We start from the raw sequence: 57,076 nt of genomic DNA on the forward strand, positions 1-57,076 counted from the left end.
GTCGCCGAGCGCGTCCTGCGTTCCTATGACTTCGACCAGTTGTTCATCGGCGCTGACGGCATCGATCTGGAGCGTGGCACCACCACCTTCCATGAATTGCTGGGGTTGAGCCGGGTGATGGCGGAGGTCGCCCGTGAAGTGGTGGTCATGGTCGAGTCCGACAAGATCGGCCGCAAGATTCCCAACCTGGAGCTGCCCTGGAGCAGTATCCATACCCTTATTACCGATGATCGTTTGCCCAAAGAGGTACGCGAACAGATTCAGGCCCGTGGTATCACTGTCATTTGCGCGGTTGCCAGCCAGGAGAAATAGAGCATGTGTGGAATTGTCGGTGCAGTTGCTGAACGTAATATCACGGCCATCCTGGTCGAAGGCCTGAAGCGTCTGGAATACCGCGGCTACGACAGCGCCGGTGTCGCCGTTTTCAGCCATAACGGCACGCTGGAGCGTACCCGTCGCACCGGCAAGGTCAGCGAGCTGGAGCAGGCCCTGGCCGGCGAACCGCTGGCCGGTCGCCTGGGCATTGCCCACACCCGTTGGGCGACCCATGGTGCGCCGTGCGAACACAATGCCCACCCGCATTTCTCCGGGTCCGATATTGCCGTGGTGCACAACGGCATCATCGAGAACCACGAAGCCTTGCGTGAACAACTCAAGGGGCTGGGCTACGTCTTTACCTCGGAAACCGACACCGAAGTTATCGCTCACCTGCTGAACCACAAGTTCAAGGACCTGGGTGACCTGACCAAGGCGTTGAAAGCCACGGTCAAGGAGCTGCACGGCGCCTACGGCCTGGCGGTGATCAACGCGCAGCAACCGGATCGCCTGCTGGCGGCCCGCAGTGGCAGCCCGCTGGTGATCGGCCTGGGTCTGGGGGAAAACTTCCTCGCTTCCGACCAACTGGCGTTGCGTCAGGTCACCGACCGTTTCATGTACCTGGAAGAGGGCGATATCGCCGAGATCCACCGCGACAGCGTGCAGATCTGGGACATCGATGGCCGTCAGGTCGAGCGCGAAGCGGTGCAGTATCGCGACGGCGCGGAAGCGGCCGAGAAGGGCGCATTCCGCCACTTCATGCTCAAGGAAATCCACGAGCAACCGACCGTGGTCCAGCGGACCCTGGAAAACCGTCTCGGCCCGAACCAGGTCCTGGTGCAGGCGTTCGGCCCCCAGGCCGCTGAGTTGTTCGCCAAAGTGCGCAATGTCCAGATCGTCGCCTGCGGCACCAGCTATCACGCCGGTATGGTTGCGCGTTACTGGCTCGAAGGGTTGGCGGGTATCCCGTGCCAGGTCGAGGTCGCCAGTGAGTTCCGCTATCGCAAGGTGGTGGTGCAGCCGGACACCTTGTTTGTTGCTATCTCCCAGTCCGGCGAAACCGCCGACACCCTGGCGGCGCTGCGCAATGCCAAGGAGTTGGGTTTCCTCGGCAGCCTGGCGATCTGCAACGTCAGCATCAGCTCGCTGGTGCGCGAGTCGGACCTGACCCTGCTGACCCAGGCCGGTCGCGAAATCGGCGTGGCTTCGACCAAGGCCTTCACCACCCAACTGGTGAGCCTGTTGCTGTTGACCCTGGCCCTGGGCCAGGTTCAGGGCAGCCTGGCCGAAGGTGTGGAAGCTGAGCTGGTGGAAGAACTGCGGCGCCTGCCGACCCGCCTGGGCGAGACCCTGGCCATGGACACCAAGGTCGAGAAAATCGCCGAGTTGTTCGCCGACAAGCACCACACCCTGTTCCTCGGCCGTGGCGCGCAGTACCCGGTGGCGATGGAAGGCTCGCTCAAGCTCAAGGAAATCTCCTACATCCACGCCGAGGCCTATCCGGCCGGCGAGCTGAAGCACGGTCCGTTGGCGCTGGTGGACAACGATATGCCGATCGTTACCGTGGCGCCGAACAACGAATTGTTGGAGAAGCTCAAATCCAACCTGCAGGAAGTCCGCGCTCGCGGTGGTCAACTGATCGTCTTCGCCGACGAACAGGCCGGGATGGTTAATGCCGAAGGCACACATGTCATCACCATGCCGCACATCCACGACACCCTGGCACCGATTCTCTACACCATCCCGCTGCAACTGCTGTCGTACTACGTGGCGGTGCTCAAGGGCACGGACGTCGATCAGCCGCGTAATCTGGCGAAGTCGGTGACGGTGGAGTAAGGCTGTGGATTCAGTCGTTTTGTGAAAAAGCCGCCTTTCAAGGCGGCTTTTTTGCACCTGCGATTTATCACCGCGCCGTTCTCGGTCTCGCTGTTGGCCCATGCTCATGGACGTTCATGGGGCACCGTAAAAAACTTGCGAAAACTGCGCTGAAGGCACCCAAAAGATTCGGATCAGTCCTACGTCAAGCTGGGGTGAGGGGCTCTGGGGAGGTATTAGAGAAGAGTCGAAAATAGGGGCTAAACCCGTCGGCTCATGTTCATGAAACCGACTGAATCTGCAGAGCTTCAATCGGTGCAAGGGAACCCGTTGTGCGAGGAAAGTATTGGCCGGACCATCTGAAAGTTCTGCACGTTGAGATTGAAGGTGTGTGTTGGCTGTTGGGCCACTTGCGGCCCCGCACCCAGAGCCTTGTCGTTCCAGCTGCAGAAGGGCATCCTTCAGTCACCCTGACGCTGCATGTTGAATACAGTTCCCATTGTGTCAGTGCCGGCCCAAAGCAAGGCCAGGTGATTGATTTCCACACACTCGGATACGAGCGTCTGATCATTGATCATCGCAAGGTCCGTCGTGTGTTCCACTCTGGGCGGCATGCATTGTCTTTCTTGCTCCCGGACATCATTGCGTCCATCGCTGACCGTCGGTGCTTCTTTACTGGACGAGAGAATTTTCTGACTCTGGAGCTCGGTAGCGCAATGCCGGGCCAAACCACGGGCATGCGCTATGAAATCTATTTCAATGTGCGCAAAGGGGAGGGCAAGAACACGCTCAGACTGTTTATCGAAAGCGCTTATGTACGGGACGAAGACGCAGACAACAGACCGGTTAATTTCAAGAAGGCTGACAAGATCAGGGCTTGGAAATTGTTCTTGAACACGGCGCGAGGGACATCGATCAAAGTGGCGAGAAACAGTGCTTTGAACATGAAGAGGAAAGGGCGGGTGTAGAAAAAGCAAACCCCCAATGAAGGGGGTTTCGCGGAAGCCCTTAGGGAGTGATCCCATCAACCGGCACGGCCGAGAACCAATGGCGGCATCTGAACACTTCAGACCTGAAAGGTCGAAGCTCCGTATATATCCAGACCTGTTCAGGCTAATGAAAAACGGCTGACCCGTCAACGTCGCATACCTCTGGACATTTGAGCGCGTGCAGGCAACGCTGTCCCATCTCTTGATTGCGAGTGCAAGGGACTTGGGCACTCGTTGCTTCATCCATTAGCGAAGGATAACTCAATGCCGTTTGTGACGATCGATGGACAACCACTTCACTTCCTCGACCAGGGCGTGGGCGAGGTGGTGGTGCTGGGCTCCAGCTACCTGTGGGACAGCGGCATGTGGGCACCGCAGATCGCCGCGCTGTCGCAACACTATCGGGTGATCGTGCCGGAGCTCTGGGGCCATGGGCAGTCAGGACCGTTGCCGGAAAACACCCGCAGCCTCGACGATCTGGCCAATCAGGTACTGGCCTTGCTCGACCACTTGGAAGTTCGGCGTTTCACCCTGGTCGGCCTGTCGGTCGGTGGCATGTGGGGCGCGCGCCTGGCCCTGGCGGCGCCCGAGCGCGTTCGTGGCCTGGTGTTGATGGACACCTATGCCGGTGAAGAGCCCGCGCCGACCCAACAGTATTACTTTTCGATGCTGAAGATGATCGAGGATGCCGGCAGTGTTCCAGTGCCTTTGCTCGATGCAATTGTGCCGATTTTCTTCAGGCCGGGTATCGATCCACAGCTGCCGTACTACCAGGCATTTCGCTCGTCCCTGGCGACCTGGTCGGGCGAGCGTCTGCGCGACAGCGTCGTACCGCTGGGACGGCTGATCTTCGGACGTGACGATCGCCTGGCCGCGGTGGCAGGACTGGATGCCGCGAGCACCCTGGTGATGGGCGGTGAGCAGGACAAGCCACGGCCGCCAAGCGAGGCTGCGGAGATGGCCGAGTTGATCGGTTGCAAGTACATCGGGATACCGGATGCCGGACATATCTCCAGTATCGAGAACCCGACGTTCGTGAACGATGCGTTGTTGGCATTCCTCTCAAAGCTGCCGTAGTCACCGCGACCCTCTATAGGAGTAGCAGGCCAGCCCATGGATAGATTCCAGGAAATGCAGGTGTTTATCGCCGTCGCCCAGGAGCAGGGCTTCGCGGCGGCGGCGCGGCGCCTGAGCCTCTCGGCGCCGAGCGTCACCCGGGCGGTGGCGGCGCTGGAAAAGCGGATTGGCGCCCAGTTGCTGGTTCGCACCACGCGCAATGTACACCTGACCGAACCCGGGCAACGTTATCTGGAAGATTGCCGGCGCATCCTCGCCGCGATGGAGGAAGCCGAAGCCTCGGCCGCCGACAGTCACGCGCGCCCCAGCGGCCAGCTAACCATGACCGCGCCGGTGCTGTTCGGTGAGTTGTACGTTACGCCGGTGATGGTGCGTTACCTGGCGCAGTATCCGGCGGTGGATATCAACGCGCTGCTGCTGGATCGCGTGGTGCCCATGGTCGAGGACGGGATTGACGTTGCGGTGCGCATTGGTGAGTTGCCCGACAGTGGTTATCACGCCGTCAAGGTAGGGCAAGTGCGCCGGGTGGTCTGCGCTGCACCGGCCTATCTGGATAAACAGGGCCGTCCCCGTCATCCGGACGAGTTGCGTCAGGCACAGATCGTTATGGCCGCGTCGGCTTCGCAGGTCAGGAGCTGGCAGTTCCTCGAGGGTGACAAACCCTTGAGCATCCGTCTGGAACCACGGTTGGCGCTGACCGCAAATCGGGCGGCGATCCACGCCGCCTGCCTGGGTTTTGGCCTGACCCGGGTACTGTCTTATCAAGTCGCGGACAAGCTGGCCACTGGCGAGCTGGAGATCGTGCTGGAAGACTTCGAGTTACCGCCGCTGCCAATCCACGTGGTGTATCAAGGCGGCCGTACGGTCTCTGTGCGGGTGCGCAGCTTTGTCGATTTCGTGGTCGCGGCCTTGCGCGACCACCCGAACCTGAAAGGCTGATCGGCATTTCATTTTTTGAAAGAATGGATTGCCGTTTCTGGTGATTCTGCGGTTTTCGCTGAAGGAGCAAGATCACTCGATCAGCGCGAACCATCCCGGGTTGCGCTTCTGCCCTCGTGGAGTCCCACCATGTCCCAGCCCTCCATCAAACTCTACAATTTTTCCCGTTCCGGCCATGCTCATCGTGCCGAACTGATGTTGTCCCTGCTCGGTCTGCCGGTGGAGCTGATTCATGTGGACCTGCCCAGCGGTGCCCATAAAACCCCGGAATACCTGGCGCTGAATGCCTTCGGCCAAGTGCCGGTCATCGATGATCAAGGTCTGGTCCTCGCCGACTCCGCGGCGATTCTGGTGTACCTGGCGCTCAAGTACGGGCAAGGCCGCTGGCTGCCCACCGATCCGCTCGGCGCCGCCCAGGTGCAACGCTGGCTGTCGGTGGCAGCGGGGCCGATCGCCTTCGGTCCGGCCCGGGCCCGGTTGATCACGGTCTTCGGTGCGGCCTTTGACGCGGAGGAGGCGATCAGCCGTTCCCATGCCTTGCTCAAGGTCGTTGAGCAGGAACTGAGTCAGTCGTCCTACCTGGTGGGTGACACAGCGACCATCGCCGATGTCGCCGGTTACAGCTATATCGCCCATGCGCCGGAAGGCAATGTCTCGCTGGCGGACTACCCCAATGTCCGGGCCTGGTTGGCGCGGATCGAAGCCTTGCCGGGATTTGTGCCGATGCCGCGCACCGTCGCCGGATTGCAGACCGCCTGAGGTCAGTGCGACCTCCCGCTCACTTCGGTCGGGAGGGCTTTCCCGTGGAGAAGTCGCAATGAACAGACACAGCCCATCCAGCGCATCCCCCTGGCATGTCGGCGAGTTGCAGATGCAGGCCCGGGTCGGTGTCGCCGAACGGATGGCTGAGCTGGGCCCCAAGGTGATCCGCGACTATATGCCGGACCAGCATCGTGACTTCTATCGTCAGTTGCCGTTCCTGCTGTTCGGCACTGTGGACGATCAGGGCAATCCCTGGGCGAGCCTGTTTGAAGGCGAGCCCGGGTTTGCCTGTTCTCCCGAGCCCAGGCTACTGCAAGTGGCGAGTTTTCCCCAGGTCGCGGATCCCACTCACTCAGCGCTGCGAGCCGGTGCGGCTATCGGCTTGCTGGGAATGGAACTGCATACCCGGCGGCGCAACCGGATCAATGGACGTGTTGCGGCGCTGACTGAACAAACCCTGAGCGTGGCTGTGGAACATGCCTTCGGCAACTGCCCGCAGTACATCCAGTTGCGTCAGTTCGAACGGGTGCCGGTGTCGGGCCCGGCCACGCAAGTGGTCTATCGCTCGTCAGGGTTGGACGCCGAGGCCGCGGCAATGATCCATGCCGCCGATACGTTCTTCGTTGCCAGTTATGTGGATATCGATGGAGCCCGTTCCGTGGACGTCTCCCACCGTGGCGGGCAAAGCGGTTTTGTCCGGGTTGAGGGCGACTGCCTGACGATCCCGGATTTTGCCGGTAACCTGCACTTCAATACCTTGGGCAATCTGCTGATCAATCCCCACGCCGGCTTGTTGTTTATCGATTTCAATACGGGTGACCTGTTGCAACTCAGCGGACGCACCGAGGTGATTCTCGAAGGACCGTTGGTGAAAGCCTTCCAGGGTGCCGAACGTTTGTGGACGTTCCACGTGGAACATTGTGTGTGGCGCCCGGCGGCATCGACCCTGCGTTGGAAGTTCGCGGGCTTTTCCCCCAACAGCCTGATGACCGGCAGCTGGGATCAGGCCGCTGCACGCTTGCAAGCCGAGGCGTTGGGCAACGCCTGGCGGCCTTTGCGGATCAGCCGGATTGTCGAGGAAAGTCGCAATATTCGTTCGCTTTACCTGGAGCCGACGGATGGGGCGGGGCTGCCGGTGTTTCAGGCCGGGCAGCATCTGCCGCTGCGTTTCGACCTGGGCGAGCAGAGGCAGATTCGTACCTATAGCCTGTCGGGCGCGCCGTCGGATGGGTTCTGCCGGATCAGCGTCAAACGCGACGGTCGGGTGTCGTCCCATGTGCATGAGCAGCTCAAGGTCGGTGATGTGATTGAGGCGCGTGCACCGCAGGGGCATTTCACCGTGGCGACCCATGAGCAGCGCCCGTTGGTATTGCTTGCGGCTGGGGTGGGCATTACGCCCTTGCTGTCGATGTTGCGGGAGGTGGTGTACCAGGGCAAGCGCACCCGGCGCATGCGGCCTACGGTTTTGTTCCACAGCGCCCGGTCGTTGGCGGAACTGCCGTTCAGGGCTGAGCTGGATGAACTGATGGCGCGTGCGGGCGATACGGTCCAAGTGGTACGACTGTTGAGCCAGCCGGAGCCCGAGGCGGTGCCGGGCGAGGATTACCATCTGCAAGGTCGACTCGATGTCGAGGTGCTGAAGGCAGTGCTGATGGTCGATGACTATGACTCAGTGGATTTTGTTCTATGCGGTCCGGGTGGTTTTACCCAGGGCCTGTATGACCAACTGCGCGATATGGATATCCGCGATGAGCGTATTTATGCGGAGACTTTCGGTCCCTCGACGTTGCGCCGCCGACAGGATCCGGGTGTGCCGCAGATCGAGCAGCCGCCGGCGGCTACGCAGTCGGTGCCGGTGGTGTTCCATCGTTCGGGCAAGGAGGCGCGCTGGCTAGCGCAAGGTGAGAGCTTGTTGGTGTTGGCGGAAAGCCGGGGTTTACAGCCGGAGTTCAGTTGTCGGGGTGGGTCTTGTGGAACCTGTAGCACCCGTTTGATCAGCGGGCAGGTGCATTATCCACAACCGCCCGCGGAGTTGCCGGGCGAGGGGCAGGTGCTGATTTGTTGCGCGATTCCGGCGCAAGGTGCGGAGCCGTTGGTGTTGGACCTGTAACGGCGTGCCAGCGGCGGTGCATTCACCGTAGCCAGTTGGTCTTACAGAAGGCCTTTTCAGCGCCGCAGGCGGGTATCGATCTGGCTCATCCGGCTACGCAGGGTAAATACCCCATCCCCGGACAGGATCGCTCCACGGGCAAACAAGCGCCCGTTCTCCCAGTTCGAAAGCCCCAGCTCCGGCTTGTTCAGCGCGTACTGGCCATCGACCCAGCGGGTGAAGCCGTCGCCGACAAAGGGCGCATTGATGCTGTTGTAGAAGTAGTCATGGGCAGCACGCTCGGCGCTGATCAGCGACACGGTGAACTGCGGGCTGTAACGATTGAACAGGGCAATTGCCTGATCCAGGTCGTCGACGATTTTCAGGCTGACTTCCGGGGTCTCTTCCCACTCCCACTCACGGCCCAGTTGGTCTTCGGGCAATGATTCGGTTTGTGCTTCTTCCTCATAACCTTCGGCACGCTGGACCTGCACCCGTGCTTGCAGCCACTCGGCGGGCAGCACGCTTTCATCGCCACTGACGATATGCAGCTTGCAGCGTTGGCCGCGTGCCTCGCCGGCGGCCTTCAGTGCATCGAGAAACAGCGGCACCAGTTCGGCCGCGCGTTGACGATGGATCAGGCAGACGTTAAGGGTGTTGCAGACCTTGCGATCCAGTGAGTTGCGCACCACTTCGGCAAAACGTCCGGCATCGGCGTCCTGATGGGCCACCAGCCAGGCGCCGCCGGTGCCGTGCAGGCTGACCACGGTGCCGGCCTGCTGGGCGATCCCGCCGAGTTGTTTCACGGCATGGCCTGAACCCCGGGCCACCGCGAGGGACAGGCGGCGGTCGGCGAACATCGCCCAGCCGGCCGCGCGGTCACTGCTTTCCACCAGCGATACCGCGCCCGCTGGCAAACCGGCTTCGCGCAGCGCCGGGTCGAGCGCATGGCGGACTATCGCCTGGGCCGTGCCGAGGGCATCGCTGCCGATCCGCAGCACCGCGGTATTGCCGGTACGCAGGACACCGGCGGCATCGGCAAACACATTCGGTCGACCCTCAAAGACAAACGCCACCACACCCAGGGGCGCGACGACCTGTTCGACCTTCCAGCCTTCGTGTTCCACGGCCTCGCGAACCCGGCCGCGAATCAGCGGCGCATCACGCCAGGCGCGTAGCCCGGCGATCATGTCACGGCGCATGGCCTCGCTTGCCAGCAGACGGGTGGTGGAGCGCCCGCGTGCCTTGGCTTGCGCGATATCGGCCTGGTTCGCGGCCTCGATCAGGGCCCAGGAAGTCGGTGTTTCCAGATGTTGGGCGAACAGATCGAAGAACTGGCTGATGGCCTCGTCCGAGACCTGGGCCAGCGCGGTGAACGCGCTTTTCGCGGTGTCGATGGCCTGGGTCGCGATCTGTTGCACAGCGTGGGGGATCAACAGCAGTTCACCACTGGACTGGTCCACCAGCAAATGATCGCCCGGCTGGAAACGCTCGGCCAATTCCGGCGGTACCGGGGAAACCCGGTTACCCGCGTAGAGAATCGGCGTGCCGGCGATAAGACGATCGAGCGTGCTGGTCATGATGGGAGAACGAATCCAGGGAAGTAGTAGAGGCAAAATGTATAAGAAAAACGCCGCCGGCTCACCTGTTAACGGCGTTTCTTTTGCACGACGTTGCATCCAGGCGGAGCACGCCCTGTAGCAGCCGGCTCGCTGGCGATGGTGGCCGTTCAGGCGGTACAAGGCTCAAGGGCCTCATCGCCGGCAAGCCGGCTCCCACAAGGTCGGTGTTGTGTCAGGAGCAAGGTAGCCAGCCCCTCAGGCTTGCTGGATAAACGCCAAGCGGACGGCAAAGCCGATCAACAGGCCGCCGAACAACCATTGCTGCAGACGTTGCGCCCGTGGGCTCTTGTCCAGCCATTGGCCGATCCAGGCGCCGGCCAGGGCGTAGCAACTGTCGAACAGCAGTCCGACCGCCACCAGGGTCACGCCGAGCCCAAGGAACTGCGCGGCCACCGGGCCGGCCTGGGCGTCGATGAATTGTGGCAGCAGCACCGAGCAGAACAGCAATGCCTTGGGGTTCAGCAGATTGGTGAGCAGGCCTTGTTGCAAGGCGGCGCGCCAGCTCAAGGTCCGTTGGGCGCCCTCGTGAGCCGTGCTCAACAACGCCAGTGAACCGGGCCTGAGCATACGGATGCCGATCCATAGCAGATAGGCGGCACCCGCCAGGCGCACGACATCGAAGGTCCACGGCGCGGCCTTGAACAGTGCCGCCAACCCCAGGGCCGCCAGCCCGACATGGCAGGCGCGGGCGATACCCAGGCCGAGGGCGGTGGTCAGGGCCTGGCTACGGCCATGCCGGGCGCCGGTTTGCAGCAGCAGAATCATGTCGGGGCCGGGAAGCAGATAAACCATCGCCAGTGCGAACAGGTAGAGGAGCATCGTGCTGTTTCTCCAAGGAGGGTAACTGGAGAAAATTTTATGTCGGAAGGCCAGGGCAGGTGCTTGCGTATTCAACCTCTGAAAGGCTTAGAATTGGAACTTCCTGCCAATATAGTCGAAACGAGTAGCCGGATATGCCAACCATCAAACTCGATGCCTACGACCGTAAAATCCTCGCGGCTTTGCAACGGGATGGACGCCTGAGCAATGTCGAGCTGGCGGCCGAGATCGGCCTTTCGGCGTCACCGTGCCTGCGTCGGGTGCGCATGCTTGAAGACGCGGGGGTGATTCGCGGCTATCAGGTGAATCTGGATCGTGATGAAGTCGGGCTGGGTTTGACGGTGTTCGTCGGGGTCAAGGTCGAGCGGCACCACGAGGCTGACGCCGAGGCCTTCCGCTTGGCGGTCATGGCTTTACCGCAAGTGATCTCGGCGTTTCTGGTCTCAGGCGAGTCGGACTTTCTGCTGCAAGTGGTGGTGCCCGACCTGCGGGCTTATGAACGCTTCCTCAATGGCCAATTGCTGCGCCTGCCCGGTGTGCGTGATATTCGCAGCAACTTCGCGATCCAGGCGGTTAAGGCGCCCGGACCGCTGCCGTTGAATCACCTGCCCGATTGACTCAGATCTGCGTGGCCAGGCCTTCGACGTTCATTGCCGCCTGGCGCAACGCTTCGGAGCGGGTCGGATGCGGGTGGCAGGTGAGGGCGATATCTTCGGCCGAGGCGGAAAACTCCATGGCCACGCAGTACTCGCCGATCATCTCGCTGACACTCGGGCCCACCAGGTGGACGCCGAGCACTTCATCGCTGTGCGCGTCGGCCAGGACCTTGGCGAAGCCCTCGGTCTCGTGATTGATCTTGGATCGACTGTTGGCGCTGAAGGGGAACTTTCCGACCTTGTAGGCGCGGCCTTCGGCCTTGAGCTGCTCTTCAGTCTTGCCGACACTGGCCAGTTCCGGCCGGGTGTAGATCACGCTGGGGATCAGCGCATAGTTGACTTCACCGGCCTTGCCGACGATCTGCTCGATGCAGGCCATGGCTTCGTCTTCGGCCTTGTGCGCGAGCATCGGGCCGCTGGTGACATCGCCGATCACCCAGACCCCCGTCGCCTCGGTGCGATGGTCCTGGTTGGCCAGCATGCCGCGTTTGTCGGTGGCAAGCCCGACGCTCTCCAGCCCGAGCCCTTGCGTGTAGGGACGACGACCGATGGCCACCAGCACGTAGTCGGCGTCGATCAACTGCGCTTCGCCGCCGGTCGCCGGTTCCACGCGCAACTGCACGCCGGTCGCCGAGCGGGTGGCGCTGGTGACCTTGGAACCCAGCAGGAAGCGCATGCCTTGTTTGCTCAACGAACGTTGCAAGGTCTTGCCGGCTTCCACGTCGACACCGGGGCAGATCCGGTCCAGGTATTCGACCACCGTGACCTGGCTACCGAGCCGACGCCATACCGAGCCCAGTTCCAGGCCGATGACCCCGGCGCCGATCACCACCAGATGTTTGGGCACCTCGGGCAACGACAGCGCGCCGGTGGAGTCGAGGATGCGCCGGTTGTCGATGTCGACGCCTGGTAGCGGCGTCGGCTCGGAGCCGGTGGCTATCACGATGTCCTTGGCCTGCAAGGTGGTTTCGCTGCCGTCGGCGGCGCTCACCAGGACCTTGCCGGGGCCGGCGATCCGTCCCCAGCCCTTGATCCACTCAACCTTGTTCTTGCGAAACAGGTATTCGATGCCCTGGGTCAGTCCGGCCACGCTCTGGTCTTTCTGTTTCATCATCTGCGCGAGGTTGAGATGGGGCCTGACCTCGATCCCGAGGTTGGCGAACTCGCTGCCCATCGCCGATGCGTAGAGCTCGGAGGCGTGGAGCAGGGCCTTGGACGGCATGCAGCCGACGTTCAGGCAGGTCCCGCCGAGGGTCGCCCGCCCCTCCACGCAGGCGGCCTTCAAGCCCAGTTGGCCGGCGCGAATGGCGGCGTTATAGCCTCCGGGTCCGCCCCCGATGATGATGACGTCGTAGCTGCTCATGACTGTTCTCCTGGGCGACACCGCGTTGAGGACGAAGGTAGGTGTCATAAAATATTATGATCATAATATTGTCCTTGTGCGCAACTCTGGTCAAGGCATCATGCGTCGATAGGTCGTCAAGGCACAGGGTCACCTGGAGCGCGTCTTACTGTTGCCGACGCGGGCCGGATCTTCCAGAAAGGTGGTGTAGGGATACGCCGGGTCGGCGTGGAAATTGATCCGTCGTCCTCGGATGGTGATCAGCTGCGAGTCGGCCTTTATGCAAAGTGTCTGGCCGCTTTTGAAGGTGAGCCGGTGAATCTGTTGATTGTTTTCCCGGCTGATTTCGTGACTGATCAAGTCCAGCAGATTACTCAGGCCCAGGGGCGAACCCGCTTGATTGATGGTCAGGCAACTGGAAGTTTCAGCACCCGGGACCGTCCCCAATGGACGTTGAAAGTAATGGTATTCACTCAAGGTATGGCTCATGGCGGCTCCGTCGCTCAAGTGTGCGCGCCGAGTGTTGGGCATGTTATTAGTCGGCGGCGCGCACAAGGGGGATCAAGTGTTTTAAGGGTGAGGCATATAGTTATAAGTTATCTGGCCCCGTGCCGTTTGAAGCGCACGGGGATACATAAGGTTTTCAGGCTATCGAGCCGTCTATTCAATGGGTTAGGCGCAGTGCGCAACCATTGGCAGACGCTTTTCAATACTGGAACTTACGAAGTTTTTAATGAACCAGCAGGGCTATTTGATGTCAGTGGGATGTTAGTCATTGCCAGGACACCAATCAAGTCACGCAGATGTTGAATTTTGTTACATGAGCGCCTTGTTTGCGGATGGTAATTTTTCTGGTTGTTTCGAATAGTGGGATATCAGATAAATCAATGTCAGTGCTTTCCATATTGTTGGGTTAGTTAATAGACGGGTGACAGCGGTCAAGCATTGCTCCATTATTCAGTGTCAGGAAACTTATGTTATGGAGTAACGCAATACTTCAGCAGGCCATCCCTGACAGGAGCTGTCGGGCGACGAGGGGGAGGGGGTGACGAAGATTATTTTCAAAAAAAATTGCAAGGACCTGTAACGGCCGGCGGCGACCGCTCTCTAGTGCCATGTCGAGACTGAACATTCCGTTCGGACCGATACCCCTAACGCACTCTGAGGATAACAATCATGTCGATCAAAACCGTCGCTGCTGGTGCCGCACTCGCTCTCGCCGCCGCCACTCTGTTTGCCGGTGTCGTTACCCAGGCGTCGGCCGCCGATGCCCAGGTTCACTGCTATGGCGTCAACGCCTGCAAAGGCCAGAATGACTGCAAGACCAAGGACCACGCCTGCAAAGGCATGGGCTCCTGCAAAGGCATGGGCTTCAAGGCCATGACCAAGTCGGCTTGTGACAAAGCCGGCGGCAAAGTCGGCGAATAAGCGGCGACCGAGTGCACCCGCAGCGGCCGGCCCCCGATGCCGCTGCGGACACCTCAGCGAGGAGTCCAGTATGTCCGTTTCCCGTCCCTGCCTGGGTTATGGCCTGGGTTTGCGCAGTCACTATCACCAGGAAATCCTCGAGCAGTCGCCCGCGGTGGACTGGTTCGAGATCGTTTCCGAGAATTACCTGGTCCAGGGCGGCAAGGCGCTGTATTACCTGGATGCCATCGCCGAGCGTTATCCGCTGGTGATGCATGGCGTGTCGCTGTCCATCGGCGGGCCCCATGAGCTGGATATGCAGTACCTCAAACAACTCAAGCAATTGGCCGGGCGGGTCAATCCCGCGTGGATTTCCGACCATTTGTGCTGGAGCCGCGGCAACGCTCATCAGTTGCATGACCTGCTGCCGCTGCCTTACACCGAAGAAAGCCTGTATTACGTTGCAAGTCGTGTCCGTCAGGTGCAGGACGTGCTGCAACAGCCGCTGGTGCTGGAAAATGTTTCCAGTTACGTGCGCGCCGCGGATGATGAATTTTCCGAGTGGGAGTTTCTCGAAGCCCTGAGCCGCCTGAGCGACTGCGAGCTGCTGCTGGACGTGAACAATGTCTATGTCAGTGGGCGCAATCACGGTTTCGACCCCTGGACCTTTATCCGCGGCCTGCCGGCACAGAAGATCCGCCAGTTGCACCTGGCCGGACATGCCGACTATGGCGACTACGTGATCGACACCCATGATCATCCGGTCTGTGATCCGGTCTGGGAGCTGTATCAGCGGACCCTTGAACACTTGGGCCCGGTGGCGACCTTGCTGGAGCGCGACGATCACTTCCCGCCGCTGGCCGAGCTGGTGGACGAGTTGGACAAGGCCCGCGAGTTGGGCCGCGCGGCCCTGGGCCGGAGGTCGCTATGCGCCTGAACGACTGGCAACTGGCCTTTGAGCGCTACCTGCTGGGGGACGATGCCAGCGCCGACGCGCCATTGGGTGCCAGCCTGATCGGTGGGCCGACCCTGGATGTCGAAACGGGTCTGGCCATCTACCACAACGCCTACCGCGCCCGTTTGCAGGAAGCCCTGCGCAGCGACTTCCCGACGGTCTGGCACTGGCTGGGTGACGAAGAGTTTGATGCGCTGACCGCCGCCTACCTGCGTGAATGCCCCTCGTCGCATTACAGCCTGCGCTGGCTGGGAGCCGGCTTTGAAGCTTTTGTCCTGCGCCATCTGGTACCGGCTCAAGGCGCGCCTCTGGCGGAACTGATTCGCCTGGAATGGGCCTTTACCCTGGCGTTCGATGCCTTGCCGGGTGAGCCTCTGACCCTGGAGAGCATGGCCACCTTGCCGGCCGAAGCCTGGCCGCAGCTGCGCTTGGCACTGCTGCCCAGCGTCCAATGGCTCGACGGCCGCTTCAACAGCCTGGCGATGTGGCGGGCGGTCAAGGCCGAGGCGCAATTCCCTGACAGTCTCGAACTGGAACAGCCCCAGGTTTGCCTGGTCTGGCGTGCCGGCCTGGTCTGCCAGTACCGCAGCCTTGAGCCAGCAGAAGCCCTGGCCCTGGGTGGCATGCTGCAGGCCGGTTGGAGTTTCGCCGAACTGTGCGCCGAGCTGGCGGTCAGTCTGGGAGAGGGTGCGCCCTTGCAAGCGGTCAGTTGGCTCAAACAATGGGTGAACGACGGCCTGGTCTCTCAAGTCCGCACGCTTTGACGCCGCCATTTCCCGCGGCAGCGCTGGCGGGCAAAATCCATAGATCGAGTCTATTATCTCGATAGGCTGACAGTTCCCGTGAATGCGCTACCCTTAATTCAGACGTCTGAAACAAGGGGGATAATTCATGCTCGCGCAACTTCCACCGGCCTTACAGAATCTTCAGCTACCGCTTCGCCTGAGACTCTGGGACGGCCACGAAATCAATCTCGGGCCAACGCCCAGTGTCACGATCATTGTGAAGGACCCACAACTGGTCGCGCAATTCACTCATCCCACGCTGGACTTGCTGGGCAGTGCCTTTGTTGAAGGCAAGCTGGAACTTGAAGGGTCGATCCGTGAAGTCGTGCGGGTCTGCGACGAACTGAGTCAGGCCTTGCTGGAGGATGAAGGGGACAACCCGCCGGCGCGTCTGGCCCACGACAAGGAAACCGACGCCGCTTCGATTTCCTACCATTACGACCTTTCCAACGCCTTCTACCAGCTCTGGCTGGACCGCGAGATGGTCTATTCCTGTGCCTACTTCGAAAGCGCCGACGCGACCCTCGAGGAAGCCCAGCAAGCCAAATTCCGCCATCTGTGCCGCAAGCTGCGCCTGCAGCCCGGCGAGTACCTGCTGGATGTCGGCTGCGGTTGGGGCGGGCTGGCGCGCTATGCGGCGCGGGAGTTCGGGGTCAAGGTGTTCGGTATCACCCTGAGCAAGGAACAGCTGGCGCTGGCGAAGCAGCGTGTCGCCGCCGAGGGCCTGCAGGACAAGGTCGACCTGCAACTGCTCGATTACCGTGACCTGCCCCAGGACGGTCGCTTCGACAAGGTGGTCAGCGTCGGCATGTTCGAACATGTCGGCCATGCCAACCTCAAGCAGTACTGCGAGATCCTGTTTGGCGCCGTGCGCGAAGGCGGCCTGGTGATGAACCATGGCATTACCGCCAAACACACCGACGGGCGTCCGGTGGGACGCGGTGCTGGCGACTTCATCGATCGTTATGTGTTCCCCAATGGCGAGTTGCCGCATGTGTCGATGATTACCGCGCAAATCAGCGAGGCCGGCCTGGAAGTGGTCGACGTCGAGAGCTTGCGCCTGCACTACGCGCGCACCTTGGACCAGTGGAGTCAACGCCTGGAAAACAACCTGGCGGCGGCGGGGCGCGAGGTGCCGGAACAGGCCCTGCGGATCTGGCGGCTGTACCTGGCCGGTTGCGCCTACGCCTTCGAAAAAGGCTGGATCAACCTGCACCAGATCCTGGCGGTGAAGGCCTTCGCCGACGGCAGCCACAACCTGCCCTGGACCCGCGACGATCTTTATCGTTGAGGAGTTTGCCATTTGATGGGCAACGGGTCGGCCAACCCATTGCTCTCCAGGCGGTAGCTACCGTGCTGGGGGGCAATGTTCTGGTCCGACGGCAGGTGCGCCTGTTGCTGGAACACCCCGGTGTCCTTGTCGAAGGCCAGATCATGCAGGGCGACATTGCCATACCAGTCGCTGGACGGCAGTGAGATGTAGCTGATGGCGTATTGCGCGTCGCTGAACTGGCCTTTGACGACATAGACCCCGTAGTGTTCTTCCCCGGGCGAGACGATCTTGTAGAGGCCGTTGTCGTAGTAATACAACGTCGCCTCCTTGAAGGGTTTGTCCTTGTACAGCACCTCGTAGGTCAGGTGGTGAATGTAGCTGGGCTTGCCGAACTCGACGTTGAGCGACGGCGCCGCGCTCGCCTGGGCGGCGCCAATGCTCAAGAGCAGCCCCATGAAGGTGAATTTCATCGTTATGGCCTTCCGGTCGTCTGGGAAACACCCAGCTTAGAAGAACCCTCCTATCCTCCACAGGGCGGTGCGAGGGTTTCAGACCGATCCTGCAAACCTTTGGAACTTATCCTTCAGGCCCGCCTAGAGAATCGGTGAAATCAGCCGCGCGACCCGCATGCCGAGCTGTTGCAAGCGATGGGTTTTCCGGCTTTCGTCCTTGGCCACCTCATGGGCCAGGGCAAAGTCCTGTTCGAGCATCTGTTCGACTTTCCGGGCGAAGGCTTCGTCCACGGTCAGCAACATCACTTCGAAATTCAGCCGGAACGAGCGGTTGTCCAGGTTCGCGCTGCCGATCGCGCTGATTTCGTTGTCCACCAGCACCACCTTCTGATGCAGGAAGCCGGGACGGTAGCGGAACACCCGCACACCGGCACGCACCGCTTCGAAGGCATAGAGGCTGGAGGCGGCGTAGACAATGCGGTGGTCCGGCCGTGAGGGCAGCAGCAGGCGCACATCCACGCCGCGCAGCACCGCCAGGCGCAAGGCGGCGAACACGGCTTCGTCGGGGATGAAGTAGGGACTGGTGATCCAGACCCGTTCCCGCGCCGCATGAATGGCTTCGACGAAGAACAGCGAACAGGTCTCCACCGGATCGGCCGGGCCGCTGGCGAGCAACTGGCAGAGTACGCCGTCGTCCGGGTAGGACTCCGGGAGGATCAGCGGCGGCAATTTGCGTGAGGCCCAGAACCAGTCTTCGGCGAACGATTCCTGCAAGCAGGCGACCACCGGACCGCTGACCTGCACATGGGTATCGCGCCAGGGCGACAGGGGCGGCGTGGCCCCGAGGTATTCATCGCCGACGTTATGCCCGCCGACGAAGCCGACCAGGCCATCGACCACCACCACCTTGCGATGATTGCGGAAATTCACCTGAAAGCGGTTCAGCCAGCCACTGCGGGTGGCGAATGCACGGATCTGCACACCGCCCTCGCGCAAGATATCGACATACCCGTTGGGCAGGGCGTGGCTGCCGATCCGGTCGTACAACACATAGACCGCCACGCCTTCGGCGGCCTTTTCCAGGAGCTTTTGTTGCAGTCGCCGGCCGAGCGGGTCGTCGTGGATAATGAAAAACTGCACCAGCACCGCTTCCCGGGCCTGGTCGATGGCCTGGAAGATTGCCTCGAAGGTTGCTTCGCCGTTGATCAGCAACTGCACTTGGTTATTCGCCAGGCAGGGCATGCGTCCCAGTTTCGGCATGGCCCGCAGTGAGGCGTAGGCCTGGGAGTTGCGGGCGGCCAAGGCTTCTTCGACCCAGGGCCGCCAGTTGAGGTCGGCGATGGCCTTGCGCATTTCCACGTTGGCCTGACGCCGGGCCTTGATGTAGGCATCGAAGGTACTGCGTCCGAAGACCAGATAGGGAATCAGCGTCAGGTACGGGATGAACATCAGCGACAGGGCCCAGGCGATCGCGCCCTGGGCGGTGCGCACGGTCAACACGGCATGGATGGCGGCGATCAGGCCTAGGGAATGAATCAGGGCAATCAGGTAGGCGAAAAAGTGTGGGCCAAAATAATCCATGGGCGATCCTGCTCAGGCGTTTTCGATCTCTAACAGACCATGTTCCGCCGTTATTGTCGCTATTTAATTCTTGACGCAACCCCAGCATGATTCTGACGTCTAAGACGGACCACTCTCTAGGAGCTACTTGATGAACCTTCGTCTGCCGGGCCTGGCCCTTGTCCTTGGCTCAATGATTCCCTTTGCCCAGGCGCAGGTGCTGCAACCGGGTTTGTGGGAACTGACCTCCAGTAATGTGCAGGTCGAGAACCAACAACTGGATGTCGGCATGCTTATGGGCGTGCTGAAACAGAACACCACCCCGGAGCAGCGCGCGGCGCTGGAGAAGCAAGGGATCAACCTGGGGGGCGAGGGCGTACGGGTGTGCCTGACGCCGCAACAGGTGGCCTCCGAATCGATTCCGCTGACCGACCCGCAATCGGGTTGCCAGCAGCAGGTCACCGAGCGCAACGGGCCGGATTGGAAGTTCCGTTTCAGTTGTCCGAAGGCCCAGGGCGCTGGCGTGGCGCATTTTGTCAGTGACCGCGAGTTCAGCACCAAGGTCAGCGGCACCTTCAATGCCACCGGCATTCAGCAGAACGGCAGCATGGAAACCCGGGCGGTGTGGATGGGGCAGGATTGCGGGACGGTGAAACCGCGCACCTGATACACGTGGCAAAAACGCTACAAAACCTTGTAGGAGCCAGCTTGCTGGCGATGGTCACCAACGATAACGCGGGGCGTCAGACTGAGCGCGGTGTGGCGACGTTCATCGCCAGCAAGCTGGCTCCTGCAGGACCGAGCATCGACAAGGGTAGCCTCGCGGTTATTTGCTCAGCGCCGCGTGCAGGGTGTTCATGTTGTATTCGAACAGACCGGTAAAGGTGCTGGCCGGACCTTCGGCGGCGAGGGCGTCGGAATACAGGGTGCCGCCGATCTGCGCGCCGCTTTCGTCGGCAATCTGCTGGAGCAGGCGGGCGTCCTTGATGTTTTCCATGAACACGGCCTTGACCTTGTCCTTGCGGATCTGGGTGATCAGCGTGGCGACTTCGGCGGCGGACGGTTCGCGTTCGGTGGACAGGCCCTGTGGCGCCATGAACTGGATGCCATAGGCCTGGCCCAGGTAACCGAAGGCGTCATGGGAGGTGACGATGCGACGGTTGCCGGCCGGCAGATTGCCGAGCTTGATCTTGGCTTCGGCCAACAGGCGGTAGATCTCTTTCAGGTAGGCCTGGCTATTACGGGTGTAGTCGTCCTTGTTCGCCGGGTCGACCTTGATCAGTGCTTTGGTGATGTTGTTCACATACAACTCGGCGTTGGCCAGGTTGTGCCAGGCGTGCGGGTCGGGAATGGTTTCGCCGTCGTCGACCATGGTGTGGGAAATCACACCCTTGCTGGCGGTGACCACCGGGGCCTTGGTCTCGGTGCTGGTCACCAGGCGGTCGAGCCAGGGTTCGAAGCCCAGGCCGTTCTTGACGATCAGCTTGGCGTTGAGCAGGGCCTTGGCGTCATCCGGTGTCGGCTCATAGGTGTGGGCGTCGGCGTCGGGGCCGACCATGCCGGTCACCTCGATATGATCACCGCCGATCTGCTGAGTGATGTCGCGCAGAATACTGAAACTGGCGACCACCGGGAGTTTGTCCGCGGCCTGGGCGGCGGACAGGTTCAGTGACAAGGCCAGCACGGAGCTGAACAGCACAAGTAAAGCGCGCATCGGGTGACACCTCATTGGGATGTTGGCAAGGGCGGGCGGCGCAGCAAGCCGTGCACCGGACCGAAGACCACGGACAGCAGGTAGAAGCCGCCAGCCACCAGCACAATGGCCGGGCCGCTGGGCAGCGAGTAGTAGAACGACAGCAACAAACCGAGGGTGACCGAGACACAGCCGATCACTGCGGCAATCAGCATCAGCACCGGCAGGTTGCGGCTCCAGAAACGCGAGGCGATTGCCGGCAGCATCATCAGACCGACCACCATCAGCGCGCCGATGGCTTGGAAACCGATCACCAGGTTCAACACCACCAGGGTCAGGAACACCCCGTGGGCGAGGGGGCCGAGGCGGCTGACGGTCTGCAGGAACAGCGGGTCGAGGGTGTCCAGCAGCAGTGGGCGATAGATGATTGCCATCAACACCAGGCTGATGCCGCAGACCCAGAGCATGCCGGTCAGTGTCGGGCCGTCCACCGCCAGGGCCGAGCCGAACAGCAGGTGCAGCAGGTCCAGGCGCTTGCCGGCGATGCCGAGGATCAGCACGCCGCTGGCCAGGGAGATCGGGTAGATCGCCGCCAGGCTGGCGTCTTCGCGCAGGCCGGTACGGCGGGTGATCCAGGCCGAGAGCCCGGCCATGCTCATGCCGGCGCCGAGGCCGCCGAGGGTCAGGGCCGGCAGGCTGAGGCCGGCGATCCAGAAGCCCAGGGCGGCTCCCGGCAGTATGCCGTGGGCCACCGCGTCACCGATCAGGCTCATGCGCCGCAGGATCAGGAACACCCCGAGCGGCGCGGTGCTGCAGGCCAGGACCAGGCCACCGATTAACGCCCGGCGCATGAACACGAAATCCTGGAACGGTTGCAACAGGTGGCTGGCGAATATCAACATCAGGCTACCTGCGTAATGGGTTGTTGGCGGATCAGCTCGGTGCTGGGCGCCAGGACGCAACCGCTACTCTTGATCTGCAAGGCGCTGGGAATGTGTTGGCGCACGGCGGCCAGGTCATGGCAGACCACCACCAGCGTGCGACCCGCCGCGTGCCAGGCGTGGATATGTTTCCACAGCAGGGCCTGGCCATCCTCGTCGAGGGCGGCGTGAGGTTCGTCGAGCAGCAGGATCGGTGCCGCGGCCAGGCTCATCCGCGCCAGCAAGGCGCGCTGCAATTCGCCACCGGACAGGGCCATCAGCGGGCGCTGTTCGAGGCCGGCGAGGCACCAGTCTTCGAGCACGGCTTGCAGCCGTTCACTGCGTTGCTGTGGGGTTTGCTTGATGCCCCAGAACCCGGCGGCCACCAGCTCTTGCAGACTGATGGGGAACTGTCGGTCGAGATGCTGTTGCTGCGGCAGGAACGACAGGCTGCCGCGCCGTGGAACATCCAGGGTCACTTTGCCGGCCAGGGGTTTTTGCAGCCCGGCGATGACTTTCAACAAGCTGCTTTTGCCGGTGCCGTTGGCCCCGATCACGGCGGTCAGGCTGCCGGCGGCGAGTTCGAAATCCACGGCGGGGGTGAGCGGCTGGCCCGGAACGCCCCAGCGCAGGCCTTGGCAGCGGATCATGCCTGCCTCCAGTTCCAGCGGCTTTCGGCCACGGCGTCATGGGCGTGCAGGCTTTCGGCGTGGACCACCCGCAAGTGGAAACCGCTGACCGCCTCCGAGCGCTTGAGCGCCAGGTTGAGGCGGCGTGCCGCGTCTTCGCAGAACATCAGGTTCTGGCCATTGGCGAGGGCGAAGGCCTGTTCGTCCACGCGTTTCACCGCGGTCTGCACGGCGGTGCCGACCGCGGCCTCGGCTTCGTTGATCAGGGCCTCGAAGGGAAAGTGATACGTTTTTTCATCCAGGTGAATCTGCAATTGTGCAATGCTGCGCTGACTGTGAGGTGTGGCGACGACGCCTTGCGGTCCACCGAGCCAGCTGAGGATGTCACTGTGCTCCAGGGGCTTGTCGGCGAAATCGGTGATGAATTGCTGTTGGATCAACTGCCGGGCGAGGGCGGCCGAGCACGGGCAGGTTGATGAGTAGGTCACATCAATTTTTAGTTCCACGTGGAACACTCCGTTTTTCAGTTCGGCCAAGACACTGACGGGATAGGTTTTCCAGCCGGCCAGCGGACTGACCAACGCCGGGCGTTTGAGCAGCAGATCGCTATGGATGCGTAGGTAGGCGTTGCTGGAAAGGCCGTCGTGGCTGTCGAGAAACTGCTGCAGCACTTCTCGGATCAGCGTGGGCGTCAGGTCTTCCTGTTCCAGTCGTTCCAGGGCCAGGTACAGACGTGACATATGAATGCCCCGCGCTTCGCCATCGTCGAGGCTGACACCCGCATCGGCTTTGGCGCTGAGGCGGTGGCCGTCAATCGAGACCGGAAGGGCAATGCCGCACATGCCCACCCACTCGAGGGGCAAGGCTTGCCGGGATGACTGCGCGGCGATATCCGGCAGCGTCAACGCATTCATGAGCAGGTCCATCGTCGGAAATAAAACGACATGTTATATTATAACCATTCAGTCGACGATGCCTTTTTTGCTGGGGCTTTACACAGCGACAACGAGCATGGACGCTCCCTTATCCGCGGTACCTGTTATGCATAGACGTCAGTTGCTCAACTTTTTATTGGCCGGCACGGTGGTTCTGCCGTTCGGCTTGTCGGCGGCACAGATCCAGAATGCGCGGCTGTGGCGCGACGGCAACAAGCTGCGGCTGGTGCTGGACCTCAGTGGTCCGATTCAATACAAGACCTTTTCCCTGACCTCGCCCGAGCGGCTGATCATCGACCTGAGCGGTGCCAAGTTCACCGGAGATTTCCGACAATTGGCGCTGGGCAACACGGTGATCCGTTCGATCCGTTCCGGGCATTTCGGCCAGGGCGATACGCGGATCGTCCTCGACCTGGCCAGCCCGGTTCAGCTCAACAGCTTCCTGTTGCCACCCGAGGGAGCGCAGGGGCATCGGCTGGTGCTCGACCTGACCAGTCATGGCAGCGCCGTCGTGGCGCCGGCGGCCCTGGCGGCGGCACCGGTCGTTGCCCCGCCACCGCCGGTGCGGCATGAGGAGGCGAGCGGCAAGGCCCACCCCAAGCGCGACATCATGGTGGTGGTCGACCCAGGCCATGGCGGCAAGGATCCGGGCGCGCTGGGTTCGAAGGGCGAGCGCGAGAAAGATGTGGTGTTGTCCATTGGCCGATTGTTGGCCAAGCGCCTCAAGCGTGAGAAGGGTTTCGATGTGCGTCTGGTGCGCAACGATGACTTCTTCGTGCCCCTGCGCAAGCGGGTGGAGTTCTCCCGTAAGAACAACGCCGACATGTTTATCTCGGTGCATGCCGATGCCGCGCCGCGTATCACTGCTTCGGGGGCTTCGGTGTTCGCTCTGTCCGAAGGTGGCGCGACGTCGACCACGGCGCGGTTCATGGCCCAGCGCGAAAACGGTGCCGACCTGTTGGGCGCGCAGAGCCTGCTCAATCTCAAGGACAAGGACCCGATGCTGGCCGGGGTGATTCTCGACATGTCGATGAACGCCACCATTGCTTCCAGCCTGCAACTGGGGCACAGCGTGCTGGGCAGCCTGGAAGGCATCACCACCTTGCACCAGAAGCGCGTGGAGCAGGCGGGGTTCGCGGTGCTGAAGTCGCCGGACGTGCCCTCGATCCTGGTGGAAACCGGCTTTATCTCCAATGCCCGCGACAGCCAGCGGCTGGTCACGGCGCGGCACCAGCAGGCGATTGCCGATGGTTTGTTCGAGGGCTTGAAGCGCTACTTCGAGAAAAACCCGCCGGCGGACAGCTATATCGCCTGGCAGCAGCAGATGAAGGAAGGGTTGGTATAGCCCCCTGCTGACGCTCGCTGGACGCGGGGTTTCTGGATGACCGTTACCCCTGTAGGAGCTGGCTTGCCGGCGATGGCGGTCGAATAGTCGATGCAAGACTTGCCGGCCTCATCGCCAGCAAGCCGGCCCCTACAAATTGGGGGCGTCACTCCTAGGGGGCTAGCACCCCACCATCCGATCGCAGACAAACTTCTTGCTCAACCCGCCTGAACTGGAAAAACGGTTCTGGGTGGTCCAGCCCACCCGCCGGCTGTAACCGACCCAGGCCTCACCGTCCGAGGCTATCCCGGTGAAGAACGTCAACTGCCCATAGCGGCTGCTGGTCTGCGCCCAGTGGCGCTTGCCGATCACTTCAAACCCCTGCAGGTAAATCGTCTTGCCCTCGGTGGCGACACCGTAGGCATTGCCCAGCGCATCCTTGCACGCCAGCAGGTTGGCGCTGCGGGTACAGCTCGTCTGGGGAGTGGCCGGCACTTGGGCCTGGGCGTTCGCCGCCACCAGCAACAGAATCGGCAGCAGATAGTTCAGGGCAGCACGCATCGACATTCTCGGCAACAGGGTCAACGCCAGCATTGCGCCCTTCGTCGTGGCGAGCAAGCGAGGATTGGATTATTTGCATTGTTATAATATAACATTAAATAAATCCCGGATCCGATGTGCATCGAAGCCAGAGAGCGTGAAGCGTTGCGCGAACGCCCTAAACGGGCGCTTTGACCCGGCCGACCTGATGAGGAATATCCCCATGCCCCAACGTCTACCCGTGACCGTGTTGTCTGGCTTTCTCGGCGCCGGCAAAAGCACCCTGCTCAATTACGTACTGCGCAATCGCGAAAACCTGCGGGTGGCCGTGATCGTCAATGACATGAGCGAGATCAATATCGACGGCAGCGAAGTCCAGCGCGACGTCAGCCTCAACCGCGCCGAGGAAAAGCTCGTCGAGATGAGCAACGGCTGCATCTGCTGCACCTTGCGCGAAGACTTGCTGGAGGAGGTTGGCAAGCTGGCCCGCGACGGTCGTTTCGATTACCTGTTGATCGAATCCACCGGCATCTCCGAGCCGCTGCCGGTGGCCGAGACCTTTACCTTCCGCGATGAAAACGGCCAGAGCCTGGCGGATGTCGCCCGGCTCGACACCATGGTCACGGTGGTCGACGGCATGAACTTCCTGCTCGATTACCAGGCCGCCGAAAGCCTCGCCTCCCGTGGCGAAACCCTGGGTGAAGAGGATGAGCGCTCGATCACCGACCTGTTGATCGAGCAGATCGAGTTTGCCGATGTGATCCTGATCAGCAAGATCGACCTGATCAGCAGCAGCGAACGCCAGGAGTTGATGGCGATACTGCAGCGCCTGAACGCCCAGGCGGAAATCATGCCCATGGTGATGGGCCAGATCCCGCTGGCGAAGATTCTCGACACCGGGCGTTTCGACTTCGAGCGCGCGGCCCAGGCGCCGGGCTGGTTGCAGGAGCTGCGTGGCGAGCATGTGCCGGAAACCGAGGAGTACGGCATTGCTTCCACGGCGTACCGGGCGCGGCGGCCGTTTCATCCCGAGCGTTTTTTCGACTTTATCAACCGGCCCTGGGTGAACGGCAAGCTGCTGCGTTCCAAGGGCTTTTTCTGGCTGGCCAGCAAGTATCAGGAGGCCGGTAGTTGGTCCCAGGCCGGCGGCTTGATGCGTCATGGTTTTGCCGGGCGCTGGTGGCGTTTTGTGCCGAAACCGCAGTGGCCGCAGGATCCGGAAAGCGTCACGGCGATCATGGGGCACTGGATGGCGGAAACCGGCGATTGCCGCCAGGAACTGGTGTTTATCGGGCAGAACATCGACTTCGCCCAGATGACTGCGCGGCTGGATAACTGCCTGTTGAGCGATGAGGAAATGGCCCTGGGGGTCGAGGGTTGGAGCGCGTTGCCCGATCCGTTCGGTCCCTGGCATGAAGAGGAGGCCGCCTGATGCTGGCGCCAAGTTGGAAGGCCTGGCCGACGATTCGGCAGGTGCAGGGCGAGGCGCCGACGGTGCTGGGCGAGATTCTCGACGAGGGGGTCAACCTGGCGGTCTGGCAGCGTCGGTTGCCGGGGCATATTGCCGATTTCGCGACCTTGCTGTTGTCATTGGACGAGCCGTTGGCCGAGTCCCTGAGCCTGGAAATGCCGGATGACGAGGCACGGCCGAATCTGCACGGCCTGGCCTCGGGGTTTAGCGATCTTGAGGGCTATGAAGGGTTCTTGAGCGATGTGTCCTGGCTGGTCAGCGCTTATGCCTGTCTGCTTGGCGCACGGCGGATCGGCCTGCGTTTGCGGGTGCTGGATAAAGCGATGTGTCCGCGTTTTCACGTCGATCATGTGCCGGTGCGCTTGATCACCACCTATGCGGGGGTGGGTAGCCAGTGGCTGGCGGAAGGGGCGATTGATCGTCGGCTGCTGGGCAATGCGACGGCGGAGCCGGGCGAGCCAGCGCTGATCCAGCAGGTGGAGAGCGGAGCCGTGGCTCTGCTCAAGGGCGAGCGCTGGCACGGCAATGAAGGTTTTGGCCTGGTGCACCGTTCGCCGCCGGTGCCGGAGGGCGAACGGCGGTTGATCTTGACCCTGGATTGGTTGGCCTGATCCGGACTCTCAGGAGTTACTCATCCTGGTAAACACCACAAAACCCCTGTGGGAGCGGAGCTTGCCCGCGAAGAACGATGATGTGGTGTCTCTGGAGAATCGCGGCGTTCCTTTCGCGGGCAAGCTCCGCTCCCACATTGGGATCTGCGGTGGTTGTCCTTATGGGGTTTGCCAGTGGCCCTGGCTTTGGCCCTCACAGAACGGCTTGAGATACGCCGCGTCCGTCGCCACGCCGTAATAGTGGATATTCTGCCGATAAGGCATATTGGCCACTTGCGCGTTGCCGCACACGCCGAACGAACCGCCCGGGCACTGCTCGACGTATTCGACCTCGACCTTCTGCCCCGGCAGGTTCGGCTGGCAGAAGCCGTCGCTGAACAGCTTGGCCGGGATATTGATGTTTTCCTGGCAGACTTTGACGTCCAGCCGCTGCCCATGGCTATGTACCACGCAGGCCTGCGCCAGCACCTGGCCTGAGCCGAACAGCAACGCCAGGCAGATCAGGCGCATCATGCTTTCATCTCTTTCAGAACATCGGCCCTCTATGTTGCAGAACATTCCCACTCATGTCATCGCCGGCCCGCTGGGCGCGGGCAAGACCACTCTGATTCGCCAGCTGCTGGCGCAAAGGCCCGAAGGCGAGCGCTGGGCGGTGCTGATCAACGAGTTCGGCCAGATCGGCCTGGACGCCGCGCTGCTGACCCAGGCCGACGATGGTATCGCACTGGGGGAAGTGGCAGGCGGTTGTGTCTGCTGCGTCAATGGCGCGCCGTTCCAGGTGGGATTGACCCGACTGTTGCGCAAGGCGCGACCGGATCGGCTATTGATCGAGCCCTCCGGGTTGGGGCATCCGGTGCAGATTCTCAAACAACTGGCCGAGGCGCCGTGGTTGGGGGTGTTGGCGTTGCAGCCTTGCGTGCTGGTGCTGGATGCCCGGGCTCTGGCGGCGGGCAAGCCGTTGCCGGACTCGCAGCAGGAGGCGCTGGGGCTGGCGGGGTTACGGGTGCTGAACAAGTCCGCGGGGTTGGACGCGGTTGAACGGCAACGGGTGCTGGCCCGCTTGCCCGAGGGGCCTGTGCGCTGGACCGAGGAGGGGGCGTTGGGGTTGGCCGAGTTGCTTGCCCTGGATAACGGTCATCGCGAGCAGGCTCCCCCTTACGGTGATAGCACGTCCTCCGCTGGCGCGCCGGTCACCGCCCGATTGCCGGCGATCTGGACCGATCCGGCCCAACCGATTTGCCTGGATCACACCCAGGACGGCAACTGGAGCATCGGCTGGCGCTGGCACCCGAGCCAGCGTTTCGATACGGAAAGGCTCCAGCGCTGGCTCTCGGGGTTGGATTGGTTGCGAGCCAAACTGGTTATCCACAGCCCGGACGGCTGGGTTTCCGCTAATGCTGTGGATAACTCGGTGGTGCGGTGGCAGCCGAGTGAATGGCGACGGGATTCACGTGTCGAGCTGATCTTCGTGGAAAAGCAGGAGATCGAGTGGTTAAAAGTGGGGATGGCGCGGTGTCGTTTGTCGGGATAACAACGTTGAATGTGACATTGCCATCGCCAGCAAGCCGGCGCCTACAAGGTTCCGGGCTTGACGATATTTTGCGTTGGAACACCGAACTAATGTGGGAGCCGGCTTGCCGGCGATGGCGGCAGTGCATCTTGCATCGCAATCACTGGCAAACCACCGCCAACCGGCTTGCCTGGACCATTCAACGACGCAAATTATTATGGTCCTTGGCATGATCCTGGCGCCATTGGCTCAATTCGATCACTTCGGCGCTACGTACTTCCGGCTTGGCTTCGAACGGGTAGGGCGCCAGCTCGATATGGGCGCTGTGGGCGCCGAACTGGGTAATGGTCCCGGCGTGACGCTGCTCACCGGTGACGGTGAACTCGAAGTTGTAGATCCGCGCCAGGCGCCGCCGGCCATGGGCGTCACGGACAAAGCCGATGCGCTTGAGGGCGACGTTGCCATCCAACAGCTCGATATCGAGCTTGGCGCAATGCTGCTTGACCCGCTCCAGCGCTCGCTCGCGCAGGCCATGGTTGTGCCAGAGCCAGGCAGCGCCGGTCGCCAGCAACATCAGCACGAACATATTTCCCAGGGTCAGCATGAACGCCACTCCAACAAAGTCAGCTCAGCTTAACTGGCTCCCCGGTCTGTCGTACAGGCTCCGTTTAGTCGCATACTCAGCGGCTTGAATCCACCGGCCTTTCTGGAATACGGAATGAAACGCACTCCCCATCTGCTCGCCATTCAATCCCACGTGGTTTTCGGCCATGCCGGCAACAGTGCGGCGGTTTTCCCCATGCAGCGCGTCGGGGTCAATGTCTGGCCGCTGAACACCGTGCAGTTCTCCAACCACACCCAATACGGGCAGTGGGCGGGCGAAGTGCTGGCGCCGCAGCGGATTCCCGAACTGGTCGAGGGGATTGCCGCCATCGGCGAGTTGGGCAACTGCGATGCCGTGCTGTCCGGCTATCTCGGCAGTGCCGCCCAAGGCCGGGCGATACTCAGTGGGGTGGCGCGGATCAAGGCGATCAATCCCAATGCCCTGTACCTCTGCGACCCGGTGATGGGGCACCCGGAGAAGGGCTGCAGCGTGCCGACCGAGGTCAGTGATTTCCTCCTGGAAGAAGCCGCGGCCATGGCCGACTTTCTCTGTCCCAACCAGCTTGAGCTCGATAGCTTCTGCGGACGGGCGCCGAACTCCCTGTTCGACTGCCTGGCCATGGCCCGCAGCTTGCTGACGCGGGGACCGAAGGCGGTGCTGGTCAAACATCTGGCCTATCCGGGCAAACCGGCTGAGAGTTTCGAGATGCTATTGGTGACGGCGGATGGCAGCTGGCACTTGCGGCGACCCTTGCTGGCGTTCCCGAAGCAGCCGGTGGGCGTCGGCGACCTGACCTCGGGGCTGTTCCTGGCGCGGGTGCTGCTGGGCGACAGCCTGGTGACGGCGTTCGAGTTCGCGGCCTCGGCGGTGCACGAAGTGCTGCTGGAAACCCAGGCCTGCGCCAGCTACGAGCTGGAGCTGGTGCGGGCCCAGGACCGCATCGCGCATCCGCGGGTGCGGTTCGAGGCAGAGTCGATCAGCCTGTAAGCCTTGCCTGGGATCCTGAAAACACCCAGAACCCTGTGGGAGCCGGCTTGCCTTGAGTCTTGCATCGCCCTTGCGGCCGCTATCGCCAGCAAGCTGGCTCCTACAGTGACCGCGTTCGGCCTTGGCTCAGCCTGAAGGGCTCCGGCCCGATCCAATCAAGGCGCGTCGGCTTTGATTTCCTGGTAGCGCTTCTCCAGTTCCTGGCGAATCTGCCGGCGCTGTTGCGCCTGCACGTAGCGACGCTTGTCCTCGCTGTTTTGCGGCTGCAACGGTGGCACGGCGGCCGGTTTGCGCTGGTCGTCGACCGCGACCATGGTGAAGAAGCAGCTGTTGGTGTGGCGCACCGAACGCTCGCGAATATTCTCCGTCACCACCTTGATGCCCACCTCCATGGAGGTGTTGCCGGTGTAGTTGACCGAGGCCAGGAAGGTCACCAGTTCGCCGACATGGATCGGCTCGCGGAAAATCACCTGGTCCACCGACAGGGTCACCACATAACGACCGGCATAACGGCTGGCGCAGGCGTAGGCCACTTCATCCAGGTACTTGAGCAAGGTGCCGCCGTGGACATTGCCAGAAAAGTTGGCCATGTCCGGGGTCATCAAAACAGTCATCGACAGCTGGGCATTTCCGGGTTCCATAGCACGCTCACGGTTGGGTAGGCAGGGATTGGCTCAGGCACCTCTACGGGCGCTTCCTTCATTTCTCACAGACACTCGATAACGGGACGCCATCGATCGGGCCATCGTCACGCTTCTAGGGATCTGTTTCTACATATTGCACCGGCTTTTTGTCGGAAGTCGCGGTGTTAACCTTCCGAAAGCCATGCCATAGAAAATTCTCACACTCGGAACAGTGATTGCTGACAGCTCAAAAAGCTGTCCCATGACGGGTTCCGAGCAGCAAGGAGCGCCACGTCATGCATGCCATCAGTTTTATCCAGGACCTGGCCGTGCTCATGCTAGTGGCCGGTGTGGTGACCATCCTCTTTCATCGCTTCAAGCAACCGGTGGTGCTCGGCTATATCGTCGCCGGCTTTATCATCGGGCCGCACACACCGCCGTTCGGCCTGATCCACGACGAAGAGACCATCAAGACCCTGGCCGAGCTGGGGGTAATTTTCCTGATGTTCTGTTTGGGCCTGGAGTTCAGCCTGGGCAAGCTGTTCAAGGTCGGGGCCACGGCGTTTATCGCGGCGTTCCTGGAAATTGTGCTGATGATCTGGATCGGCTACGAAATCGGCCGCTGGTTCGACTGGAACACCATGGACTCGCTATTCCTCGGCGCGATCCTGGCGATTTCCTCGACCACCATCATCGTCAAGGCGCTCAATGACCTGAAGATGAAGAACCAGCGCTTCGCCCAGCTGATTTTCGGCGTACTGATCGTCGAGGACATTCTCGGCATCGGCATCATCGCCTTGCTGTCGAGCATTGCGGTCAGCGGGACCGTGAGTTCGGGCGAGGTGTTCTCCACCGTGGGCAAGCTGTCGCTGTTCATGATCGTCGCCCTGGTGGTCGGCATCCTGCTGGTGCCACGGTTGTTGGCCTACGTCGCTCGCTTCGACAGCAACGAGATGCTGCTGATCACCGTGCTGGGCCTGTGTTTCGGCTTCTGCCTGTTGGTGGTCAAGCTGGAATACAGCATGGTCCTCGGGGCGTTCCTGATTGGCGCGATCATGGCCGAGTCCCGTCAGTTGCTGAAGATCGAGCGCCTGATCGAGCCGGTTCGCGACCTGTTCAGCGCGATCTTTTTCGTCGCCATCGGTTTGATGATCGACCCGGTGATCCTGCTCGATTACGCCTGGCCGATTGCCGTGATCAGCGTGGCGGTGGTGCTGGGCAAGATGCTCTCCTGCGGACTGGGGGCATTTATTGCCGGCAACGATGGCCGCACTTCGTTGCGGGTGGGGATGGGGCTGTCGCAGATCGGCGAGTTCTCTTTCATTATCGCGGCGCTGGGGATGACCTTGCAGGTCACCAGTGACTTTCTCTATCCGGTGGCGGTGGCGGTCTCGGTGATTACCACGCTGCTGACGCCCTATCTGATCCGCGCGGCGGATCCTCTATCACTGAAGCTGGCGGCGCTGATGCCGCGGCGTCTGGCGCGGGTGTTCAGCCTTTACGGTGAATGGCTGCGCAGCATCCAGCCCCAGGGCGAGGGTGCGCTGCTGGCGTCGATGATTCGGCGGATCTTGTTGCAGGTGGGGGTCAACCTGGCGCTGGTGATGGCAATTTTCTTTGCCGGTGGCTTCTTCGCGGCGCCGATTGCCAACTACCTGGCCGGTTGGATCAATGAGCCGAGCTGGCATAACGGCCTGATCTGGGGCGGGGCGCTGCTGCTGTCATTGCCGTTCCTGATCGCGGCGTACCGCAAGCTCAAGGCGCTGTCGATGCTGCTGGCGGAGATGGGGGTCAAGGCCGAGGTGGCGGGGCGGCATACCCAGCGGGTCAGAAGGGTGATCGCCGAGGTGATTCCGCTCCTCTCGCTGCTGGTGATTTTCCTGCTGCTGTCGGCGCTGTCGGCGAGCATTCTGCCGAGCAATGAGTTGCTGGTGTTGATCGCCGTGGTTGCGGCGGCGGTCGCGGCGCTGTTGTGGCGCTGGTTTGTGCGTGTGCACACGCGGATGCAGATCGCCTTGCTGGAAACCCTGGAGCAGAAGAGCGATTCGGCCGGACACTGAAGCCCGAACGCCGATGCCCCCCTGTAGGAGCGAGCTTGCTCGCGATGATAGAACAAACACCTCTGGGCTTCAGATGCCCCGCGTCATCATTGACGACCATCGCGAGCAAGCTCGCTCCTACAGGGGGCATTGGGGCCGCATCGCGCGGATCAGCTCTCCAGCCAGACGTCCCGCGCCCAGTGCCACACCGATTCCCAGGACTCTTCGGTGATCAGCTCTTCCTCGGCGGACCACAGCACCACGGTGCCGTCTTCCTCGACACAGTAGTAGTCGTCACCGTCCTGGCAGATCGGGATCAGCTCCCGCGGCACGCCAGAATCCCAGGCATTGGCCGCGACGTCGGGCAGGTAGGTGTGCGACTGCGGATCGGTGACGGTCACCGGTTCCAGGCTGCCATACACCACATCACTGACGGTCAGCAGGAATTCCTTGAAAACGAAGGGGATGTTGATGAACAGCTCCTCTTCGATCTCGACCAACTGATCCTCGTCGGGCAACTCCAAAGGAACCGGTACGGGTTCGTTGGCTTCACGCAATTGTTCAATGACTTCTTCCACGGCCTCAATCCTCTTGCTTTATGGCGCGGTTCGTATCACGGGTCTTATACAGTAGCTTGCAAAAAGTACAATTGTGAAATGCAAAACCCCGGACAGGTCCGGGGTTTTTGTAGCTTTTTTCAGCGCGAGCCGTGGATCAGCCGTTCTGGCGAATACCGGCCACCAGCCAAGGCTGGTTGTCGCCTTGTGGACGCTCCATGTTCCAGCTTTCGCTGAAGGCTTCGCCCTGGTCGAAACGCGAGTTCTTCGACACACCGCTGAAGGTCAGGGTGGCGATGGTCTTGTCGGCGCGATCGTCCAGGCCGTCCAACTGCACGTGCAGGTTCTCGATGTAGGTGGACTGGAAGCCGTCACCCTCGTTTGCCCGTTCCTGTTTCAGGAATTGCAGCATCTGCGGGGTGACGAACTCGGCGATCTTGTCCATCTCATTGGCGTCCCAGTGCTGCTGCAGCGCCTGGAAGTGGCTGCGGGCGGCTTCGAGGAAGCGTTCCTCGTTGAACCAGGCCGGGGCGTTGATCACGCGGCGTGGGGCGACCGGGGCGGAACCGCCGAAGATCGCGTTTTGCGGCTGCGCCGGTTGCTCGAATACTTCGCGCTGGAACGGCGCGCCAGCTGGCGTCATGTGCTCCTGCTGCTTGCGTCGACGGGCGGCAATGAAACGGAAGATCACGAAGGCGATGACCGCCATGATCAGGATGTCGAAGAACTGCATGCCGTGGAAGCCGCCGCCCATGAACATGGAGGCGAGCAGGCCACCGGCGGCGATGCCAGCCAGGGGGCCGAGCCAGCGTGAAGCACCGCCGGCTTTGGCGGCAGCGCCCGCGGCACCGGCTGCACCGGCAGTCGCGGCAGCGCCGCCGACACCGGCACCGGCGGAAGGCGCCATCTGGCTGGTTTGATGGCTGGGTGCCGAGCCCATGCTCTTGCCGCCGCCGAAGCGCTTGGCGTTCGCGTCGAGGCTCATCGTCAGACCGATACAGAGCGCCAGGACGATACTGAGAAAACGTTGCATAAGGGTATTCCCGTTTGTGGAGTGCACGCGCGCCATACTGCACAGGTGAAATGTTACTGGCTAGCGCGAGAGTGTTTCCGGCTTTTGCCTGATCCTCCCATGCCCCACCTGAAGGTTTCATGAAAGGCCATTGCGCCGATACCGTTTGTTTCGTAAAACGAGTCGATAAACGCTGTGTGAAATGTTCCCGATTAGCGTCGGAGAGCCAGCATGACCACGCCGGCGGTAATCAGGCCGATACCACCCCATTGACGCAGGTCGAGCTTCTCGCCCAGCAGCAACACGCTGATCACGGCGACGAACACCACGCTGAGCTTGTCCACCGGGGCCACCAGCGAGGCCGGGCCGACCTTCAGCGCGCGGAAATAGCACAACCACGAAGCACCGGTAGCCAGGCCCGACAACAGCAGGAACAGATAGCTCTTGGCGGAAATCGTACTCAATGACTGATATTGGCCCGTTGCGTACAAAATCAAGGCCAGGCTGACCAATACCACGATGGTGCGCAGCAGGGTGGCGAAGTCCGAGTTGACGTTGTCGATGCCGATCTTGGCGAAGATCGCCGTCAGGGCGGCGAAAGTCGCCGAGAGCAGGGCCCAGAATGTCCACGAAGAAAAAAAGCCCGAGCCCATGCTTGTCGCGACCTCGATTGAATGATTAGACCTGCATGGCGTGCTGTCGAGCGTTCCCACACTGGGCGTGGAAACGCTTGAGCGTCACGCTCAGACCGCTTCCAGCTTGGCGTAGCCGAGCATCAGCCACTTGCTGCCTTCGCTGAAATTCACCTGGACCCGGGCCTGGGCGCCAGCGCCTTCGAAGTTGAGGATCACACCGTCGCCGAAAAGGCTGTGGCGTACGGTCTGGCCGAGGCTGAAACCGGTGTCCGGGATGTCGCTGCCACCGAACAGGCTGCTGCTGACCTGGGCCTGGGCACCGCCGAACGGTCGGCTGACGCTGTTGGACAGGCGCACTTCCTGGATCAGTCCTTTCGGCACTTCGCGGACGAAACGCGAGACCTTGTTGTAGGTCTCGCTGCCGTACAGGCGTCGGGTCTCGGCGTAGGTCAGCACCAGGTTCTGCATCGCCCGAGTGATGCCCACGTAGGCCAGCCGGCGTTCTTCCTCAAGGCGACCGGGTTCTTCCAGGCTCATCTTGTGGGGGAACAGGCCTTCTTCCATGCCCACCAGGAACACGTAGGGGAATTCCAGGCCCTTGGCGCTGTGCAGGGTCATCAGTTGAATGCTGTCTTCGTGCTCGTCGGCCTGGGTGTCGCCGGCCTCCAGCGATGCGTGACCGAGGAAGGCGGCCAGCGGCGTGAGCTCGGCGTCTTCTTCGGCGGCCTCGAAGTTACGCGCGGCGCTGACCAGTTCCTCAAGGTTTTCCACCCGGGCCTGGCCTTTCTCGCCCTTTTCCGCTTCGTGGTAGGCGATCAGCCCGGACTGCTCGATGACCACCTGGGTCATCAGGTGCAGCGGCATTTCCCGGGTTTTCGCCGCGAGGTCCTCGATCAGCTCGACAAACACCCCCAGCGCTCCGGCGGCACGTCCGGTCAGGCCCTTGTTGGCGACCAGCTGGCGCATGGCCTCCCACATCGACAACTCGCTGTGGCGGGCGTGCTCACGAATGGCCTCGACGGTTTTCTCGCCGATACCGCGGGCCGGAACGTTGATCACCCGCTCCAGTGCCGCGTCGTTGCCACGGCCTTCGAGCAGGCGCAGGTAGGCCATGGCGTTCTTGATTTCAGCTCGCTCGAAGAAGCGCTGGCCGCCGTAGATACGGTACGGGATACGCTCGCGCAGCAAAGCCTCTTCCAGCACCCGGGACTGGGCGTTGGAACGGTAGAGAATGGCGATATCGCTACGGGCCAGGCCGGTTTTCAGGGCGCTTTCGATGGTTTCCACCACATAGCGCGCTTCGTCGTGTTCGTTGAAGGCGGCGTAGAGGTTGATCGCCTCGCCGTCGCCGCCGTCGGTCCACAACTCCTTGCCCAGGCGTCCGGTGTTATGGGCGATCAGGGCGTTGGCGGCCTTGAGGATGCCGGCCGTGGAGCGGTAGTTCTGCTCCAGGCGGATGGTCACGGCGTCCGCGAAGTCGGCGGAATACTGGTGGATGTTCTCGATTTTCGCGCCGCGCCAGCCGTAGATCGACTGGTCGTCGTCGCCGACCACCATCAGGCTGTCGCCACCCTTGGCCAGCAGGCGCAACCAGGCGTACTGCACGGCGTTGGTGTCCTGGAATTCGTCTACCAGAATATGCCGGAAGCGCTTCTGGTAGTGCGCCAGCAGGCCCGGATGGTCGCGCCACAGGTCCAGGGCGCGCAGCAGCAGCTCGGAGAAGTCGATGACCCCGGCGCGGGCGCAGGCGGCCTCGTAGGCTTCATAGATGCTGCGCATGGTCGCCAGGAACAGGTCGCCACTGGCCTGGATATGCTGCGGGCGCAGGCCCTCGTCCTTCTGGCCGTTGATAAACCACTGGGCCTGGCGGGCCGGCCAGCGCTGTTCGTCGAGGCCGAGGTCGCGGATCACCCGCTTGACCAGGCGTTGCTGGTCGTCGCTGTCGAGGATCTGGAAGGTCTGGCTCAGACCGGCTTCCTGCCAGTGCGCCCGCAACAGGCGGTGCGCCAGGCCGTGGAAGGTGCCGACCCACATGCCGGCCGGGCTGATGCCCAGCAGCTGCTCGATGCGATGGCGCATCTCGGCGGCGGCCTTGTTGGTGAAAGTCACCGACAGGATCGAGTGGGAAGAGGCATTTTCGACCTGGATCAACCAGGCGATACGGTGCACCAGCACCCGGGTTTTACCCGAGCCGGCACCGGCCAGGACCAACTGACGGCCAACGGGAGCCGCTACGGCCTGGCGTTGGGCATCGTTGAGGGAGTTCAGCAAAAAGGAGAGATCATCGCGCATCGACGCATTCTAGGGTGCCGGGCCTGGGCGGGCAAACCCTAATGCTAGCCCGGGCGACGCGGAACCCTGTAGGAGCGAGCTTGCTCGCGATGATGGCAGGGGCCCCGCGGGGCATCAGGTTCCCCGCGTCATCGTTGGCGTCCATCGCGAGCAAGCTCGCTCCTACAAGGGGGCGTGCGCATCGCCAGATAAAAAGATCGGTTGTGACGACCGGTCAGTCATCGGCTACAGGTGGCGTGGGGCCTTGCTTTGGCCCTGCACAAGGGCTCTGGTGCCTGGCTAATTCATTACATTTTATGACTTGAGGCAGTTTGGTCCAGCCGGATGCTTGTGTATGCTCCTGCCACGTTTATGGCTTAACCATTATAAGAATACTGCCCATGACCCAGAGCTTTGACGCGCTGAGCCCCTCTATGGCGGCTGGGCGGGTTATCCACAAACAGTTCGCCACTGAACTGACAGTCGAACGGACGCGCCTGTTGTACCAGGGGTCGTTGCTGCCGACTTTATTCATGTTGTTGAACGGGCTGGTCTGCGCCTGGTTGCTCTGGAGCCCGCAGCGCTACCTGCTGGTCAGCGTCTGGCTGGTGTGGTTGATGGCGCTGGTGGCCTTGCGCGTGATCCAGGTGGCGGCGTTCGATTCGGCGATGCCCAGTCGGCAGGCCCAGCCGATTTGGCGGCGCATGTTCCTGCTGGGCTCGGCGGTCAGTGGCCTGACCCTGGCCTGCGCCGGCATTGCCCTGGTGCCCACCGACAGTTTCCTCGAACAGGCCTGGGTTTTCGGCCTGATCGGTGCCGCCACGCTGTCCGCCAGCGTGGCCTATGCCGTGAGCATCCCGGCGTTCCTGACCTTTACCTTGCCCTGCCTGTTGCCGGCCATCGGCTACCTGTTCTGGGGCGGCGGTGAACAACAGCAAGGCTGGGGCTGGCTCGGGCTGATCCTGCTGGTGTCGCTGAGCGTGGTCGCCCTGCAGGTCAATCGCCTGATCCGGCGCGGCCTGTTACGGCGTTTCCAGAACCAGGCGCTGATCGAGAGCTTGCAACGGGCGCAAACCCGTAGCGAACAACTCAACCATGAGCTGGCGCGGGAAATCGAGCAGCGCCGCCGCGCCGAACAGGAGCTGCGCGAGGCCCAGATCGGCCTGGAAAGCCGGGTCGCCCAGCGCAGCCTGGAGCTGGACGCGGCGAACCAGGCCTTGAGCAAAAGCGAAACGCGCCTGGCCCTGGCGTTGCAGGCCAGCGAACTCGGGCTGTGGGACTGGAACCTGCAGACCGACGAGGTGCATCACACCCAGATCAAGGAGCTGTTCGGCCTGGACCCGGAATACGTGACCTCGATACTCGGCCACCTCAAGCCGCGCCTGCACCCCGCCGATGTACCGGTGCTCAAGCACGCGCTGGTGGAGCATTTGAAGGGGCGCACCGAGGATTATGTGATCGAGTACCGGGTCCGGCATGGCGATGGCCACTGGGTCTGGATCGAGGACCGCGGACGGGCGGTCGAGCGTACCGCCGGCGGTCGCGTGTTGCGCATGGTCGGCACCCGGCGTGATATCAGCGCGCACAAGGAGCAGGAAGCCCAACGCCAATTGGCCGCGACGGTGTTCGAGGCCGCCAGTGAAGGCATTGTGATCTTCGACCCGAATTACATCCTGCTGGCGATCAACCAGGCTTTCAGCCGAGTCACCGGTTACCTGCCCGAGGACATGCTCGGGCGCAATGTGGTCGACCTGCCGTGCAGCCGCGATGCCCGGCGCCATTATGCAACCATCCACCAGGCGCTGGAACAGCACGGCAGTTGGCAGGGCGAACTGGTTGAGGCGCGCAAGAGTGGTGAGCTGTACCCGCAATGGCTGCAACTGAATGTGGTGCGCGATACGCGGGGCAATGTCAGTCATATCGTCGGCTTCTTCGCCGATCTGTCGGCCCGGCGCGAATCCGAAGAGCGCATGCGCTACCTGACCCACTACGACGAACTGACCGGGCTGGCGAACCGTTCGTTGTTCCGCGAACGCCTGTATGAGGCTCATCAGCAGGCTCGCCAGGGCGGCCGCAGCCTGGCGTTGCTGCACATCAACCTGGACCGTTTCAAATTGCTCAACGACAGTCTCGGCCATGAAATCGCCGACCAGTTGTTGCAGCAGATGGCCCGGCGCCTGGTCAATGCCCTGCCGGAAGCCAACACCATTGCGCGTTTGTCCGGAGACGAGTTCGCCGTGTTGTTCGACGCCTACGGCAATCTCTCCAGCCTGGCCCGGGTGGCGACCCGCCTGCTCGCCAAGCTGCGGGTGCCAGTGACCATCGACGAACACGAACTGGTGGTCAGCGCGTCCATGGGCATCAGCCTGTTGCCGGACAATGCGCGGGAAATCCCGGTGTTGCTCAGCCAGTCGAACATCGCCATGCAGCATGCCAAACACCTGGGCGGAAATAACTTCCAGTTCTACACCGACAGCCTGCAAGCCAGCACCCTGGAGCGTTTGCAGCTTGAGAACCAGCTGCGCAAGGCCATCGAAGAGCGGCAACTGAGTGTCTTCTATCAGCCCAAGCTGTGTCTGGCCACTGGGCGGATGAACGCCGCCGAGGCGCTGGTGCGTTGGGAGCACCCGACCCTGGGCCAGGTGCCGCCGGGAGACTTCATCGGCCTGGCCGAAGAAACCGGCCTGATCGGGCCGATCGGTGAGTTCGTGCTGCGCCAGGCCTGCTGGCAGGCGTGCGAGTGGCAGCGCGAGGGGTTGGCGCCGATCCGGGTGTCGGTGAACCTGTCGGTGCATCAGTTGCGCCAGGGCAAGCTGGTCAGCCTGGTGCGCCAGGTGCTGGAGGAAACCGGCCTGGCTCCGGAGCTGCTGGAGCTTGAGCTGACCGAAAGCCAGTTGCTCGACAGCGTCGAACACATCATCGCCACCTTCCAGCAACTGCGCGACCTGGGGGTGAAGCTGGCCATCGATGACTTCGGCACCGGCTATTCGTCCCTGAGCTACCTCAAGCGTTTCCCGGTGGACTACGTGAAGATCGACCAGAGCTTTATTCGCGGTCTGGGCGAGGGCAGCGAAGATGCGGCGATCACCCGGGCGATCATCGCCATGGCCCACAGCCTGGAACTGAAGGTGGTGGCCGAGGGCGTGGAAAACCAGGAGCAATTGGATTTCCTCAAGGCCCAGGGTTGCGATGAGGTGCAGGGTTATCTGATCAGCCGGCCGGTGGCGGCGCAGGAATTGATGCGACTGCTGCGCCAAGGCTTTCCCTAGGCGCCGCAGTGGCTACATGCTCGCCACGCTACGGTAGGGGCGAGCTCGGTTACGTAATGGAACGGGCAATCCTCGAATTCATGTAGTATAACTACAAGACGGCTACATCCCAGGCGTTTGCCCATAACAATGAGTCCAGCCCTTTGAATCTGTTGCAACACATCGCCCAGTCTCGCAACCTGCTGCGCAAGTCGGAGCTCAAGGTCGCCGATCACGTCCTGCTTGATCCGGCGGCGGTGATGCACAGTTCCATGGCCGACCTGGCCCATAGCGTGGGCATCAGTGAGCCGACCATCGTGCGTTTCTGCCGGGCTATCGGTTGTTCCGGTTTCCAGGACCTGAAGTTGAAGCTGGCCCAGAGTCTGGCGGCCGGCGCCAGCTTTGGGCAGTTCGCGATTCACGAAGACGATTCGGTGGCGGACTACAGCCTGAAGATCTTCGACACCACCCTGCACACCCTGATGGACGTGCGCGAAAAGCTCGATCCGGTCGCGCTGCAGCGTGCCGTGACCGCCATGTCGGCGGCGCAGCGTGTGGAGTTCTATGGCTTCGGCGCTTCCGGCGCGGTGGCGGCGGACGCCCAGCACAAGTTCTTCCGGCTGTTGCTGACGGCGGCGGCGTATTCCGATCCGCACATGCAGGCGATGTCGGCGGTGACGCTCAAGCCCACCGACGTGGCGATCTGCATTTCCCAGTCCGGGCGTTCCAAGGACCTGCTGATCACCGCCAACCTGGTACGTGAAAGTGGCGCGACCCTGATCACCCTGTGCCCGAGCCAGACACCGCTGGCCGAGCTGTCGACGGTGAACTTGGCCATCGACGTGCATGAAGACACCGAGATCTATACCCCGCTGACCTCGCGGATCGCCCACCTGGTGGTGATCGACGTGCTGGCCATGGGCGTGGCCATGGCCCGTGGGCCGAGCCTGGTGAATCACCTCAAGAGCGTCAAGCGCAGCTTGCGCAGCCTGCGCCTGTCGCCCAAGTCGGTGAAGGCCCTCGACGACTGAGACCTGTCAGTCAGTTCCGCGGCGTTCCCTTCGCGGCGGTGCGGCGATTCGACAAGCTCCGCTCCCACAATGTCCGGGTTGAGCCGGAGTCTTGTGTGCGACGGAAAACCTGTGGGAGCGGAGCTTGCCCGCGAATAGGCCCTGACAGGCGGCACACCACTCAAGCCATATTCATCTGCCTGTCACCCGCCTGCCGCCAAACCGTAACGCCAGGCGTCCATCTTGAAACTCCCGTATCCACCCTGGGAGACTCGAAATGGCCCGGCACCACGAAGAGCAAAGCAGCGTCAAAACCCGTCGGCAGCAGGAAGATCAGCGCCGTATGGAATTTCGTCGCGCAATCGAAGACCGCACCGAACTGCGCCAACTACAACAGGAAATCGCCGCACTCAATTACTGGCAGGCGGACTCGGCATCCGACCGTCGAAGCGCTCAACCAGCCCGCTGATTTGTAAACGTTCACTGCGAATAAACCCCAGGAACGCATGGGCGACCGGTGACAGGCGTTTGTCCTTGGCCTGAACCAGGCACCAACTGCGATAGAGCGGCAGTTCTTCCACCGGCAGTTCTCGGAGCACGCCGGTCGCCAGTTCCAGGCTCAGGGCATGGCGCGTCAACAGGGCCAGGCCCAGTCCCGCCACCACGCACTCGCGCTGGGCCTCGCCCGAGGTCACTTCCAGCGTCTGCGAGAAGTGCACGCGCTTCTCCTTGAAATACTCCTCGCACGCTATCCGCGTTCCCGACCCCGCTTCGCGGATCAACAGCGTGTACGGCTCCAGGTCCTGCAGGCGCAGTGGGCCGCCATGGCACAACGGGTGATCCGGCGGCGCCACCGCGACAATCGGATTGTTCAGAAACGGCAGGAATTCCAGCCCCATGTCCTGGGGCACCATCGACATGATCAACAGGTCGTCACGGTTGTCCGAAAGGCGCCGGAGCGCCTGTGCGCGGTTGACCACCGTCAGGTGCAGGTTGACCTCGGGATGCTGGCGCTTGAACGCGGCAAACAGGTGCGGGACGAAATACTTGGCGCTGGATTCCACCGCCAGTTTCAGTTGCCCCTGCAGCGAGCCCTGCATGTCCGAGAGCTGCATATCGAGGTTTTCCAGCCGGCCGAAAATGTCCCGACTGGCTCGCTGTAACGCTTCAGCCGCTTCGGTCATGTAGAGCTTTTTGCCGACGTAATCGAATAATGGCTGGCCGATCAGCTCTTCCAGCTGGCGAATTTGTAGGCTGACGGCTGGTTGTGTGAGAGACATTTCGTCGGCTGCGCGGCTGTAGGAACGCAGATCGCAGACCTCATTGAAAATTTTTAGCTGACGCAATGTCATACGCATCAAGGACTTACGCATTTTCTAAACACCCATGGAGGTCGCGAACCGTCCAACTATAAGCTTTTGCTTATGAGTGACCCAATAATTATTGATTTTGGTTTATCACTGGGTAGGGCTAGTGTGGACTACGCGACTGGCTTGAAACATTTAGTCACGCGCCGACCCGTTTTTTCGGTTGCACCCCAAGGGTTGTTTGTTCCAGCGGCTTAGGAATTTCCAAGTGATAAAAAAGATCCTGATCGCCAACCGTGGTGAAATTGCCGTACGAATCGTGCGTGCCTGCGCCGAGATGGGCATTCGCTCGGTCGCGATCTATTCCGACGCCGATCGCCATGCCCTGCATGTGAAGCGCGCGGATGAGGCCCACAGCATCGGTGCCGAGCCATTGGCCGGCTACCTGAACCCGCGCAAGCTGGTGAACCTGGCGGTGGAAACCGGTTGTGATGCACTGCACCCTGGCTATGGTTTCCTGTCGGAAAACGCCGAGCTGGCGGATATCTGCGCCGAGCGCGGGATCAAGTTCATCGGCCCGTCGGCGGAAGTGATCCGCCGCATGGGCGACAAGACCGAAGCCCGACGCAGCATGATCAAGGCCGGCGTGCCGGTCACCCCGGGCACCGAAGGCAACGTCGCGGACATCGCCGAAGCCCTCACCGAAGGCGACCGCATCGGTTACCCGGTGATGCTCAAGGCCACCTCCGGTGGTGGCGGTCGCGGTATCCGTCGCTGCAACAGCCGCGAAGAACTGGAACAAGCTTTCCCCCGGGTGATTTCCGAAGCGACCAAGGCCTTTGGCTCGGCGGAAGTCTTCCTGGAAAAATGCATCGTCAATCCCAAGCATATCGAAGCGCAGATTCTCGGCGACAGCTTTGGCAATGTGGTGCACCTGTTCGAGCGTGACTGCTCGATCCAGCGCCGCAACCAGAAGCTGATCGAAATCGCCCCCAGCCCCCAGCTGACCCCGGAACAGCGTGCCTATATCGGCGACCTGTCGGTGCGCGCGGCCAAGGCGGTGGGCTACGAGAACGCCGGCACCGTGGAGTTCCTGCTCGCCGAGGGCGAGGTGTACTTCATGGAGATGAACACCCGGGTGCAGGTGGAACACACCATCACCGAAGAAATCACCGGCATCGACATTGTCCGTGAGCAGATCCGCATCGCCTCCGGCCTGCCGTTGTCGGTCAAGCAGGAAGACATCATCCATCGCGGTTTTGCCCTGCAGTTCCGGATCAACGCCGAAGACCCGAAGAACAACTTCCTGCCCAGCTTCGGCAAGATCACCCGTTACTACGCCCCCGGTGGTCCCGGCGTGCGCACCGACACGGCGATCTACACCGGCTACACCATTCCGCCGTTCTACGACTCCATGTGCCTGAAGCTGGTGGTCTGGGCGCTGACCTGGGAAGAAGCCATGGACCGTGGCCTGCGGGCCCTGGACGACATGCGTCTGCAAGGGGTGAAGACCACTGCGGCCTATTACCAGGAAATCCTGCGTAACCCGGAATTCCGCAGCGGCCAGTTCAATACCAGCTTCGTTGAAAGCCACCCTGAACTGACCAACTACTCGATCAAGCGCAAACCCGAAGAGCTGGCCCTGGCCATCGCCGCCGCCATCGCCGCCCACGCAGGCCTGTGAGGACTATTCCAATGACTTCTTCTAAAAAAATCCACGTTACCGACACAATCCTGCGCGACGCCCATCAATCGCTGCTCGCCACCCGCATGCGCACCGAAGACATGCTGCCGATCTGCGAGAAGCTCGACAAGGTCGGCTACTGGTCCCTGGAAGTCTGGGGCGGCGCCACCTTCGACGCCTGCGTGCGCTTCCTCAAAGAAGACCCGTGGGAGCGCCTGCGCCAACTGCGCGCGGCGTTGCCCAACACCCGTCTGCAAATGCTCCTGCGCGGCCAGAACCTGCTGGGCTACCGCCACTACAGCGATGACGTGGTCAGGGCTTTCGTGGCCAAGGCGGCGGTCAACGGTATCGATGTGTTCCGCATCTTCGACGCCATGAACGACGTGCGTAACCTGCGGGTTGCCATCGAAGCGGTGAAGGCGGCGGGCAAGCACGCCCAGGGCACCATCGCCTACACCACCAGCCCGGTGCACACCATCGAGGCGTTCGTGGCCCAGGCCAAGCAGATGGAAGCCATGGGTTGCGACTCGGTGGCGATCAAGGACATGGCCGGCCTGCTGACCCCGTATGCCACCGGCGAACTGGTCAAGGCGCTGAAGAGCGAGCAGTCGCTGCCGGTGTTTATCCACTCCCACGACACTGCCGGCCTGGCCGCGATGTGCCAGCTCAAGGCGGTGGAAAACGGTGCCGAGCATATCGACACGGCGATCTCCAGCTTTGCCTGGGGCACCAGCCATCCGGGTACCGAGTCGATGGTGGCGGCCCTTAAAGGCAGCGAGTTCGACACCGGCCTGGATCTGGAACTGCTGCAGGAAATCGGCCTGTACTTCTACGCCGTGCGCAAGAAGTACCACCAGTTCGAAAGCGAATTCACCGCGGTCGATACTCGCGTGCAGGTCAACCAGGTGCCGGGCGGGATGATCTCTAACCTCGCCAACCAGCTGAAAGAGCAGGGCGCCCTGGGGCGCATGGGCGAAGTGCTGGCGGAAATTCCGCGAGTGCGTGAAGACCTCGGCTTCCCGCCGCTGGTGACCCCGACCTCGCAGATCGTCGGCACCCAGGCGTTCTTCAACGTCCTGGCCGGCGAGCGCTACAAGACCATCACCAACGAAGTGAAGCTGTACCTGCAAGGCGGCTACGGCAAGGCGCCGGGGGTGGTCAACGAGAAGCTGCGACGCCAGGCCATCGGCAGCGAAGAAGTGATCGACGTGCGTCCGGCCGATCTGCTCAAGCCGGAAATGGTCAAGTTGCGCGGTGAGATCGGTGCTCTGGCCAAGTCGGAAGAAGACGTGCTGACCTACGCCATGTTCCCGGATATCGGGCGCAAGTTCCTCGAGGAGCGCGAGGCCGGCACCCTGGTGCCTGAAGTGCTGTTGCCGATCCCCGAAGCCGGCGGCATACGTTCGGCGGGTGGCGAGGGCGTACCGACCGAGTTCGTTATCGACGTGCACGGCGAAACCTACCGCGTGGACATCACCGGTGTCGGCGTGAAGGCCGAAGGCAAGCGGCACTTTTACCTGTCCATCGACGGCATGCCGGAAGAAGTGGTGTTCGAGCCGCTCAACGAGTTCGTCAGCGGCGGCACCAGCAAGCGCAAGCAGGCCAGCGTACCGGGCCACGTCAGCACCACCATGCCGGGCAATATCGTCGATGTGCTGGTCAAGGAAGGCGACAGCGTAAAAGCCGGCCAGGCCGTACTGATCACCGAAGCCATGAAGATGGAAACCGAAGTGCAGGCGGCCATCGCGGGCAAGGTCGTCGCTATTCATGTGGCCAAGGGCGACCGGGTCAACCCGGGCGAGATCCTGATCGAGATCGAAGGCTGATCGAAAGCCTTCGACTACAAGCGTTTTTCCTCGGGGGGGCATGTGCCCCCCTTTTTTTGGTCTGGTTTTGTACCTGGTAGGTTTGCCTGCTCTGTCAGCGCGGCTCTTCCGTTGGACTGGGACAGCAGGAATGATCAGCAAGCCCCCGCTTTTGTTCAGGACATTGTTCCTGCTGGGGCGGCCAAGCGATTCCTCATGGCCCGAGTAGGTCGGGAAAAACCGGATGATGTCAGTGCCGATCTGTTTTTGCTGGGAAGAAGTACCCCGGCACCGATTGGCCACTTGCGCGTCAGGGATTCTGTGGAGACACACGATGGCCGTGAGCCAATGGGTTTTTCTCGGACGGATGTGGTCAGTCGTGATAGTCGATTCCTTGAATACGCCTATGAGCAAGGTGCGGCGATCGGCGCTGCGGTCAGACGCTTGCGCGTCGAGGTCACTGGTTTGCATCAAACTCAATTTGCCCGGATGTGCAGGATTTCGGTACGAACCCTTGTTCATATAGAACATGAGGAGGGCAATCCGACGCTCAAGTCGTTGAATTCGGTGTTCAAACCCTTCGGGTTGCAGATGGGGGTGGTGCGACTTCGCAAGACTATGGGTTGATGCGCTGGCGTTGCCTTATTGCGGTTAGACCGTGGTGCCCTTCAGTTAAGGTCGAGCACGGTCCCTGTAGGAGCACCGGTTGACGCTCGATTGCTGGAGATGAGGGCCCTTGAGCCTTACGCTGTCCGTGCGGACGCCATCGCCAGCAAGCTGGCTCCTACAGGTTATGTGGTGTTTTCAATTAACTGACGGGATGGTGGAAGCCTTGCTTAGAAGGTCAGCTTCCACTGCCCCATGACCCCATGGTTGCGGCTGTTGCCACCGACTTCCCCGGTGTAGCCGACACCAAGGCTCTGGCTGGGCGACAGATTCAGGTCCAGGCCGGCTTCCAGCAACAGGCTGTCGCGGTCCAGCGCGGCGCCCCTGACCTTGAAGGCGCGATCGGTCACCGCGAGTTTTTGTTCGACCGTGCTGCCAACGTCGCCATACAGGTGCTTCCAGCCCGCACTCAGGCGTGGGGCCAGGCTCATTTTGTTGTCGCGGGCGGTGATGGCGCTCGCGCGCAAGCCGAAGGTGCTGTTGAGGTTGCCGTGGGTCTGGGCGCTGACGTGCAGGGCCGCTTCGCCGCCGCTCTCCTTGAAAGCGTCGCGGTGATAGCGCTCGTAGCCGAGACCGGCAAACGGTTCGATGTTCAGGCCGCTACCGCCGAAGGTGTAGCCGACTTCGGCGAAGGCCTGCTGGCTGTTGGCGTCGTAATTGCCTTTGAGGCGATCACGGTAGCCGTTGAACGCCAGGTTGTGTTCGGTCCTGCCGGAATGGCTGCTGTACACCGCGCCGAGCCGCAGGGCCAGCGGGCCGCTTTGGCGCAGGGCGTAGGCGCCGGTGTGCCAACTGTCGAGGCCACCGGTAAAGCGTTGGCCGTTGAAGTTCGACTGCGACTGGCCGCCAAGGATGCCGAGGTGCCAGTCACTGTCGAGCGCCCAGTCGGCACCCAGTAGCAAGCCCCGAGTGCTCTGTCGCAGCCCGTGGTGGCCGTGATTGCTGTCGAACCTGGCGGAATTGCCCAGGCCTTGAATCCAGAGCCGGCTGCGGCCGCCGCTCATGACCTGAAGTGTTTGGCCGCCTTGGCCGGGCAGGCCTTCCGTTTGTCGCAAGACTGCCAGCAGGGTACTGCCCACTTGCCGGGAGCCGCTGAGTGTTGCGTTGCGCAACTGGGCGTTGCTGCCGCCGGAAAGCTGCTCGAGCGCCTGTCCCGCTTCGACGGCGCTGATGTAGCGCAGGGCATGGCGCAGTGGTGAGTCTGGCGCGGCGGGCGAATCCGCCAGCTCAATGTCCTGGTCTTTCTGGGCGACCGGCTCGGACGGTGTAGTGGTGGGCAGGGAAGCGGCCGGTTCGGACGGCGTAATAGTGGGCATGGAAGCGACCGGTTCGGACGGTGTAATGGTGGGCACGGAAGCGAGCGGCTCAGACGGCGTATTGGCTGGCGCGGGAGTGACCGGTTTGGGAGCAGGCTGACTCGGCTCTATCCAGGGATCCAAGACCTCCCCCACGCTCTGGCCATTCCCGGTGTTCCCAAGCTCTTGCAGATTGACGTTGTTGCGCCGGTAGGTGATGTCCACCTGCGTCGGGGTGTAGTGGGCGGTAGCCGTCATCAACGCCAGGTTGCTGCTGATCTCGACGAATTTTCCTTCCAGCTTGCCGGCTTTGATCACCGTGTGCCGCTGGCTCGCCGGCGACTCGTTGGCGGCCAGTACGTATAGTCGGGCGCCGTCCAGCTGGGCGGTGCCGCCGACTTCGACGGTGGCGCTGTTGCCATTGGCGTCGATGCCATAGGAGAGGGTCGCACCGGGATCCAGGGTCAGGTGTTCCCTGACCCTGGCGGCGCCCTCCAGCGGATCAACCTTCAGGGTTCCCGCCACTTGTAGCTGCCCGACCGTTCCGTTGCCGCTGTAGCTCGCTCCGTCGTTGACCCGCGTTGTCCCGAGAATGCTGCCCCTGTTGATCAAATGGGCCTGGGCCAGGACCTCGGCCCCGGTGCTGAAGTCGTCCTGGCTGGTGAGTGTCCAGGTTCCCTTCCTGACCTGCAGTCGCTCGAAGTGGCGGCTGTTGCCGAAGCTGCCGCCCTGGGCGTCATCGAAAATCACCAGGTCGTCGTTGGCCTTGAGTGGTGTGTCAGGGTCGGCGCCGAGGAGAAAGTTCTCCAGGTAATCGTCCGTGGTCCCGCCGTCCACCCAGCCAGAAAACTGGCTAGCGCTTTTCACGATCAGGGTGTCGCTTTCACCCCCCAGGTTCAGGGCCACGCCATTGCCGCCGCTGATCAGGCCGTTGCTGATCACGGTATCGGCGAACTGGCCGGCCAGGCTGACGCCAAAGCCGTCGAGGCCACGGATGGCGCCGTGGTTCTCCAGCCGCAAGGGGGTTGTCCGCTGGTCGGCGAGAATGCCGTTGTGCTGCCCCTCGATCTGCGCATCCTTATGGTTGGTGAGATGGCCGCCGTCCAGGCGCACGCCTTCGCTGCTATAGCGCGGACTGGCGGAGTCGCCGCCGGGGCGATGGCCCCGGTCAAAACCATTGGCCCCACTGCCCGTGATTCGACCGTGGTTGTCGATATAGACGCTGCCCCGGGCCAGCAATCCGTCGGCATCGCTATCCGCGGCGGTCGTGGTTGCAGTCACGGTGCCACGGTTGAGCAGCTTGGTTCCGCCTTCGACCTGCAGGCCCGTACCGCCCTGCGCCGCCAGCTGGGCCCCGGGAAAAATTTCGAGGCTGGTACTGAAAGGGTTCTGTCCGCTCAGGGACCAGCTGCCTTGCCGGACTTCCAGCCGCTCGAAGTTGCGGCTGTCGCCAAAGTGACCGCCCTCGGGGCTGTCGAGGATGACCTTGTCGTAACCGCTGTTACCGTCGACGATACCCTCGAAGCGGCTGTTGCCCTGCACGATCAGGGTGTCGTCACCGCCGCCCAGGTCAAGGGCATAACCGTTGCCGCCGTGGATCGGCCCGTTATTGGTCACCCTGTCGGCCTGTTCGCCGATAAACTGCACGCCAAAACCCTTGTGGCCGCGGATGCTACCGTGGTTTTCCAGGGTGGTGGATAATTGCGCCGGGTCATTGTTGCCGTCGCTCACGAGGATGCCGTGATCGGCACCGCTGATGTTGCCCTTGGCATATTGGACGACCGTGCCGCCGCCGATGGAGATGCCTTCGCTGGTATGGGCATGGCCATATTGACTCACACCGCGGCTGGCTTTGCCGACAATCTGGCCGGTGTTGTCGATCTCGGCCTGCCCCTTGACCCGGATGCCGTCGCCGTCGCCGTCCATGGCAGTCGCATCGCCCGTGAGGCTACCGAAGTTGGTGATCTTGCCCCTGCCCGTGGAATGGAATCCCGCACCGTTGAGTCCGCTCACCCGCTCTCGGTTGGTGAGTTCTCCCCGGCCTCGGGTACTGATGCCGTGACGCCCACCGGTGATCGTTCTACTGTTGATCACGGCGACATCACTTGCCCCCAGTTCTATGCCGTCATGCTGTTCACTGGTGACTTTCCCGTCGTTGACGATACGGCCGGTGCTGCGTCCGCTGAGCTTGATGCCGCTTCCGGTACGCGCTTGAGTCTCGCGGTCACGATGATGGGTGTAGTCGACTGACGCGCCACTCAGCGTGACAGTACCGCCCTTGTCGACGCGCAGGTTGCTGGCATTCATGGTGGCCGGGCGGGCGCTGGCGCGACCTTGTTCATTGGCGGCTGGAGAGGTGTCGATGGCGCTGGCTTGTGTGTCCCGCAGGACGACCGTGGTGAGTGCCAGCGTGATAGCGAGTGCTAGACGATGAGGGGTAGGGGACATGCGTTTTCCGGCCTCGGATTGATTCGAGACCGGAAATGTATCTATGTATTTAGTCGATAAATGTCGGCCTTCTTACCTCCGTCAGGCGGGATAAGTCAGCGCATCCAAGGGATTAAAAACTCATCTTCCACTGCCCCATGATCCCGTGGGTGCGGCTGTTGTTACCCACCTCGCCGTTGTAGCTCACGCCGATGGAGTGCTTGGCCGACAGGTTGAGGTCGAGTCCGGCTTCGACCACCAGGCTGTCGCGATCCTGGGCCACGCCTTTGGTATTGTAGGTGTTGCCGGTCACCTGATGGGTCTGGGTACTGGTGCTGTCGATGGCGCCGTACATATGTTTCCAACCCGCGCTCAGGCGCGGGGCCAGGCTCATCTTGTTGTCCATGTACTTGATACTGGTGGTGCGCAGGCCCAGGGTGGTGCTGAAGTTGTCCTGGGTCTGGGCATCGGCCTTCAGTGCGGCTTCGCCGCCTTTTTCCGTATAACCCTTGCGTGAGTAGCGCTGGTAACCGAGGTTGGCGAAAGGCTCGGCGCTCAGGCTGCCGCTGCCCAGGTTGTAGCCGAGTTCGCCGAAGAGCTGCTGGCTGTTGGCGCCGTAGTCGCCGGTGAGACGGTCCTTGTAGCCGCCGAACTCCACGTTGCGCTGGGTCTTGCCATAGTGCTGGCTGTGGACCGCACCGAGGCGCAAGGCCAGCGGCCCGCTCTGGTGCACGGCGTAGGTGCCGACATGCCAGCTGTCCAGGTCGCCTTCGAAGCGATCGCCTTTATGCTTGGACAGCGATTTCCCGCCCAACAGGCCCATGCGCCATTCATCGTCCAGGGCCCAGTCGACACCCATCACCACGCCTCGGGTGTTCTGTCCGAAGGCCTTCTGGCCCTGCGGTTGATCGAAGCTGCTGGCGTTGTTCAGGGCCTGGACCCACAGGCGACTGTCACCGGGCTTGATCTCCGAGCGTCCTGCCAGCGAGACCTGGCCGGGCGTGTTGCCTTGCGTTGCGAGCATGCCGTTGCCGAGCTGGCGCATGGCCGCGAGGGCGCTGTTGCTCACTTGGCCAGTACCGCTGAGCGTGGCCCGGCCCAGGTTGGCATTGGCCGCCCCGGAAAGCTGCACCCGCGCCTCCCGCTTCGCCACCGGGGTCAGACTGTTCCAGGCTTTGAGCAGTGGCGACTCGACCAGGCGGGGGATTGGCCGGCTGACATTGCCGCCTTGGCCGGCCTTTGGCTCATCCGCCTGGATATTTCGTGGCGGCAAATTGTCGAGCTGAGCTTGTTGGTTCTTCTGCTGTTTTTCGAGTTCGTCGAGGCGTTGCCCGTGTTTGGCGATTTCCTCCAGTTGCTCGGGGCTTAATCCAGCGCCGTCCTGACCTCGTTCGCCTTGTGGTCCCTGAGCCCCAGCCGCGCCATCCTGCCCGCGTTCGCCTTGCGGACCTTGAGGCCCCGTCGCACCATCTTGGCCGCGTTCGCCTTGCGGTCCTTGGGGGCCAGTCGCCCCATTTTGTCCGCGTTCACCTTGCGGTCCCTGAGGACCTGTCGCCCCGTCGTTTCCGCGTTCGCCTTGCGGTCCTTGAGGGCCAATCGCGCCATCCTGTCCGCGTTCGCCTTGCGGACCTTGAGGGCCCGTCGCCCCGTCGTTTCCGCGTTCGCCTTGCGGTCCTTGGGGACCAGCCACGCCATCCTGTCCGCGTTCGCCTTGCGGTCCTTGAGGACCGGTCGCGCCGTCGTTTCCACGTTCGCCTTGCGGCCCTTGAAGACCCGCTGCTCCGTCATTTCCGCGCTCGCCTTGCGGTCCCTGAGGGCCGGTCGCGCCATCCTGTCCGCGTTCGCCTTGTTGTCCTTGAGGTCCCGCCGCGCCGTCGTTTCCACGTTCGCCCTGCGGCCCTTGAGGCCCGGTCGCACCATTCTGTCCGCGTTCGCCCTGCGGCCCTTGAGGCCCGGTCGCACCATTCTGTCCGCGTTCGCCCTGCGGTCCTTGAGGACCGGTCGCGCCATCTTGCCCGCGTTCACCTTGTGGTCCCTGAGAGCCGGTCGCGCCATCCTGCCCACGTTCGCCTCGCGGCCCTTGAGGACCGGTCGCACCGTCGCTTCCGCGCTCGCCTTGCGGTCCTTGGATTCCGGGTGAATCCTTGGGCATGTTGCTGTCAGAGGTGCTGGGGGTATTACATTGCGAACCCGAGCAAGGTACGCTCATGTAATAAGACTCTCTTCCTGAACTATCCTTTTTTATAAGGATCGGTCGAGCCGTGAGCTTCCCATCACGAGTACGGAATTCACCATCGGCGGTCGTTAGATGGGGGGCGCCGGGAATCTGCGAGTACGGCGTTCTGAATACCTTGAAGTGAGTTCCCGGATCTTCTTTCTTCCACTCAGAATCGTTTTTATCGATCTCTTTCCATTTCTGCCCAGGGCTCGGTATTGGCAGTCCTGCTGCATCCAACGGCTCTACAGCGTTACGGGGTGTACCCGCGGCTCTCCACGCAGAGCCATCCTGGTCACGATTGGCATGTGCCTGTTGGGAAAGGGTGCTGATCAACGCCAATGTGACGGCTGTCGAAAGAAGATTCTGTTTGGGGGACATTCCATTTCATCCTCGGAATAAATCGAGGCGGAAATGTATCTATCCATGTAGTCGATAAATGTCGGGCTTTTTACCTGTCTTTTGCGAGATATGTCACCGGTCCGCCGACGATTAGAGGCGCGTTTGTGACTGGGTGGTCTTACGGTGGCTGAGGTGTCAGCCACCGTATTTTCGGACCGAGGGGCACTGCACTTTCAGGTTGTCCGCTTAACCCCGGCACTCGACCAGAGTCTTGATTTGCCCGGTCGCGGTCAGGTTCTCTTCCGACAACCAGCGCTCGAATCCAGCATTCACCGCCGGCCATTCCGAATCGAGGATGCTGTACCACGCCGTGTCGCGATTTTTGCCCTTGACCACCATGTGCTGGCGGAACACGCCTTCGAAGCTGAAGCCCAAGCGCTCGGCCGCCGTACGCGAGCGGGCGTTGTCGTTGTTGCACTTCCACTCCAGGCGGCGGTAGCCCTGGGCGAAGACTTCCTTGGCCAGCAGGTAGACCGCCTCGGTACTTTTTGGCGAGCGCTGCATCGGCGCCCCGAACGTGACGTGGCCGATCTCGATGCGACCCTGCGCCGGGACGATCGACATCAGGCTGAGGATGCCCTGGACTTCACCGCTGGCCTTGTCGACCACGCTGAAAAAATACGGATCGCTATTGGTCGCGTGGTTGCTCAGCCAGTCATTGAAGGCGCTGCGTTCCGGGAAGGGGCCGTAAGGCAGGTAGTCCCAGAGCTTGGGGTCGGCACCGGGGCCCGTCAGGGCTTGCCAGAGATTGTCGCCATGGCGGGCCGGGTCGAGTTTTTCCAGGACGATGAAACGTCCCTCCAGACGCTGGGCCGAAGGTGCCGGCGCGCCTTTCCAGTTTGCTACGGATGTCGACATGACGCTTTCCTCAACGCTTACAACGCTTGGCGAAATTGAATGAAACCGGGGCGCTCGGCAATCCGCTCGTAGAGCTGGATGGCGGTGGCGTTGGTCTCGTGGGTCAGCCAGTGCACTTTACTGCAACCGGCCTCGGCCGCCGTGGCATAGACATGTTCGATCAGCAGTCGTCCCAGTCCGGTTCCGCGCTGGCCTGGGGCCACGAACAGGTCCTGCAGGTAGCAGGAGTCCTGCACGCTCCAGTTCGACCGATGGTAGATGAAATGCACCAGGCCCACGGCCTTGCCATCGCGCCAGGCGAGAGCGGCGTTGGTGGTTTCGGCCGGGTCGAGCAGGCGTTGCCAGGTCGACTGGTAGATCGCGTCCGGCAGCTCGGTGTCGTAGAACTTCAGGTAGGCCTGCCACAGCGGGCGCCAGACGGCTTGGTCGGCGGCGCTGACCGGACGGATTTCGATGGTACTCATGGTGACTCCTTAACGCATCAAGTGGGCGAGGGCCTGGTCCTGGCTGTCGGCGCTGGCCGCCAGCCCTTGTTGTACACCGGCGATGTCGGCGGCGCTGCGGTTCTGGCTGAGCTTGCGTTTGCCTTCCAGGCGCTGGATCGGCAGGGCAAAGCCAACAATCGCCTTGAGCATGCTGTCGATGTACGGCGCCGGGGCGTCGGCGACTTTCCACGGCTTGTCCCGGCCCGCCTCATGCCGGTCGGTCAGGGCGCTGACCAGGTTGAGCAGGCGCTCGGCATCGTCGAACACCTCGGCCTGGCCGTAGGCATGCACGGCCACATAGTTCCAGGTCGGCACGACCTTGCCGTGCTCGGCTTTGGCCGGGTAGAACGCCGGACTGACATAGGCATCGGCCCCCGGGAAGATCACCAGGACTTCGCCGCCCTCGGCCAGTTCCTGCCACTGCGCATTGGCCCGGGCCAGATGGCCGTAGAGCGTGCCATTGGGACCTTGCTCGGGGCGCAGCAGCAGCGGCACGTGGATGGCTTGCAGGCCCAGCTTGCCATGGCTGACCAGTGTCGCCAGGCGAGTGCCCTGAATATGTTGCTGCAGGGTGAGCAGGTCTTGTTCGGAAAAGGCGCTGGGTGTGTACATGAAAATTTTCCTTGGCGAATACCTGCATCCTAGGCAGGCTATTGGTTGGTTGTAAGAGCCATTACTGGCAATTTTCATAGGTCCAATACCATGCGCAGTCCATCGTTGCCCCTGCCGTTCGACCCTGCCGGGATTCAGCTTGACCCGGCCAAGGGGCTCAGTCGCGAGCTTTATCAGGCTTTGCGCCTGCGGGTGCTGGATGGGCGCCTGGCCAGTGGCAGCCGTTTGCCGGCCAGTCGCGACCTGGCGATCGCCCTGGCGATTTCCCGTAACAGCGTGGTACGGGCCTATGACCAGCTGTACGCCGAGGGCTTTATCGAAGGCCGGATCGGTGATGGCACCTACGTCGCGCAACTGCCGGAAAAAGCCCTGCCGATCAAAAAGTTGTCCACAAAACTATCCACAGGGTTTTCAACAGGCTTACCCACAGGGTTATCCACAAAGTCGGGTGAAACCGCTGGGGTTACATCCAGTAAAGTTATCCACAATCTGGCCATGGAGCGCATCGAGAGCAACCCGATGCACAAGCCACCGAGCGGTCCGCCGCGGGCTTTTCGGGTGGGCGTCCCGGCCTTTGACCTGTTTCCCTTTGGCGTTTGGGCCAAGCTGCAGGCGGCTTTCTGGCGCAAACCGGACCTGCAGCTGTTGTGTTATGGCGAGGCCGCGGGGGAAGAGCGCTTGCGGGGCCTGATCGCGGCTTACTTGCGCAGCTCGCGGGGGCTGTCCTGCACGGCTGAGCAAATTGTGATCACCAGTGGCGCACAGCAGGGCATTAGCCTTTGTGCACAGTTGCTGGTGGACCCGGGCGATGGGGTGGCGGTGGAGAACCCCGGGTACCGCGCGGCGCGTTTGGCCTTCGCGGTGGCGGGGGGCCATCTGCATGGCGTGGCGGTGGACAACGAAGGGCTGGATTGCGCCGAACTCGCGCAATTGCAGGACTGCCGGCTGGTCTATGTGACCCCCTCCCACCAATACCCCACCGGCGTGATCATGAGCCTGGCGCGACGCCTGGAGTTGCTGGCCTGGGCCGAGCGCAGCGGCGGCTGGATCGTCGAGGACGATTACGATGGCGAGTACCGCTACAGCGGCGCGCCGTTGGCGCCCTTGGCGGCCCTGGATCGGCAGGGGCGGGTGCTGTATGTCGGTACTTTCGGCAAGATTGCCTTTCCGGCGTTGCGTCTCGGCTATCTGGTGCTGCCGCCGACGCTGGTCGAGGCTTTTTCCCAGCGCCGCGCGCTGGATATGCGGCACTCGGAAGTCAGTACCCAGGCGGTGATGGCCGAGTTCATGGCCGCCGGGCACTTCCAGCGGCATATTCGGCGCATGCGCCGCGCCGCCCTGAGTCGGCGTGACAGCTTGTTGGCCCATTGGCCTGTGGATGTCCCGGGTTGTGGTCATCTGCCGGCGGTGGCGGCGGGGTTGCACCTGACGGTGCCCGTGGCGAGCCTGGCGCGCGAGCGGGAATTGATTGCGCTGGCTTCGAGCGTCGGGGTTGAAATCAGTCCCTTGAGCAGCTACTGGATAACCCAGCCCACGCCGCCCGAAGACCAGCGCGCCGGGTTGGTGTTGGGGTTTGCGGCGGTCCCCGAGGTGGATATCGAGTCGGCGCTGGAACGCTTGCGCAAGGTCTGGAAGCCGTAGTCGCACCGGGTGGTAACCGGTTACCGCAGGCCAGTGCGCGGTCGATGTTTATTTATTCCCTGAGCCCGAAACCAGGATAAATGAACATGTCTTCCCTTCTGCCCGGCACGGCCTTGAGCGAAAGCGAACAGGCGGCGCTGGTCTACACCCTCAGTGACTGTTTTGCCCAACGACCGACCCTGGAAAGCGTAGCGCCCGGCCTG

The 57,076-nt window shown here is 62.1% G+C and carries 52 protein-coding genes (2 of these 52 only partly in view); 27 read left to right on the forward strand and 25 right to left on the reverse strand.

Annotation, left to right across the window (positions count from 1 at the left end; all coding sequences use genetic code 11):
* The 7 genes from AC07VG_RS17155 to AC07VG_RS17185 all read left to right on the forward strand — a co-directional run.
* Positions 1-312, forward strand: the final stretch of a protein-coding gene (locus AC07VG_RS17155; RefSeq protein WP_495000306.1) for a DeoR/GlpR family DNA-binding transcription regulator. 468 nt of this gene lie to the left of the window's left edge; the window shows 312 of its 780 coding nt (coding positions 469-780); its start codon lies beyond the left edge, outside the window; it ends in the stop codon at positions 310-312.
* Between the two features lie 3 nt (positions 313-315).
* Entirely contained in the window at positions 316-2,151 is a 1,836-nt protein-coding gene (gene glmS, locus AC07VG_RS17160; RefSeq protein WP_495000239.1) for a glutamine--fructose-6-phosphate transaminase (isomerizing), read from the forward strand.
* Between the two features lie 311 nt (positions 2,152-2,462).
* Positions 2,463-3,098 (forward strand): YjaZ family protein, encoded by a 636-nt coding sequence (locus tag AC07VG_RS17165; protein WP_495021584.1) that lies wholly within the window; start codon positions 2,463-2,465, stop codon positions 3,096-3,098.
* A gap of 285 nt (positions 3,099-3,383) precedes the next feature.
* Positions 3,384-4,196: an alpha/beta fold hydrolase gene (locus tag AC07VG_RS17170; protein ID WP_495021585.1), complete on the forward strand. Its 813-nt coding sequence runs from the start codon at positions 3,384-3,386 to the stop codon at positions 4,194-4,196.
* Positions 4,197-4,232: 36 nt separating this feature from the next.
* A complete protein-coding gene (locus tag AC07VG_RS17175; RefSeq protein WP_495021586.1) occupies positions 4,233-5,135 on the forward strand; it encodes a LysR family transcriptional regulator in 903 nt (300 codons plus the stop codon).
* 129 nt (positions 5,136-5,264) lie between these two features.
* Complete coding sequence (locus AC07VG_RS17180; RefSeq protein WP_495021587.1) at positions 5,265-5,894, forward strand: glutathione S-transferase family protein; 630 nt, start codon at positions 5,265-5,267, stop codon at positions 5,892-5,894.
* A 58-nt stretch (positions 5,895-5,952) separates the two neighbouring features.
* Complete coding sequence (locus tag AC07VG_RS17185) at positions 5,953-8,007, forward strand: 2Fe-2S iron-sulfur cluster-binding protein (RefSeq protein ID WP_495021588.1); 2,055 nt, start codon at positions 5,953-5,955, stop codon at positions 8,005-8,007.
* A 56-nt stretch (positions 8,008-8,063) separates the two neighbouring features.
* On the opposite strand, the gene AC07VG_RS17190 is transcribed toward AC07VG_RS17185, so the two are convergent.
* On the reverse strand, positions 8,064-9,566 hold the full coding sequence (locus AC07VG_RS17190) for an aldehyde dehydrogenase family protein (RefSeq protein WP_495021589.1): 1,503 nt from the start codon (positions 9,564-9,566) through the stop codon (positions 8,064-8,066).
* A 237-nt stretch (positions 9,567-9,803) separates the two neighbouring features.
* Complete coding sequence (locus AC07VG_RS17195; protein WP_495000231.1) at positions 9,804-10,427, reverse strand: LysE family translocator; 624 nt, start codon at positions 10,425-10,427, stop codon at positions 9,804-9,806.
* Positions 10,428-10,570: 143 nt separating this feature from the next.
* Here AC07VG_RS17195 and AC07VG_RS17200 point away from each other — a divergent pair, with 143 nt between their 5' ends.
* A complete protein-coding gene (locus AC07VG_RS17200; protein WP_495000305.1) occupies positions 10,571-11,044 on the forward strand; it encodes an Lrp/AsnC family transcriptional regulator in 474 nt (157 codons plus the stop codon).
* A 1-nt stretch (position 11,045) separates the two neighbouring features.
* Here the strand turns inward: AC07VG_RS17200 and lpdA are convergent, their stop codons facing one another.
* Positions 11,046-12,446: a dihydrolipoyl dehydrogenase gene (lpdA, locus tag AC07VG_RS17205; RefSeq protein ID WP_495021590.1), complete on the reverse strand. Its 1,401-nt coding sequence runs from the start codon at positions 12,444-12,446 to the stop codon at positions 11,046-11,048.
* Between the two features lie 129 nt (positions 12,447-12,575).
* Positions 12,576-12,914, reverse strand: a complete 339-nt coding sequence (locus tag AC07VG_RS17210) for a hypothetical protein (RefSeq protein ID WP_495000229.1) — start codon at positions 12,912-12,914, stop codon at positions 12,576-12,578.
* A 687-nt stretch (positions 12,915-13,601) separates the two neighbouring features.
* On the opposite strand from AC07VG_RS17210, the gene bufA2 reads away from it, so the two are divergent.
* The 4 genes from bufA2 to cfaB all read left to right on the forward strand — a co-directional run bounded on the left by bufA2 (position 13,602) and on the right by cfaB (position 16,863).
* Positions 13,602-13,853, forward strand: a complete 252-nt coding sequence (gene bufA2 / locus AC07VG_RS17215) for a BufA2 family periplasmic bufferin-type metallophore (RefSeq protein WP_495000228.1) — start codon at positions 13,602-13,604, stop codon at positions 13,851-13,853.
* A 70-nt stretch (positions 13,854-13,923) separates the two neighbouring features.
* A complete protein-coding gene (gene bufB, locus AC07VG_RS17220) occupies positions 13,924-14,769 on the forward strand; it encodes an MNIO family bufferin maturase (RefSeq protein WP_495000227.1) in 846 nt (281 codons plus the stop codon).
* The gene (locus AC07VG_RS17225) at positions 14,760-15,551 is read left to right on the forward strand and encodes an HvfC/BufC family peptide modification chaperone (RefSeq protein ID WP_495000226.1); all 792 of its coding nucleotides are present in this window, start codon (positions 14,760-14,762) and stop codon (positions 15,549-15,551) included. Before bufB ends, AC07VG_RS17225 begins: the two co-directional genes overlap by 10 nt.
* Positions 15,552-15,678: 127 nt before the next feature.
* Positions 15,679-16,863, forward strand: a complete 1,185-nt coding sequence (gene cfaB, locus AC07VG_RS17230) for a C17 cyclopropane fatty acid synthase CfaB (RefSeq protein ID WP_495000225.1) — start codon at positions 15,679-15,681, stop codon at positions 16,861-16,863.
* Here the strand turns inward: cfaB and AC07VG_RS17235 are convergent.
* On the reverse strand, positions 16,854-17,315 hold the full coding sequence (locus tag AC07VG_RS17235) for a hypothetical protein (protein WP_495000224.1): 462 nt from the start codon (positions 17,313-17,315) through the stop codon (positions 16,854-16,856). The genes cfaB and AC07VG_RS17235 overlap by 10 nt on opposite strands.
* A gap of 123 nt (positions 17,316-17,438) precedes the next feature.
* Positions 17,439-18,878 carry a cardiolipin synthase gene (gene cls / locus AC07VG_RS17240; RefSeq protein WP_495021591.1) on the reverse strand — a complete coding sequence of 480 codons (1,440 nt, stop codon included), beginning with the start codon at positions 18,876-18,878 and terminating at the stop codon, positions 17,439-17,441.
* A gap of 130 nt (positions 18,879-19,008) precedes the next feature.
* On the opposite strand from cls, the gene AC07VG_RS17245 reads away from it, so the two are divergent.
* The gene (locus AC07VG_RS17245) at positions 19,009-19,524 is read left to right on the forward strand and encodes a DUF3617 domain-containing protein (protein WP_495000222.1); all 516 of its coding nucleotides are present in this window, start codon (positions 19,009-19,011) and stop codon (positions 19,522-19,524) included.
* A gap of 159 nt (positions 19,525-19,683) precedes the next feature.
* Here the strand turns inward: AC07VG_RS17245 and AC07VG_RS17250 are convergent, their stop codons facing one another.
* Genes AC07VG_RS17250 through folE2 form a run of 4 tightly spaced genes read right to left on the reverse strand, consistent with a single transcriptional unit; the run spans position 19,684 to position 23,013 of the window.
* Complete coding sequence (locus AC07VG_RS17250) at positions 19,684-20,571, reverse strand: metal ABC transporter substrate-binding protein (RefSeq protein ID WP_495000221.1); 888 nt, start codon at positions 20,569-20,571, stop codon at positions 19,684-19,686.
* 11 nt (positions 20,572-20,582) lie between these two features.
* Complete coding sequence (locus tag AC07VG_RS17255; protein ID WP_495000304.1) at positions 20,583-21,449, reverse strand: metal ABC transporter permease; 867 nt, start codon at positions 21,447-21,449, stop codon at positions 20,583-20,585.
* A gap of 2 nt (positions 21,450-21,451) precedes the next feature.
* Complete coding sequence (locus tag AC07VG_RS17260) at positions 21,452-22,120, reverse strand: metal ABC transporter ATP-binding protein (protein WP_495021592.1); 669 nt, start codon at positions 22,118-22,120, stop codon at positions 21,452-21,454.
* Positions 22,117-23,013, reverse strand: a complete 897-nt coding sequence (folE2, locus tag AC07VG_RS17265; protein ID WP_495021593.1) for a GTP cyclohydrolase FolE2 — start codon at positions 23,011-23,013, stop codon at positions 22,117-22,119. Before folE2 ends, AC07VG_RS17260 begins: the two co-directional genes overlap by 4 nt.
* A 127-nt stretch (positions 23,014-23,140) precedes the next feature.
* Here folE2 and AC07VG_RS17270 point away from each other — a divergent pair, with 127 nt between their 5' ends.
* Positions 23,141-24,379: an N-acetylmuramoyl-L-alanine amidase gene (locus AC07VG_RS17270; RefSeq protein WP_495021594.1), complete on the forward strand. Its 1,239-nt coding sequence runs from the start codon at positions 23,141-23,143 to the stop codon at positions 24,377-24,379.
* 159 nt (positions 24,380-24,538) lie between these two features.
* Here AC07VG_RS17270 and AC07VG_RS17275 read toward each other — a convergent pair whose 3' ends face one another.
* Positions 24,539-24,919 carry a glutamine synthetase gene (locus tag AC07VG_RS17275; protein WP_495000303.1) on the reverse strand — a complete coding sequence of 127 codons (381 nt, stop codon included), beginning with the start codon at positions 24,917-24,919 and terminating at the stop codon, positions 24,539-24,541.
* Between the two features lie 202 nt (positions 24,920-25,121).
* Between AC07VG_RS17275 and zigA the strand changes: the two genes are divergently transcribed.
* Positions 25,122-26,330, forward strand: coding sequence for a zinc metallochaperone GTPase ZigA (zigA, locus tag AC07VG_RS17280; RefSeq protein WP_495021595.1), 1,209 nt, complete (start codon positions 25,122-25,124; stop codon positions 26,328-26,330).
* Entirely contained in the window at positions 26,330-26,980 is a 651-nt protein-coding gene (locus AC07VG_RS17285; protein ID WP_495000216.1) for a DUF1826 domain-containing protein, read from the forward strand. The genes zigA and AC07VG_RS17285 overlap by 1 nt, the downstream gene beginning before the upstream one ends.
* Before the next feature lie 159 nt (positions 26,981-27,139).
* Here AC07VG_RS17285 and AC07VG_RS17290 read toward each other — a convergent pair whose 3' ends face one another.
* Positions 27,140-27,490, reverse strand: a complete 351-nt coding sequence (locus AC07VG_RS17290; RefSeq protein ID WP_178129709.1) for an NADH:ubiquinone oxidoreductase — start codon at positions 27,488-27,490, stop codon at positions 27,140-27,142.
* Positions 27,491-27,524: 34 nt separating this feature from the next.
* Between AC07VG_RS17290 and AC07VG_RS17295 the strand changes: the two genes are divergently transcribed.
* Positions 27,525-28,511: a CobW family GTP-binding protein gene (locus AC07VG_RS17295; RefSeq protein ID WP_495021596.1), complete on the forward strand. Its 987-nt coding sequence runs from the start codon at positions 27,525-27,527 to the stop codon at positions 28,509-28,511.
* Between the two features lie 178 nt (positions 28,512-28,689).
* Here AC07VG_RS17295 and AC07VG_RS17300 read toward each other — a convergent pair whose 3' ends face one another.
* Positions 28,690-29,094, reverse strand: a complete 405-nt coding sequence (locus tag AC07VG_RS17300; protein ID WP_495021597.1) for a DUF3301 domain-containing protein — start codon at positions 29,092-29,094, stop codon at positions 28,690-28,692.
* Between the two features lie 114 nt (positions 29,095-29,208).
* Here AC07VG_RS17300 and pdxY point away from each other — a divergent pair, with 114 nt between their 5' ends.
* Positions 29,209-30,081 carry a pyridoxal kinase PdxY gene (gene pdxY / locus AC07VG_RS17305; RefSeq protein WP_495021598.1) on the forward strand — a complete coding sequence of 291 codons (873 nt, stop codon included), beginning with the start codon at positions 29,209-29,211 and terminating at the stop codon, positions 30,079-30,081.
* Positions 30,082-30,236: 155 nt separating this feature from the next.
* Here pdxY and AC07VG_RS17310 read toward each other — a convergent pair whose 3' ends face one another.
* Positions 30,237-30,722: an acyl-CoA thioesterase gene (locus AC07VG_RS17310; RefSeq protein WP_495000212.1), complete on the reverse strand. Its 486-nt coding sequence runs from the start codon at positions 30,720-30,722 to the stop codon at positions 30,237-30,239.
* A 278-nt stretch (positions 30,723-31,000) separates the two neighbouring features.
* Between AC07VG_RS17310 and AC07VG_RS17315 the strand changes: the two genes are divergently transcribed.
* Positions 31,001-32,764, forward strand: coding sequence for a cation:proton antiporter (locus tag AC07VG_RS17315; RefSeq protein ID WP_495021599.1), 1,764 nt, complete (start codon positions 31,001-31,003; stop codon positions 32,762-32,764).
* A 149-nt stretch (positions 32,765-32,913) separates the two neighbouring features.
* Here AC07VG_RS17315 and AC07VG_RS17320 read toward each other — a convergent pair whose 3' ends face one another.
* From AC07VG_RS17320 to uvrD, 4 genes are all read right to left on the reverse strand, one after another.
* Positions 32,914-33,321: an SMI1/KNR4 family protein gene (locus AC07VG_RS17320; protein WP_495000210.1), complete on the reverse strand. Its 408-nt coding sequence runs from the start codon at positions 33,319-33,321 to the stop codon at positions 32,914-32,916.
* Positions 33,322-33,457: 136 nt separating this feature from the next.
* Complete coding sequence (locus AC07VG_RS17325; RefSeq protein ID WP_495000209.1) at positions 33,458-34,333, reverse strand: Tim44 domain-containing protein; 876 nt, start codon at positions 34,331-34,333, stop codon at positions 33,458-33,460.
* 191 nt (positions 34,334-34,524) lie between these two features.
* Positions 34,525-34,965: an EamA family transporter gene (locus AC07VG_RS17330; protein ID WP_495000208.1), complete on the reverse strand. Its 441-nt coding sequence runs from the start codon at positions 34,963-34,965 to the stop codon at positions 34,525-34,527.
* Positions 34,966-35,055: 90 nt separating this feature from the next.
* Positions 35,056-37,239 carry a DNA helicase II gene (uvrD, locus tag AC07VG_RS17335; RefSeq protein ID WP_495000207.1) on the reverse strand — a complete coding sequence of 728 codons (2,184 nt, stop codon included), beginning with the start codon at positions 37,237-37,239 and terminating at the stop codon, positions 35,056-35,058.
* 380 nt (positions 37,240-37,619) lie between these two features.
* Between uvrD and AC07VG_RS17340 the strand changes: the two genes are divergently transcribed.
* From AC07VG_RS17340 to AC07VG_RS17350, 3 genes are all read left to right on the forward strand, one after another.
* Entirely contained in the window at positions 37,620-40,487 is a 2,868-nt protein-coding gene (locus tag AC07VG_RS17340; protein WP_495000206.1) for a putative bifunctional diguanylate cyclase/phosphodiesterase, read from the forward strand.
* A 143-nt stretch (positions 40,488-40,630) separates the two neighbouring features.
* Positions 40,631-41,497: a transcriptional regulator HexR gene (hexR, locus tag AC07VG_RS17345; protein WP_495000205.1), complete on the forward strand. Its 867-nt coding sequence runs from the start codon at positions 40,631-40,633 to the stop codon at positions 41,495-41,497.
* Between the two features lie 256 nt (positions 41,498-41,753).
* Positions 41,754-41,945, forward strand: coding sequence for a PA3496 family putative envelope integrity protein (locus AC07VG_RS17350; RefSeq protein WP_083875491.1), 192 nt, complete (start codon positions 41,754-41,756; stop codon positions 41,943-41,945).
* Here AC07VG_RS17350 and AC07VG_RS17355 read toward each other — a convergent pair.
* A complete protein-coding gene (locus tag AC07VG_RS17355) occupies positions 41,887-42,849 on the reverse strand; it encodes a LysR family transcriptional regulator (RefSeq protein ID WP_248799073.1) in 963 nt (320 codons plus the stop codon). The two genes, AC07VG_RS17350 and AC07VG_RS17355, sit on opposite strands and share 59 nt — an antisense overlap.
* 202 nt (positions 42,850-43,051) lie before the next feature.
* Between AC07VG_RS17355 and AC07VG_RS17360 the strand changes: the two genes are divergently transcribed.
* From AC07VG_RS17360 to AC07VG_RS17370, 3 genes are all read left to right on the forward strand, one after another.
* The gene (locus AC07VG_RS17360) at positions 43,052-44,467 is read left to right on the forward strand and encodes an acetyl-CoA carboxylase biotin carboxylase subunit (RefSeq protein ID WP_103498474.1); all 1,416 of its coding nucleotides are present in this window, start codon (positions 43,052-43,054) and stop codon (positions 44,465-44,467) included.
* Positions 44,468-44,478: 11 nt separating this feature from the next.
* Complete coding sequence (gene oadA / locus AC07VG_RS17365; RefSeq protein ID WP_495000204.1) at positions 44,479-46,293, forward strand: sodium-extruding oxaloacetate decarboxylase subunit alpha; 1,815 nt, start codon at positions 44,479-44,481, stop codon at positions 46,291-46,293.
* 327 nt (positions 46,294-46,620) lie between these two features.
* Positions 46,621-46,899, forward strand: coding sequence for a helix-turn-helix domain-containing protein (locus AC07VG_RS17370; protein ID WP_495000302.1), 279 nt, complete (start codon positions 46,621-46,623; stop codon positions 46,897-46,899).
* A gap of 209 nt (positions 46,900-47,108) precedes the next feature.
* On the opposite strand, the gene AC07VG_RS17375 is transcribed toward AC07VG_RS17370, so the two are convergent.
* The 6 genes from AC07VG_RS17375 to AC07VG_RS17400 form a co-directional block, all read right to left on the reverse strand.
* On the reverse strand, positions 47,109-50,681 hold the full coding sequence (locus AC07VG_RS17375) for an autotransporter domain-containing protein (protein WP_495000203.1): 3,573 nt from the start codon (positions 50,679-50,681) through the stop codon (positions 47,109-47,111).
* Between the two features lie 112 nt (positions 50,682-50,793).
* A complete protein-coding gene (locus AC07VG_RS17380) occupies positions 50,794-51,933 on the reverse strand; it encodes an autotransporter outer membrane beta-barrel domain-containing protein (RefSeq protein ID WP_495000202.1) in 1,140 nt (379 codons plus the stop codon).
* A gap of 92 nt (positions 51,934-52,025) precedes the next feature.
* On the reverse strand, positions 52,026-52,685 hold the full coding sequence (locus AC07VG_RS17385) for a hypothetical protein (RefSeq protein ID WP_495000201.1): 660 nt from the start codon (positions 52,683-52,685) through the stop codon (positions 52,026-52,028).
* 778 nt (positions 52,686-53,463) lie between these two features.
* The gene (locus AC07VG_RS17390) at positions 53,464-54,135 is read right to left on the reverse strand and encodes a GNAT family N-acetyltransferase (RefSeq protein ID WP_495000200.1); all 672 of its coding nucleotides are present in this window, start codon (positions 54,133-54,135) and stop codon (positions 53,464-53,466) included.
* A 17-nt stretch (positions 54,136-54,152) separates the two neighbouring features.
* Positions 54,153-54,599: a GNAT family N-acetyltransferase gene (locus AC07VG_RS17395; RefSeq protein ID WP_495000199.1), complete on the reverse strand. Its 447-nt coding sequence runs from the start codon at positions 54,597-54,599 to the stop codon at positions 54,153-54,155.
* Between the two features lie 9 nt (positions 54,600-54,608).
* A complete protein-coding gene (locus tag AC07VG_RS17400) occupies positions 54,609-55,232 on the reverse strand; it encodes an FMN-binding negative transcriptional regulator (protein WP_495000198.1) in 624 nt (207 codons plus the stop codon).
* 90 nt (positions 55,233-55,322) lie between these two features.
* Between AC07VG_RS17400 and pdxR the strand changes: the two genes are divergently transcribed.
* Positions 55,323-56,873, forward strand: coding sequence for a MocR-like pyridoxine biosynthesis transcription factor PdxR (gene pdxR / locus AC07VG_RS17405; RefSeq protein WP_495000197.1), 1,551 nt, complete (start codon positions 55,323-55,325; stop codon positions 56,871-56,873).
* Positions 56,874-56,959: 86 nt separating this feature from the next.
* Positions 56,960-57,076, forward strand: partial view of a dermonecrotic toxin domain-containing protein gene (locus AC07VG_RS17410; RefSeq protein WP_495021600.1) — the 5' portion only. The gene runs 3,249 nt beyond the window's last position; only the first 117 of its 3,366 coding nucleotides appear in the window; the start codon lies at positions 56,960-56,962; its stop codon lies beyond the right edge, outside the window.

This window comes from Pseudomonas sp. GW821-FHT03C07, assembly GCF_059420925.1.

Coding starts and splice junctions, on each gene's coding strand:
- glmS (WP_495000239.1), top strand. CDS start 316: ATGTGTGGAATTGTCGGTGCAGTTGCTGAACGTAATATCACGGCCATC.
- AC07VG_RS17170 (WP_495021585.1), top strand. CDS start 3,384: ATGCCGTTTGTGACGATCGATGGACAACCACTTCACTTCCTCGACCAG.
- AC07VG_RS17175 (WP_495021586.1), top strand. CDS start 4,233: ATGGATAGATTCCAGGAAATGCAGGTGTTTATCGCCGTCGCCCAGGAG.
- AC07VG_RS17180 (WP_495021587.1), top strand. CDS start 5,265: ATGTCCCAGCCCTCCATCAAACTCTACAATTTTTCCCGTTCCGGCCAT.
- AC07VG_RS17185 (WP_495021588.1), top strand. CDS start 5,953: ATGAACAGACACAGCCCATCCAGCGCATCCCCCTGGCATGTCGGCGAG.
- AC07VG_RS17190 (WP_495021589.1), bottom strand. CDS start 9,566: ATGACCAGCACGCTCGATCGTCTTATCGCCGGCACGCCGATTCTCTAC.
- AC07VG_RS17195 (WP_495000231.1), bottom strand. CDS start 10,427: ATGCTCCTCTACCTGTTCGCACTGGCGATGGTTTATCTGCTTCCCGGC.
- lpdA (WP_495021590.1), bottom strand. CDS start 12,446: ATGAGCAGCTACGACGTCATCATCATCGGGGGCGGACCCGGAGGCTAT.
- AC07VG_RS17210 (WP_495000229.1), bottom strand. CDS start 12,914: ATGAGCCATACCTTGAGTGAATACCATTACTTTCAACGTCCATTGGGG.
- bufA2 (WP_495000228.1), top strand. CDS start 13,602: ATGTCGATCAAAACCGTCGCTGCTGGTGCCGCACTCGCTCTCGCCGCC.
- bufB (WP_495000227.1), top strand. CDS start 13,924: ATGTCCGTTTCCCGTCCCTGCCTGGGTTATGGCCTGGGTTTGCGCAGT.
- AC07VG_RS17225 (WP_495000226.1), top strand. CDS start 14,760: ATGCGCCTGAACGACTGGCAACTGGCCTTTGAGCGCTACCTGCTGGGG.
- cfaB (WP_495000225.1), top strand. CDS start 15,679: ATGCTCGCGCAACTTCCACCGGCCTTACAGAATCTTCAGCTACCGCTT.
- AC07VG_RS17235 (WP_495000224.1), bottom strand. CDS start 17,315: ATGAAATTCACCTTCATGGGGCTGCTCTTGAGCATTGGCGCCGCCCAG.
- cls (WP_495021591.1), bottom strand. CDS start 18,878: ATGGATTATTTTGGCCCACACTTTTTCGCCTACCTGATTGCCCTGATT.
- AC07VG_RS17245 (WP_495000222.1), top strand. CDS start 19,009: ATGAACCTTCGTCTGCCGGGCCTGGCCCTTGTCCTTGGCTCAATGATT.
- AC07VG_RS17250 (WP_495000221.1), bottom strand. CDS start 20,571: ATGCGCGCTTTACTTGTGCTGTTCAGCTCCGTGCTGGCCTTGTCACTG.
- AC07VG_RS17260 (WP_495021592.1), bottom strand. CDS start 22,120: ATGATCCGCTGCCAAGGCCTGCGCTGGGGCGTTCCGGGCCAGCCGCTC.
- folE2 (WP_495021593.1), bottom strand. CDS start 23,013: ATGAATGCGTTGACGCTGCCGGATATCGCCGCGCAGTCATCCCGGCAA.
- AC07VG_RS17270 (WP_495021594.1), top strand. CDS start 23,141: ATGCATAGACGTCAGTTGCTCAACTTTTTATTGGCCGGCACGGTGGTT.
- AC07VG_RS17275 (WP_495000303.1), bottom strand. CDS start 24,919: ATGCGTGCTGCCCTGAACTATCTGCTGCCGATTCTGTTGCTGGTGGCG.
- zigA (WP_495021595.1), top strand. CDS start 25,122: ATGCCCCAACGTCTACCCGTGACCGTGTTGTCTGGCTTTCTCGGCGCC.
- AC07VG_RS17285 (WP_495000216.1), top strand. CDS start 26,330: ATGCTGGCGCCAAGTTGGAAGGCCTGGCCGACGATTCGGCAGGTGCAG.
- AC07VG_RS17290 (WP_178129709.1), bottom strand. CDS start 27,490: ATGCGCCTGATCTGCCTGGCGTTGCTGTTCGGCTCAGGCCAGGTGCTG.
- AC07VG_RS17295 (WP_495021596.1), top strand. CDS start 27,525: ATGTTGCAGAACATTCCCACTCATGTCATCGCCGGCCCGCTGGGCGCG.
- AC07VG_RS17300 (WP_495021597.1), bottom strand. CDS start 29,094: ATGCTGACCCTGGGAAATATGTTCGTGCTGATGTTGCTGGCGACCGGC.
- pdxY (WP_495021598.1), top strand. CDS start 29,209: ATGAAACGCACTCCCCATCTGCTCGCCATTCAATCCCACGTGGTTTTC.
- AC07VG_RS17310 (WP_495000212.1), bottom strand. CDS start 30,722: ATGGAACCCGGAAATGCCCAGCTGTCGATGACTGTTTTGATGACCCCG.
- AC07VG_RS17315 (WP_495021599.1), top strand. CDS start 31,001: ATGCATGCCATCAGTTTTATCCAGGACCTGGCCGTGCTCATGCTAGTG.
- AC07VG_RS17325 (WP_495000209.1), bottom strand. CDS start 34,333: ATGCAACGTTTTCTCAGTATCGTCCTGGCGCTCTGTATCGGTCTGACG.
- AC07VG_RS17330 (WP_495000208.1), bottom strand. CDS start 34,965: ATGGGCTCGGGCTTTTTTTCTTCGTGGACATTCTGGGCCCTGCTCTCG.
- uvrD (WP_495000207.1), bottom strand. CDS start 37,239: ATGCGCGATGATCTCTCCTTTTTGCTGAACTCCCTCAACGATGCCCAA.
- AC07VG_RS17340 (WP_495000206.1), top strand. CDS start 37,620: ATGACCCAGAGCTTTGACGCGCTGAGCCCCTCTATGGCGGCTGGGCGG.
- AC07VG_RS17350 (WP_083875491.1), top strand. CDS start 41,754: ATGGCCCGGCACCACGAAGAGCAAAGCAGCGTCAAAACCCGTCGGCAG.
- AC07VG_RS17355 (WP_248799073.1), bottom strand. CDS start 42,849: ATGCGTAAGTCCTTGATGCGTATGACATTGCGTCAGCTAAAAATTTTC.
- oadA (WP_495000204.1), top strand. CDS start 44,479: ATGACTTCTTCTAAAAAAATCCACGTTACCGACACAATCCTGCGCGAC.
- AC07VG_RS17370 (WP_495000302.1), top strand. CDS start 46,621: ATGGGTTTTTCTCGGACGGATGTGGTCAGTCGTGATAGTCGATTCCTT.
- AC07VG_RS17375 (WP_495000203.1), bottom strand. CDS start 50,681: ATGTCCCCTACCCCTCATCGTCTAGCACTCGCTATCACGCTGGCACTC.
- AC07VG_RS17390 (WP_495000200.1), bottom strand. CDS start 54,135: ATGTCGACATCCGTAGCAAACTGGAAAGGCGCGCCGGCACCTTCGGCC.
- AC07VG_RS17395 (WP_495000199.1), bottom strand. CDS start 54,599: ATGAGTACCATCGAAATCCGTCCGGTCAGCGCCGCCGACCAAGCCGTC.
- AC07VG_RS17400 (WP_495000198.1), bottom strand. CDS start 55,232: ATGTACACACCCAGCGCCTTTTCCGAACAAGACCTGCTCACCCTGCAG.
- pdxR (WP_495000197.1), top strand. CDS start 55,323: ATGCGCAGTCCATCGTTGCCCCTGCCGTTCGACCCTGCCGGGATTCAG.